Consider the following 57,671-nt stretch of genomic DNA (forward strand, 5'->3'; position numbering starts at 1 on the left):
CTGGTCAATGCGCGCTATGAAAAAGGGGCGATGATCCTCACCTCGAACCGAGGCTTTGCCGAATGGGGTGAAATCTTCGGCAGCCCCGTCGTCGCCACCGCGCTGCTCGACCGCCTGTTGCATCACGCCATCGTCATCCAGATCGATGGCTCGAGTTATCGCCTCAGGCGACATGCAGACCTACTACCCGAGCATGTGCGCTCGACCGCCCGGATCACCCCGCCGGCGCCGACAGAAGCTCGTCGCCGCAGCCGACCGCCAAAAGATGGAGGTGTACCGATGCCCGGCTCCTGAACCTCAAACCGCAAAGTGGGGAATTTTACTTTGTCCGTTCCGGGGAAAATTACTGTGCCGTTGACAACAGGTAGTAAGGATGGCGGCTACCGTTGCGACTCGTTGACCAGCAACCCGACAGCGGCTTGCCGCAGCCGCCGCAAAGGATGAACTGGCGCAGCGGAAAATCATGGTTGAGGTCTTTGCGGGCTGGCACCCGTGCCGCGCTATGGATGCGATCCTGAATGCGGCGATAGGTATCGAAGCTGATCAGCGGCTTGTGCTTGGCCGGAACCAGATGCAAATCCCAATCGGGAATGGTGATATAGCCCGCATAGAGAACCCGCGTCAGCATCTCGGTGATGCGTTCGATGGTCAGGGTGCGGCGGCGCTTTTCGGGATAGTCGGAGCGCGATGCGAAATAGCGCATAAGCTCTGCCTGCGTCTGGAAACGACCGCTGGCGAAGCCTTCCAGCCCTTCCTGAATGAGTGACGCCAAAGGCTCGTCGCGCACGATCAACTTGCTATGGCCCTAGACCTTCTCGAACTTGTAGCCGATAGGCGCAGGGAACACCCAATAGCCGTCCATCGACCGCGCCTTCATGCGATTAAGCGTCGTCTCGGCATTCTTCTCGCGCTGGTGCTGATAGGCGCTTGCCAAGATATTTTCCTGAAAGCGGCCATCGGGATTTTCGCGGAACTCGTGGCACGGCGATGCCATGATGGCACCCGTCGCACTGATCGTCTGGCGAAGCTGCGCATACATGCCTGCCCTGGTCGCCGCGCGCTTCAATCCAGACCTCTAGGCCAAATACCAGCAGCTCATCGCTGCCGGAAAACCCGTCAAAATTGCCATCACAGCCGTCATGCGAAAACTCATCGTCACCGCAAATGCTCTGCTCAAAGCAGACCGACTTTGGCACCAATTCCCCGCTTGACCATCACGGATACTCTAGTCCTGCATTGCGCGGATTGCCGCCTCTGCCCCGCGCGCCAGGATCGCAACGTCCGTTGCCACTGCCAGAAAGCTCGCCCCGGCGCGGCGGTAATGGTCGATTTGATCGCGTACCAAGGCCATTACGCCTGCAGCTGATCCAGCGGCGACAATTCGTTCAATCGCATCGGCAACCGCAGTCACGACATCCGGGTGACCGGCATTGCCCAGATGGCCCATATCGGCGGCGAGGTCCGCTGGTCCTACGAAGATACCATGCACACCGTCCAATGCGGCAATATCCTCAATCAGGGCGAGGCCTGCGCGGCTTTCAACCTGAAGGAGCAGGCAGATTTCCTTCTCGGCATGGTGAAGATAATCAGGGATGCGGTTCCAGCGGCTGACCCGCGCCAGACCTGCACCGACACCGCGCGTGCCATATGGCGGATAGCGCGTGGCGGCGACAACGGCACGCGCCTGATCCAGCGTTTCGATCATCGGTACCAACAGCGTCCGCGCACCGATATCGAGATAATGTTTGACAAGCGTATGGCTGCTGTCGGCCAGTCGCACCATCGGCTCGACCGGGTAGGGGGCGACCGCCTGCAACTGTTGTAGAACCAGCGGCACCGTATTGGGCGCATGCTCGCCGTCGAATACCAGAAAATCGAAGCCGGAACCGGCACAGATTTCGGCGCTATATGGATTGGCAAGCGCCTGCCAAAGCCCGAATTGCGGTTTCGTGCCAAGTGCATTCTTGAATGCGTTCATGTGAATTTCGCCCTGATCTGGCCTAGCGGTCCATAGTCCGCAAATATGTTGTCGCCCTTGGCGAGGCCGATCGGCGCGGTGAACGATCCGCCCAATATGATCTGTCCTGCTTGCAGACCGACATTGCGAACAGCCAGTTTGCGCGCAAGCCACGCCACGCCAGTCGCCGGATGGCCCAGCACCGCTGCCGCGACGCCCGTTTCCTCGATCCCGTCGTTTACATGCAGGACCGCACAGGCCCAGCGCCAGTCAAAGACATCCGGCGCGGTTTTCACATCGCCCAGAATGATGGCGGCATTCGCGGCGTTGTCGGAAATCGTATCGACCACGGTGCGTGTCGTCCCGGTTTCGGTGTCGATCCGTTCGATTCGCGCATCGATGATTTCCAGCGCGGGCACCACATATTCCGTGGCGGCCAGAACATCTTCCAACGCAACATCGTGGCCAGCTAGGTCGCGTCGCAGCACAAAGGCCAATTCGACCTCGACGCGCGGGACGATGAAGCGATCGAAAGGCAAATCATCGCCCGAATGGAACAGCATGTCGTCCAGCAGGACGCCATGGTCCGGCTCGGTGATATTGGCGGCACGTTGCATAGCCCTGCTGGTCAAGCCGATCTTGTGCCCGATGACGGTCCGACCATGGGCAAGCTTGTGGTCGACCCAGGCCTGCTGGACGGCATAACCGTCATTGAAGCCCATTTGCGGAAAGCGCAGCGAAAGTTGCCGGATCTGACGGCGTTCGCGCTCGGCGCTGTCCAGTTCCGTCGCCAGCGCGGCAATGTCCTGCGGGGAAAGGGGCATTACAGTCTTCCTGCGTTGATATAGGTAGTCTTGACCGAGGTGAAGAATTCGGCCGCATAACTGCCCTGTTCGCGCGGGCCATAGCTTGACCCTTTTCGACCGCCGAACGGCACATGATAATCCACCCCGGCGGTTGGCAGGTTGACCATGACCATGCCGGTCTGCGCGTTGCGCCGGAAATGGCTCGCGTGCGAAAGCGAAGTGGTGCAGATGCCCGCGCACAGCCCGAAGCCAGTGTCGTTGGCAACGCTCAGCGCCTCGTCATAGTCAGCGACGCGGATTACCGCGGCAACCGGGCCGAACACCTCTTCACGCGCGATACGCATGGTGTTTGTGCATCCGGTAAACAACGCGGGGGACAGGTAGAAACCGGGGGGTGCGCGTTCCAGCCGTTCGCCGCCCTGAACCAGCTTCGCCCCTTCGGTGCGGCCGATGTCGATATAGGAAAGGTCGGTCGCCAGTTGCCGTTCGTCGACCACCGGGCCAATCATACTGTCTGGCGCACGCGCGTCACCAACGACCATCTGCCCCATCGCGGCCTGTAAAGCCTCGACAAATCGGTCATGAATGCGGTTGGTCACGATCAGGCGCGAGGAAGCGGTGCATCGCTGCCCGGTGGAAAAAAATGATCCATCGAGCGCGCATTGCACGGCCGTGTCGACATCGGCGTCGTCGAGTATGACCAGTGGATTCTTGCCGCCCATTTCGAGCTGAACTTTCTGCCCGTTTGCCGCCGCCTTCATCAGGATGGCATTGCCCACCCCTTCGGACCCCGTGAAGCTGACGGCATCCGTTCCGGCCAATAAGGCATCGCCCAGCGCCGCGCCGCGCCCCATTACCAGATTGAAAACACCGGCCGGAATCCCTGAACGATGAATGATGTCGGCCAGCGCCCAGGCACAGCCCGGCACCAGATCGGCGGGTTTGAACACCACGCAATTGCCATAGGCCAGCGCGGGCGCGATCTTCCAGGCCGGGATGGCGATGGGGAAGTTCCATGGCGTGATCAGCGTGATGACGCCCAACGGTTCGCGCGTGATTTCGATATCGACGCCCGGCCTGATGGATGCCAGCCTCTGGCCGCCGCCGCGCACAACCTCCCCCGCGAAGAAGCGAAAAACATTGCCCGCGCGCACGACTTCGCCCTTGGCTTCGCGCAGTACCTTGCCTTCCTCGCGCGCCAGCAGATCAGCCAGTTCGTCGGCCCGTGCCAGAATTTCGGCACCGATGCGGTAGAGTGCTTCGCTGCGTTCCTGAAGGCCGCCTCGCGACCAACCGGGAAAGGCGTGTCTCGCCGCATCGATCGCGGCGGTGACATCGTCGGGCGAGGCCTGGGCATATTCGCCGATCACGTCGTTCGTGTCTGACGGATTGATGTTAAGGCTGGCGGTTTTCCCGACAACCCACCGTCCGCCAACCAGATTGGCATATTGCGTCATGCCAGCAGCTTTCCGGGGTTCATCCTGTTATGGGGATCGAATGCGGCCTTCACTGCGCGCATCAAGCCGCGCTCCACCGGATCGCGATAGCGGTCCGCCTCGTCACGGCGCAGGGTGCCAAGGCCATGCTCTGCCGAAATCGAGCCGCGATGCTTGACAACAATGTCATGCACGACAGCGTTGATCGCATCCTGTTGGGCATGGAAAGCGTCCTGATCCGCCCCTTTTTTGGAGATGAAATCATAGTGGACGTTGCCATCGCCGAGATGGCCGAACACGATGAAGCGGATATCCGGCCATCCTCGCGCCATGGCGGCATCGGCTTCATCCAGAAATTGTGGCACAGAGGAAACCGGCACCGAAACATCATGTTTGATAACCTTGCCGCTTTTCGCCATCGCTTCGGCCAGCCGTTCGCGCAATGCCCAGAAGGCGCGTGCTTGCGACACCGAAGTCGCAACAGCGCCGTCGCTTATCGCGCCTTGCTCAAATGCTGTTTCGAGCAGGTTTTGCATGTTTTCACGCGCGCTATCTTCCGATTGCAGATCGGACAATTCCACCAGCACATACCAAGGGCCCCGCGTTTCGACCGGCCTGCGGGCATCGTCGAACATTTCCAGCACCAGCGTCAGACATTCTTCCGAGAAGAATTCAAAGCCCGTGACCATCGTGTCGAGCCGTCGGCGTGCCAGCCCGAACAGATCGAGCGCGCGTGACGGGGAGTCGAGGCTGACGATGCAGGTCGTCTGGGCGACGGGCCGAGGAAAAAGTTTCAACACCGCGCCGGTAATGATCCCCAGCGTGCCTTCGGAACCGATGAAGATATCGCGCAAATCATAGCCGCTATTGTCTTTGCGAAGGGCTTTTAGTCCGTCCCAGATTTCGCCGTTGGCGGTAACGACTTCGAGGCCAAGGCACAGGTCGCGTGCATTGCCATAGCGCAATACGCCGGTACCGCCCGCATTGGTCGCAAGATTGCCGCCGATGGTGCAACTTCCTTCTGCCCCAAGCGACAGCGGAAACAGCCGGTCGTGATTTTCCGCGGTATCCTGCACGCTTTGCAGGATACAACCGGCATCGAGCGTGAGCGTGTTGTTGACCAGATCGATGCTGCGAACCTTGTTCATGCGCGCAAGCGAAAGCACCAGCGCCGTTCCCGATTGGTCGGGAATGCAGCCGCCGGCCAGCCCGGTGTTGCCGCCCTGGGGGACGATGGGCACGCCGTTCGTATTGCACCAGCGGACGATGGTGGCGACATCGTCGGTCGAATCCGGTTGCGCGACAGCCAGTGCCTTGCCACCGCGCATATGACCCCAGTCGGTCAGGAAAGGGGCCATATCGTCATTATCGGTCAACAGTCGGCCGGAAAAGGCGGCGGCCAGATCGGCAAGGCTTTGCGTCACTGCGGAGCCTTTGCAGCGGCGCGATAATTGGCTTTGAGGTCTTCGCGCACGCGCTCGTCAAAGCCCAGTGCGACGCGGCGCACTTCCTCCGTGTCCATCGGCGGGTGTCCGATGCCGTCCGCGCGCGGGATAGGTGCTGCGGCGACTATATTTTTCAAACGGCCAAGGCCCGAAATTTCAAGCTCGATCGTGTCGCCCACGTCCAGCGACCGGGAATGGGCCGGGGTTCCGGTCATGATCACGTCGCCTGGCATCAGAGTGATGTATCGTGCGATGTCGGCGATCAGATAATTGGCTTCCCAGATCAGTTCCTCGCCGATGCTCGCTTCCTGCACCATCAATCCGTTACGATAGGTCCGCAGCACTTCCTTGCGCGGGTCCACACCGCGCACGATACCGGGGCCGATCGGGCAATAGCCGTCAAAACCCTTCACGCGCAGCATCGAACCCTGGTCGGTGTCACGGAAATCCTGCGCGCCCATGTCTAGAACAGGGGCGAAGCCAGCGATGCATTCCCATGCTTCGTCCAGCGTCACGTTGCGCGTCACCTTGCCGATGATTGCGCCGACTTCGCCTTCATAATTGAGATAGCGGGTGCCGTCATATTTCAGCAGCGTGCCATTATGGCCATTGGCGGCGGTGGGCGGTTTGGTGAAATAGGTGGGATTGTCGGTAGGCTTGGGCTTGCCTCGCGTTTCCATGCTGCGCGAAACATAGGAAATATGGGCGCCGATGATCTTGGTCGGCTCACAAGGTGGCAGGTGGACCAGATCGATCGGATCGACGCGGCGGCCATCGTTCAGACCCAACAGGCCATCATCCTGCATCGTACCCCAATATGCGCTGCCGCCCACGATTACGCGGCGGCGTTCGATGCGCGGACCTTCGAACGGGTTCATCGCTTACCCCTCAAACCAGATGTGAATATTGCCGGTGCCGCGCGCATTTTCATATTCGGAAAGCACTGTGCCCTTCGCGCGGCAATCGCGCCCGCCCATCGCGCCGACCATTTGCAGATAGTGGCCGCCCAGTCCCTCCCACGGGATTTTCGCATAGACGGTGGGAAAACGGTCGACGATCACGTCGTGGCGACCTTGTTTGAACAGTTCCACAACTTCGAGATCGCTTTTGATATTGGCTTCGCTCGACACATTGGCGGCATCGAAGATGCGCGGGCTTTTGCGAACCCAGTCAATCGGGTTGAACTTGTGGCTGAGCGCGCCCGATGCCAACAGCACCACATGCTTACCGCTTCGCCGGATCGCTTCGCCGATCACCGCGCCCATCTCAAGAAAATGGTGGCTTTCGCAGTTCTGGCAATTGCTCGCGGTCAGAACCTGCTCAGTTAGGTTAAGCTGTTTTACAAGATTTACAGTTGCGTAATGCTGGGGCAGGGCGGGGTCTTTGATCGACATCGCCATCACTTCGCGCTCTTCGGCAACCTGCTGGATCAGGTCAGCGAATTCGGGTGCGCCGCGATAATCATAGGGCACGCCGTGCAGATACCATGGCATTTCGTCGGACACATAGTTTCCGCGATACCCTTGCGCCCCCGCCAGCAGATGATAGCCGGTGGTGAACCAGTGGGTGTCGAAGATGATGATGATATCGGGCCGCGCTGCATCGATCCGCGCCCGCAGCCGCTTGTAGCCCTCGATCAGGTCTGAATCGCGACCGGCACCGTCCGTCAGGCGGAACTCGTCAGTCTGCATGAGGCCGGGATGGTGCGATACGATCGCGGCACCCGTGATTTTTCCGTCGTTGCTCATCGATGTGCAAAGCTCGCCTTGAAGGGGGCGGTGGGGACGATCACGTCCTTGATGTCGGAGAAGAACTCGAAACTATAGTCGCCACCCTCGCGACCGATGCCCGACTGGCCGCGGCCACCAAATGGCGCTGCAAGATCGCGGATGCCGAAGCTGTTGATCCAGATGAAGCCGGTACGCACCTGTTCGGCAACCGCTCTGGCATGGCCGACTTCGCCAAAGCACACGCCGCCAAGACCGTAGACCGTGTCATTGGCGAGCCGCACAGCTTCGGCATCGTCGGTGAAGGTCTGCATCACCAGCACCGGGCCGAAGACTTCCTCCTGAACTATCTCCGCGTCTGGCGCGACGTCCGTAAACATCGTGGGTTTGTAATAGAGCGGGCCAAAGGGGTGCGGTTCGCCGCCCCACAGCAGCCTTGCCCCGGCAGCCTTGGCCCTTTCGACATAGCCCTGCACCTTTTCAAACTGGCGGGGGTGGATGATCGGGCCGATTTCGGTTGCGGTGTCGCGCGGATCGCCGATCACCAGTTGTTCGACAATGGCGCGCATCTTCTCGACAAAGGCATCGCGCACCTGTTCGTGAACCAGAAAGCGCGTGCCCGCGAGGCATACCTGTGTAGCGTTGCGATATTGCAGCGCGCCGGTCGCGGCCGCGAGGTCAAGGTCTGCATCCTCCAGCACGATGAAGGGCGATTTGCCGCCCAGCTCCAGGCTGCACGGTATCAGGTTTTCGGCTGCGACCTTGGCGATGATCTTTGCCGTAGGAACGCTGCCGGTGAAGGAAATGCGAGAAAGACGCGGGTTCGCGACCAGCCGCGCGCCGGTTGTCGGCCCATGGCCGTGCACCACGTTGAACACGCCTGGCGGAATGCCCGCAGCCTCAGCCGCTTGGGCCAGTATCGAGCAGCCCAGTGGTGCCCATTCCGGCGGCTTGATGACGACGCTGTTGCCTGCCGCCAGCGCCGGTCCCGCCTTCCAGGTGGAAAGCATCAAAGGTGAGTTCCACGGCGTGATGATCGCGCAGACGCCGGCTGGATCGTGGCGCACATAATGGTGCGCCTGATGGGTCGCCAGTTCCTTGTCCTGTAGCTTAAGGGCGGCTTCGGCGAACCAGCGGATGTTCAGCGCCGCGCGCGGGATGATGCCATGTTGCAGGCGCGACAGCAGCACGCCGGCGTCGTGCGATTCGACCTGTGCAAAGGCTTCGGCCCGGTCGACAATGGCGTCGGCAAAGCGCTGCAGATAGGGCAGGCGGCCTTCCGCCCCCAGCGCGGCCCAGGCCGGAAAGGCGGCCAAGGCCCCGTCCACAGCCGCATCAACCAGTAGGTCCGATGCTTCGGGCATCGAACCGAGCATGCCCTGATCAATCGGCGAAAAGACCTGGAATGTCGCGCCTTCGTCGACCCAGGCACCATTTACATAATGGGCCGCGCGCACTGCGTGGTCGCCAATCGATAGAGTTGGGATGGCCTTCGTCATGCGCCATTTGATAGCAACAGCAATATTGATAAGTCAAACATATTAATATAGGTTATTGTAAATACATAGATGACAATATATGCAGCGAGGTGCAGCTTGGCAAACATGCATGACGCGACGTCGGAGGCGGCTATAGTTGCAGGGGCTGGGTGATCTCGATGAGGCATCAGCCCTCCTCAACCCTATTGAAGAGAGTGTGTGGATGAAGATCGCTATTGTGGGAGCGGGTGCCATTGGCACTTGGGTTGGCGCAAGGTTAGCCGAAACGGGGCATGACCTATCTGCCCTCGCTCGTGGCGATACGCTTGCGGCCCTTCAGAGCCGAGGACTGGGGCTGAAGACCGGCGAGCAGACGACCTTCCACCCCTGTCGCGCTTCTGCGGAGGCCGGGGCCTTGGGTGTGCAGGATATCGTCATGATCGCCGTCAAGGCGCAGGCTTTGCCGACCCTTGCACCGGCTATTGGGTCAATGATCGGCACCGATACGATGGTCGTGCCAATGCTCAACGGCGTACCTTGGTGGTTTATGGGTGAGGGGCAATCGCTGCGATCGGTCGATCCTGAACTTTCCATTGAGCGCTCGATCCCACGCCATGCCCTCGTCGGCTGCGTGGTACATGCTTCGGCGGCTGTGCCGGAGCCAGGTATCAGTCACCTGCGCATGTGTGACAAACTGATCGTCGGCGAGCCTTCGGGCGGCGTATCCGCGCGGGTCGGGGCCTTGCGCGATTGCCTTGAGTCTGCCGGGATTCCCACGGTCACGTCAGAGGATATCCGCAAGGAGGTGTGGTATAAATTATGGGGTAACATGACGATGAACCCCATGTCGGCACTGACATTGGCGACGATGGACTGTTTGCTGGATGATCCGTTACTGCGGACCTTTGCGCTACAGGCGATGGAAGAGGCGCGCAGTATTGGGGCACGGATTGGTTGCCCCATCACCGAAAGTGGTGAAGCCCGAATGCAGGTGACGCGCAAACTTGGCGCATTCAAAACCTCGATGTTGCAGGATGTAGAGGCTGGCCGGTCGCTTGAACTGGACGCCCTGCTGGCAGCGCCGTTGGAAATCGCTCAGGCTGTGGGAGCCGAAGCGCCCTATCTTGGTGCATTATTCGGCCTTGCCCGGACGATGGGCCGATCGCGGCAACTTTATTGAGCAGGGGTTCTGGAAGCAGACCGCGCATGGCATCATGTCGCCGATTGCGATGATTTCATGCGCGCGAAACAATCTTTCAGATGTTGCATGAAATCGACGATGGCTTCCGATTTCGGGCGAATGGCTGAACTGTAGAGCGTGACAAAGCGCGTGAATTCGGGATCGATAAGACGCCTGTGTTCCAGGTTGAAAGCGCGTGCCATTGGCGCAACATATTCCGGGCACAAGGCCACGCCCAAATTGGCTGCCGCCACGCCCAATGCCGTTGAGATGTTGTCGAAGACCTGGCCTGGCACAATCCTGTCTTCGATCGCCAGTCCTGCCATGGCCGCCTCCACGATCCGTTCATGATCGTGGCCGCCGGTGAAGAAGCGGACCCCTCGCAAATCGCGCCAGAAGAGCACATCCTTATGAGCCAAGGGATGATCGGCAGACAGCCAGACCACCCAGCGGGTTGGCAGAAGCTCTTCTGCGATCACGATATCGTCCGTCGCCCGGTCTGGGCCAACCGCTAGATCGGCTTCGCCTTGGGCAACACGTTCGCCCAACCATTCCACACTGGTTTCAATGAGAACGATTTCCGCTGCGGGATTTGTTATCTGGAACTGTGCAATCATTGCAGGAAGAATGGCGCTTGCCATGACCATTGGCGCGGCCACCCTGATGGTGCCTGCTGCTTGTCTCGCAAGGCCCTCGGCCACCCGTTCAAGGCTCGCCAGATTGCGGCTGAAGGTAAGTGCGGCCGGAAGTAACAGCCTGCCGGCATCGTTTAGCACCACCTTGCGCGTGCTTCTTTCAAACAAGCGGACCTGAACGATATTTTCTAGTTCAGCGATCAGGTTGCTGATGGCCGAAGTCGAAATATCGAGGCTGTGCGCGGCTGCGGTAAAGCTTTTGCACTGGGCAACGCTGACGAATGCCTCGATTTGTCGGGAACTGATGCGAAATCTTACCACAGGGTCATCATTGTTATAATCGTCTTAACAATCAAGAGCGTCAGAAAAATGCGTTGCGTCGGACGACCCCATGGCCAACATGGCAATGGGTTTGATTGTACACCCGTGGCAAACGATGCGTTGCCTTATAGGGCCTAGGATTGCTTTTGGGAATTCCTCTATCGTCGCGCGCATAGTGTGGGGAGGAAGTGACAATGAATGGACATTCCGGTGGTAGGGGATTGAACATCGCACTGTGGGTGGCGCAGGCTCTGGTCGGCCTGCCATTTACCTTGTTCGGCTTTATGAAACTGACCAGCCCGATCGCCGAACTGGCTAAGACTGTTCCCTGGGTGGCGGATTATTCGGAAGCATTCGTTCGCATGATGGGCGTTGTCGACATGGCTGGCGGCCTTGGCATGCTGCTCCCCGCGATTACCCGGATCAAACCGCAACTGACTATTTATGCCGCGATGGGCTGCATGGCGTTGCAGATCTGCGCCATGATTTTCCATGTCTTACGCGGTGAAGCGATGGTCACGCCGCTGAACCTTGTATTTTTTGCCTTGGCCGCCTTCACATTCTGGGGTCGCCGCTCGCGGGCACCGATCACACCGCGCGGGTGACGGGCAAATGACAGGCCGGGGAATGCTGCCAACCTATTTTCTTTCGCATGGCGGCGGTCCCTGGCCATGGATTGAAGGGCCGATGCGGTCCATGTTCGATGCGCTCGAACGGTCGCTCAAGGATATTTTTGCGGTTCAGGTGCCGCAGTTGCCCAAAGCCGTACTGGTCGTCAGCGGCCATTGGGAAGAGCCGCGATTCACGGTTTCCTCCGGTCCGATGCCGGGCATGGTCTATGATTATTACGGCTTTCCCGAACATACCTATCACATCAAATATCCGGCACCCGGATCGCCTGTACTGGCACGGCATGTCGCGGGGATGATGGCGGCGGCTGGCATCGATTGCCGGTCCGATCCAGAACGGGGTTTTGACCATGGCACGTTCAGCCTGATGCAGGCGATGCGGCCGCAGGCGGATATTCCCGTGGTCCAGCTTTCGCTGAAACAGGGCTATGACCCGGCCGAACATATTGCTGCGGGCCACGCCATCGCCGCGCTGCGCGAAGAGGGCGTGCTGATAATCGGAAGCGGGCTGAGCTGGCACAATCTGCGTATGCGCGGGCCAGCGGCAGCCGACCCTTCGAGCCGGTTCGACGCCTGGCTGGAACAGGCGCTGGTCGATCCAACGATGCGCGAAACCCAGCTTTTGAACTGGGCGGCGGCACCCGGAGCGCGCCTCAGTCATCCCAGCGAGGATCACCTCATCCCACTCATGGTGGCCGTGGGCGCGGCCAAGGGCAGCGCGGCTACCAGAGTGTATCACCAGACCGATCTGTTCGGATCGATTACAGCATCCAGCTACCGTTTCGACTGACTGGCCGCTTTTTTGATGAGCGGCCAGGCCCATAAAGTCGGACTCAAAGCGCGACGCCGGTGATGCCCTCGCGATCCAGCGCGGCCTGCTCCCTTGCAAGTACGCGCTGGAAAGCCGGGCGTGCGCGCACACGCTCTCCATGGGCGATCAGCGCCGGGAAGCGATCGAGCGCAAAGCCGCCCTTGCTCGCGGTGCTGCATCCCCAATAGATATATGTGTCGATGATCGACCAGCTTTCGCCATACCACCATCCGTCCCCGATGCGGGCCGCGATCTGCCCATATTCCTCCGTTAGTTTGATTGTGCCGTCCGCGCGCACGCCGTCTTGTTCGCCGGTGGTGAAACGCATGGGCATCCGCACCTGGCGCACCATAGGATGCATCGTACCGGAGCACCAAGACAGGTCGGCGCGATAGTCATGGCTGGCGATTGCATCGTCGGGCGCGGTGGAAAATAGTTTGTTTCCGCCGAAATGTCTGTGCAGGGTCCACAGGATCGCGGCGTTCTCGGTCATCAGTTTGCCGTCGAGATCGAGCGCCGGAACCTTGCCGTGCGGATTGATCGACAGATATTCCGCAGACCGTTGCGCGCCCTGCATGATGTTGACGCAATAATCGTCATACTCCAGCCCCAGTTCTTCCAGCGCGTGCATCGTGACGCGCGAGCAGGCGGACGGAAAATGATAAAGTGTGATGGTCATGCTGGTCCCTTCGATTTTTGTTCGGCAAGAGAGAGGACGCTTCATAAGCGTCTAGCAGCGCGCGAGCACAAAATCCCGCTGCAAAGTCAACGCATCGCTTTGAGGATCTACCCCATAGGGTTCGATCAGCGAGTTTTTCACGCCGAACACCACATCTGAATCAAGATAGTCGCCGTCGGCGGCGAATATGTGGGTAACGAGCGTGCGAAAACCGGGGGCGGCGATCATGAAATGGACATGCTCCGGTCGGAACGGGTGCCGCCCCTGGGCTTCGAGCATCTTTCCAACCGGGCCGTCATTGGGAATGGGATAGGGGGCTGGCCGGGCAGTCCAGCAGTGAAATGCTCCATCCGCGTCGGTCGTCAGCCGTCCGCGTCCGGCGAGACCGGGGCTGGCGTCGAGCAATTGCAGATCATAAAACCCGTCCTTGTCCGAATGCCACAGGTCGACCGTTGCTCCCCTGATCGGGCCGCCATTGTCGTCGAGCACCCGGCCCTCGATCCGCAAGGGCGTTCCTTCCAGATGGCCGCGAATGTTGTCACCCAGTGCAAAAACCGGAGGTTCGACATAGAAGGGGCCGAATACGGTGGTTTCGGTCGCGTCGCCCGGCAGACGGTGGTTTATCATATCAACCAGCATCGACACGCCCAGAACATCGGAAAATAGGATGAATTCCTGGCGCGTGTCAGAGCACATCTGGCCGGTCTTGGTCAGGAAAGCTATGGCCTGATCCCATTCCTCCTCGGTCGGTTCGATTTCCTTTATGAAGGCATGAAGATGGCGCACCAGCGCTTGGCTGATCTGCCTGACGCGCGGGTCGCCTGCCTTTGACACCGCGTTCAGCACGGCTTGGGTAAGCGTGTCCTCGTTCAGATCCTGCAATGCCTCTCTCCCCGGTTCACTATGTTGTTTACGATCAAGCCGCTGCGGGCACCGCCCCCTGCCAGGCGCGTGTCAGCAGCCTGACTATTGCATTGCGCTCCAACGGGCGCGGATTCCAATAAGGGCTGGCCAACGCGATGTCGGCCGCATCCTCAATTGCCGTTTGCGGCATGCCAAGGTCGCGCAGCGCCACCGGCAATCCGGCATCGCGGGCTATGTTCTGCAAGGTTGCAGAAGGGGCATCGCCCAGAACCGTGGCGAGCCTTGCTTGTGCGTGCGGGACGGCGGGCAGGTTATAGGCAAGCGCGTGCGGCAGGACGATGCTGTGCGTTTCGGCATGGGGCAAGCCAAAGCTGCCGCCCAGCGTGTGACATAGCTTGTGGTGCAGCGCCATGCCGGCACCTGCAAGACATTGCCCGCACAGCCATGCTCCATAAAGCGCGTCGGCGCGCGCTGCTCGATCAGATTTATCGGCAATAATGGCGGGAATTGCGCGGAAAAACGCCGCGATACCCTCAACCGCCATGATTTCTATCACCGGGCTGCGGTTTTCGGCATAGAGCGCTTCCACGGCATGGGCCATGGCATTTAGGCCCGATGCGGCGGATATGCGCGCCGGGAGGTTTTGCGACAGATCGGGATCGTAGATTACCAGGCGTGGCAAGACCCTGAGCGAGCGCTCAGTTGCTTTGCGGCCGTTGATCGTCTGGCCGACGACGGGCGTCACTTCCGACCCGGAATAGGTGGTCGGGATCGCAATCTGGGGAAGCGTCGTTCGCAGCGCGATGGCCTTGCCCAAACCAATGGTGGAACCGCCGCCAATGGCGATGACACCATCGACACCTGCCTTGGCCAACGCTGCGACAGCGGCTTCGCTCACAGCTACGGGCGTATGCATTTCCGCGTGGGGATAAATTAATCTAGCCCGTAGGCCGATCAGCGTTGCAACCGCTTCGGCCTCTGCTTTGCGACCGGGCGTGCTGAGTACGGCGGCGGCGCGGATGTCCATGCCGTCCAACTCTTCGGAGAGCTTTTGTATCGACCCGCTGCCGAATATGATTCGGCCGGGCATATTCTCATGCCAAAAGGGCGCTATTTTGCCCATGATGCTATTCATCGAATTTTAGCCGCATCCTTCCACCCCAAAGGCTGGACATGGGTACAGAATATGGATCATAAGGTCCAGTGCGTTATGAGTTTACCGACCATTCACACCCTCGCAATCACTTGGGCCACGACGAGGAAATCCTGTTGATGAAGCAATGGGCTATTGACGACATGCCTTGCGCCGCACAGGTTGCGAAGGGATTGCCAGAAATCATCTAATCGGCAACATTGATCAAAATTACATAAAAAAGAGAAGTAATGTAGAGGATGATATTGTGAATAAGCTATTCATTGTGGAGCCTGGCACGATCATGGCGCGTGAAGCTGCTATCGGCTTTGTGATCGGTGGTGCTTTTTCGGCTGCGATTACTGTTGTAGCTTTTTGGGGAACGCCTTGGTTGAATGTGGAGGCTTTCAATAGCGACCTTATGTTGCAAACCCTCGGTGTATGCATTTTTACGGCCATTGGCGTCACTCTTGGCGCTCGCTCGAAGGCTGCTAAGGGGCAGTGGCCGATAATGGAAAGATTTTCTCTGCTGCCTAATCGCCTTCTGCTGCGGTTGGTCTTTCTGACTTTGGCAGGTCTTTTGGTTGCGGCCTTACCGATGGCGCTCGCCTTCGCGGCTGTTGCACCCAATGGTGCGAGTTTTGTGGCCTCCCTTGTCATCAAGACGATCTATGGTGCGATCCTGTCTAGCGTAATCGCTGCCCTTTCAGTGCGTGCCGTGATGGGTGAGCGCGCTTCGCGCGTCTAATCCGACAACATATTCGTGCGTCTTTTGCTTTTAATGACCCGACCTCGGACTATGTTCGGCTTTCTTTCAACTTTTGGCGGATAACGGGGTAATTCCAGGCTGTTTGACAAGTGAAGAGCGGGCTCCGTTGCCTGGCTTCGATGTCGGACTGGCGCAGCCTTGAGCGAGCGTTCCGGATCATTCTAGGGGAGGTTCTGATAGTGCGTAGTCGATCGGCTTTCTATCCTTGGTGGTTGTGGCTGCTGTTCGCTTTCCCTGCAATCGGCCTTTCCTGGTCGGCGCTCAGCTCGACTGATCCGCGCGCATTTCATGATTTGCTGCACCCAACCGGCGAGTTTTCCGCGCGGTTTATGATTGTCGCGATGATGGCGACACCGTTGGCGCTGCTGTTCCGGGGCAGGCGCTGGACCAACTGGTTGCTGCGGAATCGTCGTTATCTGGGTGTGGCCGCTTTCGGCTATGCGGTGCTGCACACTATATTCTACCTGATCGACAAGGCCGGACTGGACTCGGTTCTGTCCGACCTGCCCAGAATTTATATCTGGACGGGCTGGATCGCTTTCCTGATCTTCGTGCCGCTGGCCATCACCTCGAACGACTGGTGTGTGCGGCGCATGGGTGCGTCGTGGAAATCGTTGCAACGCTGGATCTATTGTGCGGCAGCGCTGACCCTTGTTCACTGGGCCGCACTGCACGACTGGGGCGGGGTCGGTCCCGCCCTGGCCCATTTCGGCCCGCTGGCCGTGCTTGAAGCCTATCGGTTATGGTATCGCTTCGGGCGGAAGCGCCGCAAGGGAGCGGCTGCGCCCTGACAGGCTTTCTCAGCTTCTGACAACAGCAACCAAATTGGGCCAGCGCTAGGCGCGCGGTACGGAATGTCGCTGTCCGGTCCGCAGAGGTCATGCTCATTGGCTTCCCGATGAAGCATGGATTGACATTTCGGTAAATGTTACATATTTGATCATCCGGACAAGACAAATTATTAGGCAAGCCGGGCGCGCCAATCGTTGGCTTGGGGGATGTCTGACATGCGTGATGGTGGACCAGAGGCAGGGTCGGAACGGCAATGAACGCGCTTGTTGTGGACGCGATAGAGCAGCTTGTGCGCGAAGGCCTTTCCGTGTCGGAAGCCTGCGAGAGGCAGGGTATTTCACGCCCGACCTACTATCGTTGGGTACGAAGTAAGCGGACGCGCAGCGGCGAATCCGTCGTAACCGGGGCCACCGTTGTCATCGAAAAATTGCTGGACGCCGGCGAGACGCTGTTCGCGCGGGACGGCTTTGCCGTGTCCTTGCGCGAGATATCCAAGAGTGCTGGCGTCACCCACAGCTTGATGCTGTATCACTTTCGTGAACGTGAGCATTTTGTCGGACGTATCGTCGATCGTCGACTTGCCGAATTCAATAGCCTGCGGATCGACTATCTCGACGGCATCCTCTCCCGCGATGGTCGCCCACAGGTCGATGACATCGTCGATGCCTGGATGGTGCCGGGTTTGCGCGCGGCCTTTAGCAGCGACCCCGGCATGGCGCGCTATGTTCGCCTGATCGGCCGGATCGCCCAGTCGGACGAGCCTGCTATGCAGCGTATCGCCGAGCGCGCCTTCACCGACCTGCACCGCCGCTTTCTGGACGCTTTCGCGCTGACTCTGCCGGATCTTGCACCGGACGAAATCATGTGGCGCTACACCGCCCTGACCGGCCTCTATCTCAACATGACCCAGAACCCCAACCGGATCGAGCGGATTTCGGGCGGGACCATCGTGCTCGACGACCCGGACAGCGCCATCGCGATGATGCGTCCTTTCCTTGTCGCGATGATGAAGAACTGATGGCGACCGGCCAGAATGGAGAAGAAAGACATGCGTTGGAACAGGCTGGCAACCGTTATGTTTCTTGTGGCGGTTGCGCCGGTCGCCCTCGCCCAGGCTGAAGCGGAGCCGGGCGTTTCCAGTATAGACAGCAGGGCGCGACCGCTGGCCGAAGCCGCAGCACGACTCAGAAATGCCGATGGCACTTATGCCAAGGTGGTGGTTGATCCCGCCCGCGATCTGAAAATTACCACGCGGGGGGATTTCACTATCGCGGCCGTCGGCGATATCGTTGCCGCGCGGCCCACTGCCGGCCTCGCCGACACCGATGTACAGGCGATATATGATGTGTTGCGGCGCGCCGATGTCGCCTTCGGCAATCTTGAAATGACGGTGATGGACCCGCGCAAGGCTGACGGCCTGCACAAGCGTGCGCTTTACTTCATGGCGCTCGGCAAGCCGGAGATTGCCGACGATCTCAAGGCCATCGGAATCGATGTCGTCAACCGCGCGAACAACCATAGCACCGCCTGGGGCGTGGAGGGGATGCGGGAGACGACGGCCCAACTCGAAAGGGTGGGGATCGTCGGAGCCGGAGCGGGCGAAAACAAAAGCGAGGCGCAGCGTCCGGGCTATTTCGAATCGGCCAAGGGGCGCGTGGCCATTCTCGGTATTACCGCCAATGCAGAACTGGACGCGCGGCCGGCCGGTGACATTTCTGCCGGGTCGCCCGGCGCAAATGCGCTGCATCTTCGCCGACGGATCACCCTGCCGCGCCAGGCATTTGACTCGCTCAACGCCGCCTATGCACAGGCACCCTATATGTTTCCCGGATTCTCGCCGATCACCAGCGGGACGATCTCGTCTGAAGCAAGTCCGGGCCAGATACGAATTTACGACAATATCTATGTCGCTGGCGACAAGCCGTCCTTCAACTATGATTTTATGGGCAACGAACTGGCGGAATATGCCCGTGAAGTCCGCAACGCCAAATATAGCGCCGACTTCGTCGTCGCCAACATCCATGCCCACCAGTGGCAGATACCCGAAGATGCAAAGTCCGCCCAGAGCAAGTCGGCGTCGCCCCCGGATTTCCTGAAGACGCTGGCACATACGGCGATCGACAATGGTGCCAGCGTCTTCTACGCGCATGGTGAAGGCGAAGTGCGCGGCATCGAAATCTACAAGGGCCGCCCCATCTTCTACCAGTTGGGCATGTTCACCCGGCAACCCTTCCTGCCGCAGCACTGGGAAGCCGATCTGTGGACGGCGACAGCGCGCCAGACGCCCGGATACCAGCCGGACCTCAAGGATGTCATCACGCTCAGCGAAGCGGCGGGCGGGATCTATCCGGCCGCCCATCATCGCGAATATTTTGAGAGCATTGTCGCTGTATCGCGCTATCGCGGCGGTCGGATCGCGGAAATCCTGATCTATCCGGTCGATATGAAGTTTGACGGCCCGTTTTACGACATCGGTGTGCCACGTCTGGCGCGCGGCGCGGTGGCGCAGCGCATCTTGGAGCGCGTTCGCGATCGTTCTGTCGAATTTGGTACCCGTGTCGAAATCCGTGACAGTGTTGGAGTGATCCGCCCGTGAAGGGCGCACTCCACATGCCTGCCGAGCCGGACGGGATGTCGACTTTCCAATTGCGGGCGGTCCTGATCTGCTTGCTTATCAACATGTTCGATGGCTTCGATGTGGTGGTGGCGTCCTACACAGCGCCGGTCATCGCCGGCCAGTGGAATGCATCGCCCGCGTGGATCGGCGCGTTCATCAGCGCCAGTCTGCTTGGCATGACCGCCGGATCGCTGGTCCTCGCCCCGCTTGCCGATATTGTCGGTCGACGGCGCACCATCATCGGCGGACTGGCGGTGATATCGATCGGCATGGTGGCCAGCGGTCTGGCGCAGGATCTCACGCAACTGATGGCGACGCGGATCGTTACCGGGGCAGGCATCGGCCTGCTGTTCGCAAGCCTGACGACGATCGTCGTCGAATATGCAAGCGATAGGCACCGCGACCTGGCCATCAGCTTTCTATACCTGGGCTATCCGATCGGGGCGACCGCAGGCGGCATTTTGACGGCCTATTATCTGGGCATCGGCGGCGGCTGGCGGGAAGTCTACATCGCAGGCGGCCTGGCGGGCGGCGCGATGATTCTGGCGGTTGCTGCCTGGTTGCCGGAATCGATCGCCTTTCTTGCGGCGCGGCAACCCACAGGCGCGCTTGACCGCATCAATCGGACGCTGGACCGGATGGGGCGGCCGCGGCTTGATGCCCTGCCGCCGCCGCAGGTGCAGGGACAGTCATGGCACCGGATCGGTGCCCTGTTCGCAAACGGGCATTGGCGTTCCACATTGGCCCTGTGGCTCGCCTTCGCGACGTGCATGCTCTCGTTATATTTCCTTATCGGCTGGACGCCGACGGTATTGATCGATGCGGGCCTTTCAACCAGCCAAGGTGTACTCGGCGGCGTGGTGCTCAACGCGGGCGGCGGCGTAGGCATGATGATTCTTGGTATCCTGGCGTCCCGTCATTCACTCAAGGGATTGATCGCTTCCTATTTCGTGGCGGGCGCGGCGGGCATGGCGCTGTTCGGCCTTCTGGCTGACGCAGACGTTCGATTGGTGCTTTTAATGGCGATGATCTTTGTCATGGGTCTGTTCACATATGGTGGCCTTGTGGGTCTCTATGCGATGGCCACGCGCGTTTATCCAAGCGGTGTGCGCGCAACTGGTGTGGGCTGGGCCATTGGCGTTGGTCGGTTCGGATCGATCATTGGGCCTGGTCTTGCGGGGGCGCTGATCGGCTTGGGCTGGGACCGGGCCAGTTACTTCGCTTTGCTGGCGGTGCCGCTTGTAGTGGGTAGCATCTGCATGTTGTTTATAGTTGCATCAACCAATGAATTGACCTAATATGTTTTACGAACCAAAAGACGGCCATGGCCTTCCGCATAATCCGATCCAGGGATGCGTCGTTCCGCGTCCCATCGGATGGATTTCCACTCGGTCGGCAGCAGGAGTAGATAATCTATCGCCTTATAGTCATTTCAATCTCGCGGGCATGTTGCCGCCAATGCTGATGTTCTGTTCCAACGGCCCGCATGTCGACGGACCGATGAAAGACTCGGCAACGAATGCGATCGAGACGGGTGAGTTCGTTCATAATGTCGCGACTTACGCCCTGCGGGAAAAAATGATCGCAAGTTCAGCGCACTTTGAACGTGGCGTGGACGAGTTCGAGCGGGTGGGTTTGACGAAGTTGCCTAGTCGGCTTGTCGGCGCATCGAGGGTTGCAGAGTCCCCTGTCGCCTTCGAATGTCGGGTCATAGAGATCGTGAATTTGCCCTGCACTATGGCAAATTCTTCTAATATTATGGTTATTGGTGAAATAGTTGGAGTTCATATTGAAGAATATATCCTGAGAGATGGATTGATAGATATAGGGTCATTGGATCCAATAGCTCGTCTTGGATATAATGAATATTCCAAAGTAAGCGATGTTTTCGCGGAAAAGAGGCCGGATGACCTTTTAGCGAAATATTGATTTAATCAGCGAGAGGGTGTTGTGGGAAAAGTGGTTTCCAGCGATAATTGCAGCATCGCGTACCGCATTGACGGTCCGGTACATGCTCCGGTCTTGCTGCTTTCCAACTCCCTTGGCACGACGATGGATATGTGGGCACCGCAGATCGCGGCGTTTTCCCAGTTTTTCAAGACTGTGCGCTACGACAGTCGCGGGCATGGCGGATCGCAGGTGCCCAGCGGAAGTTATACGATCGAGCGGTTAGGTCGCGATGCTCTCGATCTGGCGGATGCTTTGGAGATCGACTCTTTCGCGTTCTGCGGACTGTCAATGGGTGGTTTGGTCGGCCAGTGGCTGGCCATTCACCACTCCGCGCGAGTTCGGGCGTTGGTTTTGGCCAATACCGCCGCACGGATCGGTGTCGCTACGAACTGGAATCGCCGCATTGAGACAGTTTCGTCCGATGGCACGCAAGCGATAGCGGATGAGGTGATAGCTCGATTCTATTCTTCAGGCTTTGTTTCGGCCAATCCTGATCTTGTCGACGACATGCGACATATGATCTGTGCGATTTCGCCAAAAGGATATGGCGGCTGCTGCGCTGCGATCCGTGATGCCGATTTTCGCGATCTACTATCTGCCGTCACGACTCCGACGCTTGTTTTGGCAGCAGAACGGGACGTTTCGACGACTTTGGCCGAAGGCAGATTCCTGCACCAATCCATATCTGGATCGCGCTTTGCCCAGCTTGACGCCGCCCATTTGTCGAACGTCGAAAGATCCAACGAATTTAATGCGTTGGTGTTGAGATTTTTGACAGAAGCAATCAGCCATTAAAATTATAAATAAGGTAAAACTTATAATATTAGGGGAGAAATATAATGACTAGGAATAATATATCTCTGTTGCTTGCTTGCACTGCTATGACAAGCGGTACAGCAATTGCGCAGGAGGCGGTCGATGACGCCCATGCAAATCAAGAGATCATTGTTACAGCCGAACGGCGGGCAACTTCGTTGCAGAAGTCATCTCTTGCGGTCCAGGTGCTGACTCCAGAAGAACTTCAATATGTCAATCGACCACAAGATCTGACTGCAGTTGCGCCTGGTGTCATGGTTGGCGCGACCGGCGTCAATCCGCAAGTCTATATACGCGGTGTTGGCGACACCGCCGGCAACACGCGGGATACGACTTCGGTCAATTTTTCGATTGATGGGATCAATCTTGCCCGTGCCTCTGGTGCGACGACGGCCTTTTTCGATCTTGCGCGTGTTGAAGTTCTGAAAGGTCCGCAAGGTACACTTTATGGACGTAACGCAAGCGGCGGTGCCGTCAATGTCATCACTGTCCGCCCGGTGCTGGGCGAGGTGTCAGGCTATGTCACCGGCGAATATGGCAGCTTTGACCTGCTCTCTGGGGAAGCCGCACTGAACCTCCCTTTGGGGACCAAGGCCGCCATTCGCGTTGCTGGTCAGGTGGTTGACCGTGACGGCTATATGTCCGACGGCGGTCAGGATCAGCGGACCAAGTCGCTTCGCGCCAGGATATTGTTCGAACCAAGCGATCGCTTCTCGCTGCTGCTGAACCTTGATGGGTCGCACATTGGCGGCAACGGTTCGGGTAACACGGTGCTGCCCGTGTTCGATAATGATCCATGGCGGTCAAACACTGAGGCACCGCGGCCCTATCCGATCAATTCGGGCCCGGCGATACCGACACCGACAGATCGCAATATCGATGCGGACCTGCGCAATATCTCGGCAGAACTCAATGTGGGACTAGGCGATTTTGCAACGCTGACGGTGTTGCCGGCCTATCGCTACACCTATCTGGACACGGTTGCCTATTCGGCAACCTTGCGGTTTGCCGAGATTACCACGACCAAGCAGACGTCAGTCGAGGCACGGTTGGGTAATAATAGCGACAGGCTGAAATGGGTGCTGGGCGGCTATTATTATCGCGAAAAAATGGATCAGGGACTTTCAGCCGCTCAGGGCCCTGTCTACAGCTTTACTCAAACCGGCCAAACCACCGTGTCCAAGGCCGTGTTTGGCCAAGCGACTTTTTCCATCATCCCAAGCATCCGTATCATCGGCGGCCTTCGTTACAGCTCCGAGACCGTCGATGGCGTGATCGAGCTTGGCACCGGGGCACCGCCGATCGTACCGATCAACCTTTCTGGGAATCGGATCAACATCTCCGATCTCACGGCGAACAGAACAAATTGGAAGGTCGGGGTCGAGGCAGATCTTGGCGAAGCTTCGATGGCCTATGCGACCGCCTCAACCGGCTTCAAGGCTGGTGGCTATTCGCCCTTCACCTCCATATGCGGCGGTCGAACATCAACAGAGCATGAACCTGAAGACTTGACTGCTTATTCGGCCGGTCTGCGCAACCGTTTCTTGGGGGGCGCGCTACAGGTGAACATGGAAGCTTTCTACTGGAAGTATAAAAACCAGCAGTTTGCCACCCAGCAGGACCTGCAATGCAATTCCGGCATCGCCCGCCAACGCTTCATCCTCAACGCCGGTGAATCCACCATCCAGGGTGCCAACATCGATGTGGTCGTGCGTCCCTTTTCCGATGGCGTGCTGCATTTCTTTGCAGAATATGCCGATGGAAATTACGACAACTTCCTACTCGCGGCGCAGCCAGTGTCGGGTGTAGCACCCTATCTTCCGGCGAGAGGCTCACGCTGCAGCTATGCGCAGACGGGGGGCACTGTCGATGTCGATTGTTCAGGACAATCGCTCCCGCGCCTGCCTAAATGGAGTTTGGCACTCGACTATCAGCATACGTTCCGTCTCAAAGGTGGCGGCTTGATACGGCCGAAGGTTGATCTGCAGCACGCCAGCAGTCGCTGGGCAGATGCGGTGTTCGGTCCGAATGGGCGGTTGCCTTCCTATACGCAATTGAACGGGCAGATCGCCTACAAGGCCCCCGTGAATTCATGGGAAATTACCGCCTACGTCCGCAATATCACCAACGCTAAAGTCTACACAGGTGGTCTTTCGACGACGACTGCGGCACCAAATGGCTCTAATATCTATTCAGTCACGATCAATCCCCCTCGTGCCTATGGCATTCGGGCGACCAAGAATTTCTGAAATATATCTAAATATTCCGGGGCTGCATAAGCCCCGGAATATTGTATAGAAAGCCATGCTTTGAGAAATTCGTTGCCGACGGATTTCCGCATGCATAAAAGACGAGTGTTGCGCGCGTATACCCCCTTATGTGGAGGTCTTGCGTGTCAGAATCTGGCCCGCATCTTTTTAAGATAGCGACGCTATACTATTTGTCGGACTTCCCGAAATTGGCGAAATTTTCCTGTGTTTCACGCAATCTGGCCAATGCTGCGGTTTGCGTCTGTTCGTAGCGATAGCCGTTGCGAAGGGGCATTTCCTCGGTGAAGTCGAACGAGCGTTTTGCGGCGAGTATGGCTTCATAATGTTTGCCCGCGATCTCCGTGGCGATCTGCTGTGCTTCAGCCATCAACCTTTCACGCGGCACGCAGACCGACGCCACATTCATGCGATACATATCCGCGCCCGAAAAGCGTCGGGCGGTGAAAATCATCATGCGGGCATTGGATTGCCCCAACGCACGCATGACATGGCGAACACCGCCAGCCATCCCGTAGTCGACCTCGGTCATTGCGAAGAACGCATCATCGCTGACGATCAATATGTCGCAAACGAGCGGCAGGACGCAGCCTGCGCCGATGGCCGCACCGTGAACCGCGGCGATGACCGGCTTGCGGCATTCGAGCACAGCGTCGCAGGCTTCGCGGACGATGCGGTTATGTTCGCTATATCCGCCCGGACTGGCCAATATCTGCGGTCGTTCCTTCAGGTCAGCCCCGGCCGAAAAGCATTTTCCGGCACCGGCCAGAATGACGGCCTGGATTTCGTCATTTTCGTTGATGCGGTCCAGCGCCGCAATGAGGTCGAGCCGCATCTGCCGGTTCTGCGCGTTGACAGGGGCACGCGACAACAGGATCGTCGCGATACGGTTTTCGATGGTCATTTCCAGCGTTTCAAATTTCACCGCAAATTTTTCCTCTCACTGGTGCGGGTTCATCGAATGGGCCATCGCGGTGCCGCTATTCGCACGCGCGCTGCAAAAATGTCATCATTCGCCGATTTGCCGTTTGCGCGATTTCCATTTTCGGAAATTTCGCAAAGTCATGCGGCATTCCATGGTAAACATGCCATTCGAAATGCTTTTTCAACTCGTTCAGCCGGGTCGCCATTCGCAGATGGGCCGGAAATGTGAAATCGGCTGTGCCGACCACCAAAATCATGGGCGGCAACTTGGTGTCTTGGGTCAACTGGTCGAGAAGGGACGCATGGCCCTTGCGCGCCATGATCTGGCCATCGACATTGCCGTCCATTCCCTCGAAAGCGCGAAAGCGGGCGCCATCTTCGCGCGCCAGGTTTCGAAGCAACAGGTCGAATGCCAATCCGCCGCCTGCAGAATCGCCGCCAAGCACCATGCGTGCCGGATCGGCCCTGATGGCCGCGCCGTGGCTGCAAAGCCAGTCGATTGCAATCTGCATTTCATCGATCAATTGTTCGTAGGGCGCTTCGGGCATGTGCGAATAGTCGGGGAAAACGACGACGAAGCCATATGAGGCAAGCGTACGGATCCATGGTTCGAATTCATGGGAATGCCCGGCCATCAGCCCATGGCCATGGGCGTGAACGAGCACCGGGAACGGGCCATCGCCATGGGGAATGGCGACCGCCGCAGTCACTCCGTCGGCCAGTTCCATGTGCGGGTGCCACTGCGCAACATCCGCCATCGGCACATCTGTCGGCATCTGCATGGGTAAAAGCTGATCCATCAGGTAGCGATAGGCATCGATGTCATGAATGGTCTGGCCGCGCGCCGTGATGGTTGCCATCGCAGCGCCCATTGTCGCGTTGAGCTGATCGATAAATTGTGCGTCATTTTCAGAAACAATCGGCATCGCGGACCCCGTTTTGAAATCGTACCCACGCTTCCCCATCGCCGCTATGATGGCGAACGTTTCGATGCAAGAAGCTGAGCGGCGCTCTTGCGAACTATATTGATGACGCCATAGTGTAAACCCTAAAGTCGGCTTTACGACCTTTATCGAGCAAAACGTGGGCTGGCATAGCATTCGTTCGATATATGGTCATTTTTGTACAGGTCCGCGTGCATCTAAACGACGATCGCGGCCATAATATCCACATAATTTCCGTTGAAAATGTCAATATAGCAGTTAAATAACGTTTAGTGCCTTCATGCGCTGGCGGGGATGTCCATAACGGTCGACGCCAAGTCCGCCGGAAGTCCATGGGAGGGGTTCAATATGCGCTTTTCAATCTCTGTCGGGCCAACGGTTCGTGCCGACCTGGGCGAAACGGCGGCCGAATGCTGGACAAATCATGTCGACGATGCCCTTCTGGCGGAAGAACTGGGCTTCGACGGCTACTATGTTGCGGAACATCATTTTGGGCATAGCGCCGGTCATTCCACGCCTATCATGCTGCTGGCCGACATCGCCGCGCGCACCAGCCGGATTCGTATCGGCACGTCTATCATCTGCGCGCCCCTGCATAATCCGCTGCGCCTGGCCGAAGATCTCGCTGCGCTTGATATCATGTCAAGAGGCCGACTTGAAATAGGCGTTGGCGTTGGGTCCCAGATCGAGGAATTCAAGGCCTTTGGCATCGATCCGGTTGAGCGGTTCGGCCGCACATGGGAAATCATTGATTTCATCGAGAAATGCTATGCCAGCCCGCCCGACGAGGAGTTTCACTGGAACGGAAAATATTATAACATTCCCGGCATTCGCTGGGTGATGCAGCCCGTCCAGTCGCCGGTGCCGATCGCATGGGGTGGTTTCGGACCGAAGGGCGTCGCCCGCGCCGCCAAAAGGGGGTATCACCTGATCGCGCCGGACGTTACCGGAGAATATAGGCGCATCACGGAGGCGGACGGTCGCGACCCGCGCGACTATCTGGTTGGCATCAGCGACATCGTCAGTATCGGCGACAGCCAGGATGATGCTCTGGATCAGATCGCCGAGGCCTGCGCCTGGGTGAGCAACCAATATGGCCAGCGAACGAACCTCGACGGATCAGTGCCGCCGCGCCATGTCTTCACCCCGGATGATATTCGCGAAGCGACTCGCGGCGCAAATGCTACTTTTGGTATCGCCGCCGCTGCGGGCGAAAAGCCCCGGCCATTTTCCGTACCGCTTGCCGGCACCGTAAGCCAAATCCGCGACCATTATCTGTGCGTGGTGCGCGGCGAGCGCGGGTTGATCACGCATATCCGGCTCAATATCCGGCAGGCAGGCGCGCCGACCGCCGGGGTTCGCCGGACGATGCGACTGTTCGCGACCGAAATCCTGCCTGCGCTTCGCGAAGAAGCCGTGCGACTATGGGGTATGCGATCCATGGTTCAATAAGATAGAAATATTCGGCAGTTTATCATTAGTCGGGGGCGATATGTCACACCAGCCGGTTCAAGTTTCAGCCAGGATTTCAGGCCGAGCTGCCCGTATCGCTATGTTCACCTATGCGGCGGATGTTCCGGGGTATGGAACCCAACTCGACATGGCGGAGCGGCATCTCGTCAGGCTCGGCTACCGTCCGGGCGACAATGCCGAATATCGACGCTTCTTCGGCAATCGCGACAAGGCGCGCACCCAAGCCCTGGCTCATGAGATCGTCGGGTGGGGCCCCGATGTCGTACTCTCCTTCATGACCAACGCTGATCTTGCGATGATAGAGGCAACGCGGGAGCAGCGTATTCCGATAGTCTGCTGGTCTATGGACCCTGTCGGCTCCGGCCTGGTGGAAAATGTGCAGCGGCCGGGCGGTAACCTGACAGCCGTGACATGGGTTCCCGGCGTCGAATCGGCGCAACTGCGCCTGCTTCGCGCCCTGAATCCAGCCATTGAACGTGTCGGCTATCTCTATAATCTGGGCTATGCTCCGGCCGCCGCCGCGCGTCGCAACATGCTTTATGCGGGCGAGATATTTCGTGCGGAAATCCTGGATCGGGAGTGTGTCGACCGCGAAATGCTTGGGGATGTCGTGGCTGCGCTGGCGGCCGACGGTGCGCAGGCCATCCTGCTGGGACCGCACGAATTGCTGGGGCATGGCGGTGACCGGATAGCCGAAGCCGCCATCGCGCACGGCATTCCCAGCATCGGAGGAGACCCTTCTGGAACCTTCCCTCATGTCGCGAGCTTCCATCCCGATTTCGAGCGCGTGTGGGGAGAAGCGGCCACGATGGCGGCGGCGCTCCTGGAAGGGGCGGACCCCGCCACCATGGCTGTATCGCGTTTCATAAAGCCGCTGGTCACATTGAAGCTTCCGGTCCTCGACCGGCTGAAACTGACGGCACCTGACTGGCTGTTGGCTGAAGTCGACAATGTGGTCGACCGTTGATGACTTTCGCGATTGCGACTGACAATGATTTTCTCAGTCGAAATTACATCTGTAAAGTTGGTTTTATGTATGTTAGCTGGCGAATGTGCGACGCTCACCGCGCTTACGGCACAGGCAGGACGCGAACGCAGCGCGGAATGGATGAGAGGCATTGATGGCAAGGATCAAGTTACCGGAGCGTTCAACGATGACGCCCGCACAGGCGGCCGTCCACGACAGGATCGTCAGCGGACCCCGTGGCAGGCTGGCCGGTCCTCTCCGCGCCGCGCTTCTCAATCCAGAACTTGCCGATCGCTGGCAGAGTCTGGGCGCGTTGCTCCGCTATTCCACGTCGCTGCCGCCAAAGCTCTCGGAACTTGCCATTCTGGTGACGGCGCAATCATGCCGGTCCTCGCTCGAATGGATCGCGCATGCGATCGAAGGTCGCAAGGCCGGGCTTGCCGATGAAATGATCGACATGCTGGAGCGTGGGGAGCCGATTGCAGGTGACAGCGACGAAGCGGTGGTGTGCGCCTTTGCACGAGAGCTTAACCAGCTCAATTCGGTCACCGACGCGACCTATGACAGCGCCCGAAAGCGGCTTGGCGATGTCGGCGTTGTCGAACTGACTGCGCTTGTCGGCTACTACACCATGGTTGCGATGACGCTCAACACACATGAAATCCCGTTGCCGCCGGACATGGCCGATGTTCGCAAACCCTTTGCCTATCCGCACGACCCCCTTGGCCAGATATACGCCTGAGCAAGGGCGGTCGGCGCGGATTCACCGGAAATCAGATAAGTCCTTCGTAGCTGCCGCCGTCGACCTGAAGATTCTGGCCGGATATGAAGCCAGCCTGCGCGCTGCAAAGATAGGCGCAAGCATCCCCAAATTCCTTGGTTGTGCCAAATCGCTTGGCGGCGACGGTATCGGCAATCTGTTGACGCGCAGCGTCGCGATCAATGCCTTGTTGCGCCATGATCCGCTGCGCCATGAATTCCTGGCGGGGCGTGTCGATCCGTTCGGGCAGAAGATTGTTGATCGTCACATTGTCGATCGCGACATCGCGCGAAATCGCTTTGGAAATGGCGGTCAGCCCGGCGCGGGCCGACGTGGAAAGTCCCATCAGTGGATGCGGCGACTTGACCATGGCGGACGTGATGTTGACGATCCGCCCGAACTTCCGTTCACGCATGCCCGGAATGAAGGCGCGCATGAGCAGCACTGCGGGAATCATATTGGCCTCGATTGCGCTTAGCAAAGCCGCATGGTCCCAGTCCTTGAGATGTCCGGGCGGGGGACCGGCGTTATTATTGACGAGGATATCGATATCGCCTGCCTGCGCGATGATTGCATCGCGTCCTTCTTGCGTCATCAGATCAGCGCAAATCGTCCTAACCTCTACCCCATAATCAGCAAGTTCGTCCGCGACCTTTGCAAGCTTGGCTTCGTCGCGACCGTTGAGGATGATATTCACGCCTTCGCCTGCCAAAGAATGGGCGCATGCCAGGCCAAGCCCTTGTGACGATGCACAGATGAGTGCGATTTTTCCCCGAATCCCAAGATCCATTTTTGATGTCCTCCGTAATTTTCGCCTTGCGGCGACCTTCGTGAGCTGGGTTTGTTTAAGCCCCGCTTTAAAAAGACGTACCCGCCCAGCCCAGAGATTATGACTGACCCCTATCGGTGATTTGGGAGGGGAGGGCAGAGGTCAATCTGCTGCGGTTCGGGAAGGCGCAGTTAATCCACGGCACGATCCAAGCCATCGGATCAGGCCATCAGGATGAACAGGCCTGTGCAGGCGGTGCCCAGACTGGCGATACGCCGTCCATGCAACGCCATACGCACTGGCAGGCGCAGCATATGCCGTCCAGCGACGGCACCAGCGCCATGCAGCAGCATCGTCATGATGAGCACGCCCATAATATAGCTTGGCTGCAAGGCAGCGCCGCCTTTGTCTCCGACATGGGCCATGCCGTGGAACAGCCCAGCGCTGCCGGCGAGCAGGCCGACCGCCCACACAGGCAATGATTGGTCGATCAGTAGCGCACAGCCGGTCAGTAACAGGCCGACAGCAATGGCAATCTCCGCGCCATTTCCAAAGGAAACGGCACCCGCCTGCATGCCGAGCGCCATCATTGTCACAAAAGCAAGCGGCAGCACAAAGAGTCGGGTGGAGATCTGCCGGGCTGCGAGCAACCCGATCGCAACCATGGTAACGAAATGATCGATCCCCGTCAGCGGATGCAACAGCCCATCTGCCATTGCCATGGCGTCGTGGCCCGGATGTGCGGCAGCCGGCACGGCCGATAGAAGAAGCATGATCGATGTGGCGCGCGCTATTCTCCGTTGAAGGCGCGCTGTCCTACTTTTCATGCTGTCCCGCTCCCTCTACTTCCAGGCATTTCTCTATCAGATCATTCTCTGGTTCCCACATTCTCATAGGATGATCATGGGAAGGTTTTTTTGAGATGCTCGTGGTTTTTAAAGTGCGGGCTTCCTGTGTCAAGGCATGGCGAAACGGCGCTTATCGACGGACACACTTGAAGGGCCCCATCCCTTGACAAATTTCCGCGGACGAGCGCATGTTTCTGCCCTGTGGAGCAGGCAATCCAGACAAATGAATGCAGTGACCGTACGAGACGGGACAAGGCCAGAGACAAGCGTGATCGTACACGACGCGCACTGATCGATACTTCGCTGCGCCTGATCGCGGAAAAAGGCATTGAAGCAACCTCGGTATTGGAGGTTACCAGCGTACTGGGAATCAGCAACGGGGCCTTCTACTACCACTTCCGCAACAAGGATCATCTGCTGGAGGAGGTGGCTCACGCCGTCGTCGAAAGCGTGGTTGCCCAGATCGAAAGCGTTTCACGCGATGACCCAGCCGCGCAAGTGGCTCGTGGCCCGCTTATCGTATTGCGCTATTACGAAGATCATCCCCGCATGCGTACCATCATGCTGCGCGTGGTGATCGACCCGGACCGTGCGCATGAAAATCTGCATAACAAGCTGCTCGAACATGTTTCGCGCGGCAGGACGGTGGGCCGCTTTGGCGTTGCGGACGTCGATCTCGGCGCGGCGTTTTGCCGTGCTTTGGTCGCCGGAGCGCTGCGCCAGTACACGCCAGGCTGCGATTCACGCCTCCTTGCCCGGCAAGCTTCGGCGCATACACTGGCGATGCTCGGCCTGCCTTTGTGGGAGGCGTTCAGCGTTGTCGAGCAGGAATGCGAGCGGATCAACGCGGAAGAGAGGGAGCGGGCGGAGGCGTGCGCGATCTAATCGTCCGACGCCGATAGTGGTCTTCCGAACCTTGGCTCACACGCCATCCCGCATCCGTTTCATGATCAAGTGAGAATCTCTCAGTAACACTTGTCTATGCGCGCTGCGGACGTTATGCCCGCTGGGCAAGAGGATGAAGTGGCGCGACGGCCGGATCGAGTGGAGGAAACAACCGCCGAACGGTTCGCTTGCGGCAGGAAAGGAGCGATCTCATGACCATGCTCGGCTATGAGCACTATGTCGATCCGAACGCCGTTCCACGCATTTCGAAAGAACATGCCCGAATGGACATGTTCGACTATCCGCCATTTCTCGACCGTCTCCTGGGAATGTGGGGGCCATTGTCGAAGGAGCCCGTGCGCGGAATTTCGAGCGACGGGCATGTGATACAAGGGCTTTATGGGCTGAAACCAAATGCTGCGCCTGTTGCGTCCGCCGCACAGGCGGCAATGCGCTGGCTGGACTCGCTAGACGGCAGCGCGCGTGCGCGCGTGCATTTCCCGCTGGATTCGCGTTATCGCTTCCAGTGGCAGAACACCCCCTTGCTGCTGCGTCCGGACCAGATGGAATTGCTGGAAATGACCCACGATCAGCGGGAGCGGGCGCTGGAACTGGTCCGAGCCTCGCTATCGAGCCGGGGCTACGAACGTACGCGCGGCATTATGGACAATAACCGGCTGCTGGGCGAACTCAACAATCTGACCGATCTGTTGAACGAATGGTCCTTCTCCATGGCGATCTACGGTACCCCATCGACCAGCGATCCTTGGGGCTGGCAATTTTTTGGCCATCATCTTGCGCTCAACTGTTTCTTCGTCGGTGGGCAGATGGTCCTGTCCCCGGTCTTCATGGGCCTGGAACCCGACCACGACCATGGTGGAACGCGCAGGCGTGCGTTCGAACCACACGAACAGCGCGCGCTCGCCTTGTTCCACGGGCTTTCGCCGTCCGACCAGAAGGCCGCCATCCTTTACCGATCGATGCTCACGGCCGATCAGCCGGAAGGCCGCTATCATCCTGACGATGGCCGCCAGGTCGGCGGTGCGTTCCAGAATAACCGCGTTGTCCCCTATGAGGGCGTGTCGGTTCGAAATTTCAACGCCGATCAGCGCCGAGCGCTGCTCGATCTGGCGGATGTTTTCATCGATGCCTTGCCTGACGGGGTTTTCGGCGCGCGCCTCAGCGAGATCGAACGCTATCTTGATCGGACGCACTTCGCCTGGATCGGGCAAGCCGATGAGGTCAATCCCTTCTATTTCCGCATCCATAGCCCAGTGGCGTTGCTTGAACTCGACCATCATAGCGGCATTTTTCTGGCAAATGAGGAGCCCGCGCGCTTCCATGTCCATACGATCGCGCGTGCGCCCAATGGCGGGGACTATGGGGTCGATTTGCTGCGACAACATTATGCCAGGGGTGGTCATGACGGCGGTGGCGCACACAGCCATGATGGTGGCCACACTTTCCATAACCATGACTAAGCGCGTGGGTCGCGGCGTAAGGCAGAAGCGCGCGCTGGCCTTCCGGCTGCCTTACGACATTGGAGCCTGACGATGGAATTGGCGACTGAAGAACTGCCGCTGTCTGTCGAAGCGTGGCTGAGGGATCATGTGCCGGGTTATGTTGGCCCTGGGCGCATCACGAAATTCGGCTTCGGGCAAAGCAATCCGACCTATCGTCTCGACGCCGCATCAGGCACCTATGTCCTGCGGCGCAAGCCGTTCGGTACGCTGCTTCCCAAGGCCCATGCCATCGACCGCGAGTTCCATATTCTCTCCGCCATCGCCGGTCGCGATGTGCCGGCTCCGCAGCCATTGGCCTATTGCGATGATCCGCAGGTTATCGGGGCGGAATTTTACGTGATGGAGCATGTGGTTGGTCGTATCTTCTACGATCAGACGCTACCGGGGATGAGCGCTGCCGAACGCAGCGGGATATTTTCAGCCATGGGCACTGCTGTTGCGGCGTTGCACAGCCTTGACCCGGTCACGATCGGCCTTGCGGACTTCGGACGGCCAGAGGGGTTTGTCGCCCGTCAGGTAGCGACTTGGACCCGTCAGTATCGCGCGTCCGAAGGCGCGCGGATCGATGCTATGGAAAGGTTGATCGAATGGCTTCCGGCCAACCTGCCGCCTGAACAGCCGGGAAGAATTTTCCATGGCGATTTGCGGCTGGACAATATGATCTTCCACCCCGACGAGCCGCGGGTTGTCGCACTGCTGGATTGGGAGCTGTCGACGGTTGGCGATCCTTTTGCTGATTTCGCCTATCACGCGATGGCCTGGCGGGTGCCGGTTAACCTTTTCCGGGGGCTGGCGGATCTCGATCATGTCGCGCTCGGCATTCCGCATGAAGCCGCCTATGTCCGTAGTTATTGCGAGCGCCGACATATTGCCGCCATTCCTTCGTGGAACTTCTATCTTGCCTTCAGTCTGTTCCGGGTCGCGGCCATTCTGCAAGGCGTACGAAAGCGCGCCCAGGACGGTCAGGCGAGCGCCGCAGATGCGCTGGATGTCGGTGCCAAGGCGGCTCCGCTCGCTGAGATTGGCTGGCGCATCGCCAGTGGACCGGAAGCATGATGCGACCATCAAATCATAGCCCCAACACCACAATGCGCCGAGCGAGGAAGGAACAGTGTAGATGAGATCGATAGAAGAACTCGCCAGCCATATCGACCAGCCGGGAATTGATGGCGATCCGTCAAAGGACATCATCCATATCTGCCCGGACATCACGCAGGATCAGGCGCTGGCGGTCCAGCTTGCCGTGAAGCGTCGTCGGGTGGCGGCAGGGGACCGGATTATCGGCCATCAGGCATCATTTACCTCGAACGGCGTCCGCGCGATGTTCCCTGATGCCCCATTGCCGATGGTGGGGACGTTGCTGGCCTCAATCGCTCGCCGCAGTGGCGAAGAGGTTCAGCTAGACTGCGAAAAAGTTTTCATCGAATGCGAGCTTGCGATGGTCCTGGGAAAGGACCTGAAGGGTGACAATCTGACACCGATTGAGGTGTTGAGCGCCATCGACGGCTTCCTCCCGGCTATCGAGGTCGCGCCATTGCGTCCCGGCGTTTTGGAGAAAGTCTATAGCTGGCCGCATCTCATCGCGGTGCAGAAGGCCTTTGGCGGCTATGTCCTGTTCGGCGACAAGATCATGTCGGCCAAGGGCTTTGATCCGCGCCTGGAACCCTGCACGGTCAGCATCGATGGCGAGGAACGCGCGGTCGCCCTGGGTCTGGAGGCGATGGGCAATCCCCTTAACGTCGTGGCGGCCATGGCTGCACGCCTGCACGCCATCGGCGAACATCTGCACGCCGGTCAGATCATAATGACCGGCAGCCTGCCGCCGCCACAGCCCGTTACGGTCGAAAACCGGGTGGCACGCGCCGACTTTCCCAATCTCGGCTCGGTCAGCGTCCGCATCGCCCGCTGACACGACAAGATCATATTTGAGGAGCAGTTCCCATGCGTCATATAAGGCCATTTGATCCGGCAACAATTCCGCCAGATGGCGGGCAAACCCTTATCGACGAGCAGGAGGATCTGGGTTGCACGATCACGTTGCGCCGTGGCGGCAGTGCGCGTGCTGCCCAGGCCAGCCCGCAGGAACGTTTCGCCCTGATTCTGGAAGGTGCGCCCGCCCTCGCATTGGATGGCGAAGACAAGCCTGCCGCGGTGGGTGACATGATGTTCATTCCCGCAGGTGTGAGCGGAAGATTCTGCGGCGACGCCCATGCCGTGTGGCTCGAAGTCCATGCCGATCTTCGCGCGGGAGGCTCTTCAACGACCGATGATGTGGCTGTTATCAAGGTCGATCATACCAAGTTTGAGGGCGATGGCTTTGCCTATCAGGCGATGATCGACCGCACGTCGGGTTCGGGGACCATGCGGGTCAATGTGCTTCAGGTACAGCCCGGTTCGGGCAGCCCCGACTTCCATATCCACGCCTTCGCCCAGATATATGTCATCCAGGAAGGCGAAATGACGATCGACATCGGGCGCAGCCGCCAAGTGGCCAAGGCTAATTCGCTGGTCATCCTGCCGCAGGGGCTGGTTCATCGCAATTTCAACGCATCGGCTGCGGTCGAGCGCCATGTCAGTCTGCTGGTACCCGAACCCGAAGAAGGCGCGGTGTTCGACTATGCCATCACGATCAATGAATTCGAGGCCGAATTGTTGACGAGCATTCCCGCCTGAAACATGTTCGCGACCAATATCGCCGGGGCGGGGGCAATATCGCCCCCGGCTCCGGCATCCGTTGTCGATCGGCTCAGCCTGAAAGCGCGTCGACCACGATCCGCTCGATGGCGCGGTGCAGTGGCGCGACGCCATGTCCGGCACCGGGCATCAGGATTACCAGCACGGCGTCCAGCGCGGGCATGACCCACAGCCGTCGGGTGCCGATCCCGTCCCAGCCATAGCTTCCCGACGGCACGGCGATACCGGCAGCGGCGCAATCCTCGACGATGAGGACGCCATAGCCATAGCGCAGGCCTGGCTGGCTATAGCTGCTGCCCAGCCAGAAATCCGCCATGTCGAGACCGGGGAAGATCAGATCGCCAATCTGGTTGGTCCGCATGAGGTCGACGGCTGCGGGCAGAAGGATTTTCCGGCCCTCGAACATGCCTTGCCCAAGTAGCATCCTTCCAAAGCGCGCATAGTCAGCGGCGGTTGTAAAAAGCCCGGCAGACCCCGATGCATAATCTGTCCGAACGGTGCGCGGACTGGCAAGTGCTTTGCGGTCGGCGAGCTTGCTCGCGATACGCGGTTGCAGGCCGAAGCAACTGTCTTTCATGTCCAGCGGTTCGAACAGCAATTCGGCGCAATAGTCGGCAAAGGGCATGTCCGCAGCGATTTCGACAAGTCGCGCAAGCACTTCATAGCCGGTCGCGCTCGAATAGGCCCAGCGGCTGCCGGGATCGAAATCCAGATGCGCCTCTGGCAATTTGGCCACATAGCTGGCGATACTGTCGTCAGGTGCCGTCAACGGCAGGCTCGGATTAGGCAGGCCGATAGAATGAAGGCCTGAGGTGAAGTTCATTATGTCGCGCACGGCAATTGTGCGGCGGGCGGGCGTGACGTCGAATTCCGGCATTCCGCCAGGAGGATCGCCGGGTGCGAGATGGAGCGGCGGATAGCTGGCACCGCGCTTGAGACGGCGCACCTGCGGCAATGTGGCGAACTGGGGAATATAGTGCGACAGCGGCGCATAGGGATCAAGTTTGCCCTGTGCAATGAGCTGGCACGCTGCAGCGGCGGTCACCACCTTGGTCAAGGACGCTACGCAGAAACAACTGTCGGGCTGAAGCTGGACGTCATCGGCGCTTCCATCTGCCCCCATGGCGACATGGGCAATTATGTCATCGCCCTGGCTGACGAGGATGATGCCACCAGCTATGTCACCCCGGCGAATCCAGTCACCTAAATGATCCTGCAAATTGGTCGTGAGCACACGGGACGCCGTGACGGCCTGCATCATAGCGCGGCAACTTTGACTGATGCGGCTTCCTGTCGTTTGCGGGACCGGCTGATCAGCAGGAAGGCGAGCCCGGACAGCGCAACTTCTATAGGGATCGCGCCTAATAATGCCCATTTGAGCGACTGTGCAGTGCCATAGGCCGGACTGAGTGTATCGCTGACCATGCCAACCACGAGCGGTCCCAGGCCACCACCGATCAGATTGATCGCTACCATGATCATCGAGACCGCCAGACCATGCTGCGAAGGCGGGACGACTTCAAGGACCAGATTGTTTCCGGCTGGTCGGCTGCTGAACATCAGGAGGAAGAAAAGCGTAGCGATCGCCAGGCAGCTTTCCAACGTGGGTGCAAACAACATCAGCGCACCAAGTGGGGCTGCTGCAAGAGCGAAAAGCCCCGGAATGGTCGAGGTGAACCGCCTGTTTCCGGTACGCTCGACGAGCCATGTCGTGATGAAACCGCAAATCAGGTAGGATATGAACATCACTGCGCCCATACCCAGCCCGATCAATATAGCCATGGTCTGGATGGAGATGCCGAACTGACGCATCAGATAGACGCCGAACCAAACGACAATGACGCTGGTCGCGATGCCGATCATGATCTGGCTGGCAAACAGCAGGGCAAAGCGTGGATTACCGAATAACGAAGCGCAGTCCTTCCAAATGGAATTGCGGACAACGACCGTCGCTTTTCCGTTAAGCGCGCTGGCGGCACGACGGGCCGGTTCCTTCATCGTGAAATACATCAACAATCCCAGGATCAGACCGGGCGCGCCGACTGCGATCAGGGTCACGCGCCAGCCGTAATTATGCGCGAGATAACCTGCTATGGGGCCAACCAGAACCATGCCTAGCGGCATGCCGCCCTGAAAAATGCTTGCTGCAAGCTGCCGCCTGCGTTCCGGAAAGAGATCGGAAATCAGCGACATCGAGGCAGGCAGGCAGGCCGACTCCGCGGCCCCCAGGCCAATTCGGCTCGCCATAGCCATCCAGATATTCGTGACGAAACCAGTACAGGCAGCAAAGATCGACCATATGGTTACAGATCCAGCCATCAGGAGGGAGCGATTGCCCCGGTCCGCGATCCGCGCCATCGGGATGCCGAAGATAAGATAAAAGACGATGAACGAAGCCCCGCTCAATATACCCATCTGGGCGTCGGTGGCTCCGAATTCCAACTTGATCGGCTCAAGCAGGATATTGATCGTGAAACGGTCGGTCGTAGCTAGGGCGTAGGCCACGGTCAGCAGGCCAAGCGTATACCAGGATTGTGCGGGGACCGCCTTCATATCTTTCTGGGGCGTCGTTGACATATCCTCGAACAGCGGCGGTGAAGCGGCTTGCGGAATCGACTGGCTATCTGGCACGCCTCTCTCCTGCGGAATCATCTTGTTGGATGATGGGATACCGCCGAAGATAACATTCGTAAAGCTAGTTGAATATCAAATTTGTATTTTAATGTCTGAAGGGCTGGGCGTTGGAGGGAAGCTGGGCTTAGGGGAACAGGGTCAACTGGAAATGGGTGAATCGCCAATTCCCGTTTTCCCGCCGCAATATTTGGGTCACCATCCCTTCCATCAGGCGTGGTTCGCCGCCAACGACCATGTGATTTGTCATCGGGCCGTGCATGATCGCCATATCGTCCATTACACGGATCGATAGTTGGCCGCGCTCGATCGCTCTAAATGCGCGTCCCGTGTCGATGTGATTGATCAGCGCCGTCTTGTCGTGGACCAGGCCGGTGCTATGGATATGGACCAGATCATCGGCCATCATTGCGTTCAGCGCGGGCAAGTCGACGGCGACAAGCGCCCTGATCCGCTCCTGCTCCAGCCGAAGAATTTCAGCCTCGATACCCGTGGCCGTTGCGATGGCCTGTTCCAATGTCGACGGAGATGTTGCCTCTTGCATCTTTACCAATCCACCTTTTTCCACGACCCGTCGTGCCACTATCTCTTGCCGTATGAAGCGGCCTGCCTTTTTGCAAGAGGCTTGGCACGGCAAAGTCAAACCCACCGACTGAAATATTCATTCGATCATATCTATGACTGTTTTTGCCGGTGGGGCGGTGCAAAGTCAGGAAATGGCAGAAAAGAAGGCAAGAGTCCGCCTTCGTGCCAGGTCGGCATCGCGCGGATCGGCATCGGGCGTTCCGCTGTTGTTGAACCCGTGGCCGGAGTTGGCATAATTATGCGCCGGAACGGTGGGGTGACGATCGCGGATGCCGTTGACGAACCGTTCGCCCGGCAAAAACGGATCTTTACCCCCGAAGTGACAGATTAGAGGGCAGCGCGGCGCAACATCCGCATGGCGCAGGACATCGCCATAATAGACGGCCGCGCCAGCGATGCCGTCGCAGCCGTTGGCGGCCAGCCACGCCAGTCGCCCGCCATAACAATAGCCAATAACGAAGATCGGCCCTTCCGCGTTGATCTTTGCCCAACCGATGCACGCCCGGACATCGTCGATCGCCTGTTCGTCGGGGGTTTCGCCCATGGCTGCAAAGCCTGCCGCGAAGCCCGCCTTGTCATGCTTGGCCAGGAAGCCGCGCTGAACCCGATCGAACAGCGAAGGCATGATGACGTGAAAGCCTGCTGCAACCCAGCGATCGGCGTCGGCGCACATATTATGGTCAAGCCCGAATATCTCCTGCAGCAGGATGATCGTGCCTCGTGGCGAGCCTGCTGGTGCCTGAACCATGGCTGCGATGCCTTCATCATGATGTGGGTTGTGCAGTTCGATGGTGGGCATGAATGCTCCTGAAGCTTGGGTGCGAGCGGCAAATATCTCGATAAGAATATGCCATAAAATCAATATTTCAATTCATACGCCGGCGATATCCTGGGGCCGCGGGATGATTCGCGCAAGCCAGGCAATATACACTCCCGAACCCTGATCCATCGGATATCGAACCACTGATTCTTATCTCTCCTGCATGGCGACGGCATCAACATAGGCGCAGCCACTACAAAGAAAATATGATAAACCTAAAAGATTGATTGATAGATTTATAGGTCAGACATAAAAAGCCGGCGATTGATGTCGGCTAATCCGGCAAGAGGGAGGGGTGAGTGGGCGAAATGATGAATGCGATCCGGTTCCATCGCAAGGGGCCACCCGAAGTCCTGCAATATGAAATGATCGACCGCCCCGTGCCGGGCGTTGGCCATGTCCTGTGCCGCGTCCGCGCGACGGGTGTGAACTATGCCGACGTTATGAAGCGTGCGGGCGATTCCTATCCGATCCCGGTCGAGCTTCCTTTCATACCCGGCGCGGAAGCTGTGGTCGAAATCGTCGAATCGGGAGAGGGCGTCGATCCGGGCCTGATCGGGCAACGCGCGGTCGTGTTTCCGGGGGCCAGTTGCTATGCCGACTATGTCGTCGTTCCGACGAACCGCGTTTATCGCCTTCCCGAACGGCTGGATGACGAACAGGCGCTTGCTCTGTTCGGTCAGGGTACGACCGCCGGTATCATGCTGCGTCAGTCGACGCGCATGGCCAAGGGGGATGTCGTCCTGATTCAAGCTGCGGCCGGTGGCGTGGGATTGGTGGCGGTCCAACTTGCCAAGGCATGGGGGGCGGGTGCCGTCATCGGCTGTGCCAGTACGCCCGAAAAGCGAGCGTTGGTTAAGGAATATGGTGCTGATTTGGTGGTCGACTACAACAAGCCGGGCTGGACCGAGGACGTTCGCGCCTTCACCGGCGGGCGGGGCGTCGACATCGTGCTGGAAATGACCGGCGGCCAGATTGCGGAGGAATGTTTCGATCTGATGGCTATGTTCGGGCGCAGCGTGGTGTTCGGGTCGGTCAGCGAGCAAAGCTGGCTGCTCGACACGGGGCGGCTGGCGCATCGCAGCCTGTCAGTCGCTGGCTTCTGGACCAGACCCCATCTGGATAATCCCGTGCTGTTCGAATCCATGCTCGCTGAATTTGCGGATCTGATTGAAGAGGGAAAGCTGAAAGTTCACCTTGGCGGGCGCTGGCCACTGTCGCAGGCGGCAAAGGCCCATGCGGCCATCGAAAGTCGCACCGCGACCGGCAAGCAGATTCTCGTACCCGACAGCGTTTTTTCCTGACGCGCTCCGCCGCAAGGAAAGGGGCAGCCCCTTACCACATGATGGTCAGAAACCTTTCCAGACGCCCAATCCGCGCAGATCCCGTGCGATCCGCAAGGCATGCTCCATCACGGTGCGCGCCGCGCGGGTAAGCGGATGATGTTTGCTGTGCGCGAGGACGATGCTGCCGGAGAAGCAGGGATCGACGATCCTGGCGGCCCGGATCGCGAAATCGCCGTCTTCGCCATATTGCGGCACCGTGCCGCGCGCGCCGATATAACATCCAAACCCTTGGCGCAGCAGATGGAGCTGAAAGCCAAAAGCATTGATTTCATATCGCAGATCCAGCTTTATGCCCCGGTCAACCGAAGCCTGTCGAAGGGCCGTGCGTAGCGTGTTGGGGGCCTGCGGAACGATGAGGGGTAGCTGCGCCAGATCGCTGAAGGCGACCTCACCATCGGTGGTCGGGACATCAATGCATTCCGGGATGTAAAGTTCGATCGCATTTTGCGTGAGTAGTCGCTCATTCTCTCCCGATTTGGCGTTGACCCGCGTGATGAAGGCAAGGTCGAGCCGCCCGGCGTCGAGCGCTTCTTCCATCGCGCCGCTGCTCCCATCGCTGATCAGCAATTGTATACCGGGATGTTGGGATTGGACATCGCGCAGCAGCCGCGAGAGCATCAGGTTGAATCCTGCTGGCAAAAGGCCGATGCGAACGACACCGCGAACTGACGCTACATCGCCCAACACCCATTCGAGCTGCGCCGCTTCGTGCAGGATACGTTCGACCTGCGGCAGCATCCTTTCGCCCAGGTCCGATAGCTCCAGCCCTCGGCCGGTGCGCTGGAACAGCGGGCTTCCCACCGCCTTTTCGATGGCGGCCAGTTTCCGGCTCAACACCGGCGGCGAACTTTGCAAAACTGCGGCTGCCCGATTGAGGCTGCCGTGCAGAGCCAGTTCGGACAGGATGCGGCATTGGGAGAGGGTCAACATTAATTAATATACCCAGCAAGTCTGAATTGCTCAATTAGGCAATATTCAGCGGATCGAACGATGTCAATATGTCAGTCATACGGCCTATTGACCCGAAGCGGGCAATGTGGTGCCATGATCGACAGGAGATGATGATGATCAAGACTTGGTGCTGTGATTTTAACCGCGTGCCCGACGCCGCTCCTACGGACTATAACGATCAGGCCATCGTTCAGCGCACCTATAACGACATGCTGGATCGGCTCGCCAAGCTCGATGACTCCGGCTTTGAAGGCGTATTCTTTGCCGAACATCATTTCATCAAGTCGCTCATGCCGGTCCCCAATCTGCTGATCGCCGCGCTGGCGCAGCGCACCAGGCGGATCAAGATCGGCGTACTCGGCAATGTGCTGCCCTTTCACCAGCCATGGCGTCTGGCCGAGGAAATCGCGACTCTCGATTATCTGACTGAAGGCCGTCTCGAAATCGGCGTGTCGAGCGGGGTTCCGTTCGAATTCGACTTCGTGAACATCGATCCCGATGATGTGCGGCCAATCTATGGCGAAATTCTCGAAATTCTCGATCTCGCAATGCAGGACGAGATCGTCAATTTCGAAGGCAAATATTTCAAGTTCAAGGACGTGCCGATCATGCCCCGCCCGCGCGAGGAAATCCGCCGCCGCCGCTGGATGTCTCTATATTCGACCGCCACCGCCGAGCGCGCGGCGACGCGCGGCTACAAAATCTGTTCGGCCTACCAGTCGGTTGAAACCTGCCGCGGATTGACCGAAGCCTATATGGCCAAGGCCGATGAAGCCGGGGTGCGGGTGAGCGCGGACGACATCGCCGTGCGGCGGCAGGTGCTGGTCTGCGAGACTGATGCGGAAGCGGCCGAGCAGAAGGAAAAGCTGCTGGCTGCAAATGCCGAGCAGACGGCGAGAATGTTCGCGGCCGCGCTTGACCGGCATGATGCTACCAAGGCGAAGGTTTCGGACGACATCAAGAACAGCGGTGTGCTCGATGCAGCCGCGCCCAGCCATGGCCCCAACTCCACCACTGGCGGCCCGCGCGGCCTGCCCATGCCCGCGCTCATGTCGGACGACGAATATATTTTCGGTTCGCCGACGACCGTAGCGGAAATTATCATCAATCAATGCCGGGGAATGGGCGGCAATAATATGATCGCTTTTCACCCTCATTCGCTTGATCGCGACGGCGTTCGCAAGCTCTATGAAAAGATGTGGCCAAAGGTGCACGACATCCTGGCCAAGGCGGCATAGGGGAAAGTCGGCCCGTGGTAAGCGGTCTTATATGGAGAGTGAGCCCATGAAGTTGCATTGGTCGCCGCGCTCACCCTTCGTCCGAATCGTTATGATCGCGGCGCATGAACTGGGCATTGCGGACCGGCTGACGCTGGTGCGAACCGTTGCCGCGATGAGCGAGGTCAATCCTCAACTCAGCGCCGACAATCCGCTGAACAAATTGCCCACGCTTGTGCTCGATGACGGGAAGGCGGTGTTCGATTCGCGGGTGATCCTGCGATTGCTCGACAGCGCTGATCGGCTGCATCCTGTGAACCGCGAAGCCGGTCTCGAAACTGCGCGATGGCAGGCGATGGGCATGGGGTTACTCGATATCCTCGTGCTTTTGCGGAATGAGCGGGACCGTCCCGAAAATCTGCGTTCCCACGCACACATGACGGCTTGGAAACAGAAGGTCGCCAACAGCCTGGACTGGCTGGAACAGCATGTAGGCGAACTTGCCGCTCGGCAATTCGACGTTGGCCATGTCGCCGTGGGTTGCGCGCTGGGCTATCTGGATCTGCGCTTCGCCGAACTGGATTGGCGCTATCGACGCCCAAATCTGGTCGAATGGGGCGCGGCATTCGAAGCACGCTCTTCGGCAATGGCATGCCGGGGTGAGATAGACTGAGGCGAGATCAGGCCATCCTCGCGCGCAACGTGAGATCGAGCATAAAAATGCTTCCGGCCATCGCCTGGGAGCGAAGAGGTAACGGAGAGAGATCGCCATGCAAATGTCGCGCAGACAGCTATCGACCTTGGGCCTGGTTCCGCTGTCAGTTCTAGGGCTTGCCAGTGGTTGCGCCGCCGGTCGACCGAAAGATGTGGGCACATCCCCATTGCTGTCCGACGATCCCGAACTGGTCCCGCCGCCTCCGCCCTTTGTTGGTAGGTTGGGCCTGCTGGATGGTCCGGCGAAGGGAATCTGGTGCGCCGATTCAGGGGGTAATGGCCCGGCCGTCATTCTTTTGCACGCGCATACGGGGGCCGCTGAATCCTGGGCCTATCAGCAGCATGCGCTGGCTGACGCGGGCTTTCGCGCCATCGCCTATTCGCGCCGTGGGGCGGGCCTGTCACCTGCGCCCGAAGGTGCGCGCGGCGACATGGAAGATCTGATCGCCGTGTTGGATGCGCTGGGGGTCGCGCGCGCGCATATTGTCGGGATTGCGGCAGGCGGTTTCATCGGATCGCGCGCGGTTGTCGCAATGGCCGCGCGGGTCGCCAGTTTCACCTTGTGCTGTTCGATGGGCGGCATGACCGCCCCGGACATCCAGGCCCGTATCGCGGCGACGCAGCCGCATGAATTTCATGAACTTCCGGTCGAATTGCGCGAGCTTTCGCCTTCTTATCGCTTCGCCAATCCCGAAGGCGTGGCGCGCTGGATGGATGTTTATCGCACCTCGCTCTCAGTGCGGCTTTCCAGCCTTCCACCTGAAACGCGCACGGCCATGCGAAAGCTGGCAACCCAGGGCGGACCGCCGATCGAGACGGTCGCCGCATCGGGCGTTCCAATGCACCTGATCTATGGCGATGCGGACCTATATGCGCCGTCCGCGCTGGCCCGGATGCTGGCGCGCAGGCTGGGCAACGCCCGCGTCACGACCATTGCCGAGGCGGGGCACAGCGCCAATTGGGAAATGCCGCGCACATTCAATGCGGCGATGCTGTCGTTCCTGGCGGCACAATGACGTTGGCTACTGACGAGGCAGACTATCATGGCAAAGATGAACACCGTACGCTTTCACGAACATGGTCCGCCAGAGGTGCTGCGCTATGAGCAGGTAGAGCGACCAGTGCCGGGGCCTGGAGAGGCGCTGGTCAGGATTTCGACGATCGGCGTGAATTATGGCGACGTCATGCGGCGTCAGGCACCCGACCTCTATCCGATGCCCTCTCCGTTGCCATGGACGTGCGGTGGCGAAGCGGTTGGCACGGTCGTCGAGGTTGGCGAAGGGATATCGCCCACCATCCTCGGACAGCGCTCGGTCGTTTTTCCGGGCAAGGGATGCTATTCCGACTATACGGTCGTGCCGATCAACCGGGTTTACGGCATTTCATCTGAGCTGAGCGATGCACAGGCGATCGCCCTGTTCGTGCAGGGGCTGACCGCCGCATTCATTTTGCGTCATTCCGCGCGGCTGGCACCCGGAGAAGCCGTGCTGGTCCAGGGTGCTGCGGGCGGCGTTGGCAGTCTCGCCGTGCAACTTGCGAAAATCCAAGGTGCCGGCCTCGTGATCGGATGCGCGGGTTCTGCCGAAAAGTGTCGGCTGGTCGAAAGCCTGGGCGCTGATCTGGCCGTGAACTATACCGACCCCGACTGGGCGGAACAGGTCCGCGCCTTCACCGGCGGAGCGGGCGTCGATGTCGTGCTTGAGATGACCGGCGGGAAAGTTGCGGAAGACTCTCTCGGTCTGCTCAGGATGTTCGGAAGGTCTGTGGTGTTCGGCCATACCAGCGGCGGCGCGCTGGCCATCGACATGGGCATGTTGCCGCAGCGGAATTTGTCGGTGATCGGTTTTTACATGCGCCCCTATCTCGACATCGGCACGCTGGTTGCCGACACATTGGCGGAATTTGCCGATCATGTCGCATCGGGTCGGCTGCAAGTTCAGCTCGGCGGCTCATTCCCCCTGTCACGGGCTGCAGACGCCCATCGCCAGCTTGAAAGTCGTTCCACCACCGGAAAGCTGGTGCTGATCCCCGACGCTTGACGTAACGGAACCTGTGGGGGCGACGCGCCAGGGCTGACATGCATTCCCTCAAAAAAGTTGCATAGTCTATAAATACAGATTATCGAATGTTCGGCACTGCTTTTGTGGTGATTGCCGACGTATATTCGCTCGAATGGATAGTCTCCCAAACGGGCGAAGGCTTCGGCAAAATTAATGGGGGAGGATCGTAATGAGGAAGATGTTGCTTACGTCGCTGCTGTTGTGTGGCATTTCGCATCCAGTAATGGCGCAGACCCAAGAAGCGGATCGAACCGATCCCTACGCCCTGGAAGAGATCATCGTGACAGCAGAGCGGCGCGAAACCACCGTTCAGCGTTCGTCCCTGTCAATTCAGGTATTGTCTGCAAAAGATGTCGAGGCCGTCCGTCGCCCGGCGGATCTCAATCAACTGGTGCCAGGCGTCCAGATCGGCAGTACCGGCGTCAATCCTCAGATATATATTCGCGGCGTGGGCGATGCGGCGCGCAATTCGCGGGCACAGCCAGGTGTCCAGTTCAATCTTGACGGCGTCGCGCTGGCTCGTCCATCGCTCGCGTCCACAAGTTTTTTCGATCTTGAGCGTGTCGAGGTTTTGAAGGGTCCTCAGGGCACTTTATATGGCCGCAACGCAAGCGGCGGCGCAGTCAACCTTATCAGTGCGCGCCCCAGAATAGGCGAAACGAGCGGTTCGGTCAGCCTGGAAGCAGGCAGTTTCAACCTGCTCAGCAGCGAACTCGCGCTGAACGTTCCGCTTGGCCAACAGGCTGCGCTGCGTATTTCGGGCAAGGGGATCGAACGCGACGGATATTTGTCGGACGGAGCGCAGGATCAGCGCACCCGCGCTGTTCGCGGCCGTATTCTTGTTGAGCCGTCCAGTGCGATCTCCATACTCGCCAGCGTCGATTATTCCGCAGTGCGGGGGCAGGGGTCGGGTGTGGGCGTTTACCCGGTATTTCAGAATGATCCCTGGTATTCGAACAATGATGTCAGCCTTTTGCCTTACCCCTATATATTTGGGCCGGGTACCGCTCCGTTCACCAGGCCTGACGACCGCAGCGTCAATTCCGACAGTTGGGGTGTGAGTGCGGAAATCAACGCCAATCTTGGTTTTGCGACGCTGACTGTCATTCCCGCCTATCGCGAGCATGTTCAAAACTATGTCTCCTACAACGCCAATATTCGCTTCAAGGAATATCTCGATGATCGCGCGACGTCTGTCGAAGTTCGGCTGGCAAATGATGGTACGACCTTCAAATGGATTGTCGGCGCATTTTATTATGACGATCAGTTCGGGCAGCAAGTCTATGCCGTGCAGGGAACGCCGACGGGACCGGCACTGCTCGCGCAATTGAGCAAAGAGAAAGTCGTATCGAAATCCCTGTTCGCCAATGTCACCTATGCGCTGGTTCCTGATCTGCGGGTGATCGGCGGGATACGCTATACCCATGAAACCAATGGCGGCACTCTCGTCACCGGCACAGGTGCCCGGCCAGAGGTTCCTTTTGTACAGCTTCGCGGGCCGATCGATCTGTTTTCGGCGGGAGACAAGCGCATCAATTGGAAAGCTGGCCTTGAATATGATGTCGGCGCGGCCTCAATGCTCTATCTTACCGGGACGACAGGCTTCAAAGGCGGCGGCACCAACACCACGCCATGCGGCGGGCCAAGTTATGAACCGGAAAGAATCACCCAGTTTCTGGCAGGATCGCGCAACCGCTTTTTCGGCAACCGCCTTCAAGTCAATGGCGAGGCTTTCCTGATCAAGGCGCGCGGACAACATGTCAGTGCACTAGCGGACGTTTGTGGCTCGACACCTGGGTCGCCATCCGAGCAAGGCTTCCTGACATTCAACGTCGGCAAAGCAACAATCTATGGCGCGAACATCGACCTGGCCTGGGCGGTGACTGACGCCGACAAGCTCAAATTCTTTGCCGAATATACCAAGAGCAAGGCCGACAGTTTCGTCTTTACCCAGATCGGGCTTGGTGCCTATGCGCCGGCGCAAGCATCGGCATGTTCGGCTTCCCCTGCCAGCGTCGCGGGGCGCTTCACGATAGATTGCAGTGGCCGGGCTTTGCCGCGTGTGCCAAGCTGGTCGTTGCAGGGATCATATCAGCATGATTTCGAGTTGAACAATGGCGGGAGGATCACGCCTTTGGTCAATGCTCAATATGTTGGTTCGCGCCTGCTGGATGTCGGCTATGGTCCCAACAGCCGCGTGTCAGGCTATAGCGTTGTCAATTTCGAATTGAGCTATACCGCGCCCGACGACGCCTGGTCGCTCTCGGCCTATGCGATGAACCTGACCAACGAAGCGATCTACACCAGCGGGACCAGCATCGGTGCAAATGCGCCCAACGGCTTCCGCTATTATACCGTGAATATTGAAGCGCCGCGAAACTATGGCGTTCGGCTGTCGTCAAAATTCTGACCGCAGCAAAAAAAACGCGCCGGGGTTAAGTTGTACCCCGGCGCGTTCATTGCATCTTGCAAATGGCAACGCGCCTTGAACGAATTCCAGGCGCGTTCAGGCCCGAACGTCAGGCAAACGTAGCGGCGAATTGTTCGCGTAACTGCGCCTTCTGGATCTTGCCCATCGCATTGCGGGGTAGTTCGGAGACGAAAAATACACGCTTGGGCTGCTTGAATCGCGCGAGTTTGTCGGCGATCGCGGCAATAATCGCTTCTTCGGTCAGCGAACTGTCCCGACCCTGCACTACGGCGACTACCGCTTCGCCGAAATCGCGGTGCGGTACGGCGATAACCGCGCTTTCGGCAATGCCCGGCAATTCATCGAGCAGTGCCTCGACTTCCGCCGGATAGACGTTGAACCCACCGGAAATGATAAGGTCTTTCGATCGGCCGACAATGTGAACATAGCCATTTTCGTCGACACGACCAAGATCGCCCGTGATGAAGAAGCCGTCCGCGCGGAATTCCTGTTTCGTCTTTTCCGGCATCTGCCAGTAGCCGACGAACACATTCGGTCCCTTCACCTCTATGCCGCCAATCTCGCCCTGGGGTAGTTCGGCTCCGGTTTCCGGGTCTGCGATCCGCACCGAAACGCCGGGCAGCGGAAAGCCCACGCTGCCTGGAACACGCGCCCCGTCATAGGGGTTGGACGTGATCATGTTGGTTTCCGTCATGCCATAGCGTTCCAGAATGGCATGGCCGGTGCGTTCTGAAAATTCGCGGTGAACATCGGCGGAAAGCGGCGCGGACCCTGAAATGAACAGGCGCATGTGCGCGGCCACGTCGCGGGTAAAGCGCGGGTCGTCCAGCAGGCGCGTGTAGAAGGTCGGCACCCCCATCATCGTTGTCGCCTGCGCCATCAGGTCCAGCATCGACGGCACGTCCAGCTTCGGAAGGAAGATCATCGTGGCACGGGCGGCGAGGATGGTGTTGGTGGCAACGAACAAGCCATGCGTGTGAAAGATCGGCAGCGCGTGCAGCAGCACGTCTTCACGGGTGAAGCGCCAATAGTCGCGCAGCGTCAGGCCGTTGCTGACCAGGTTGGCGTTGGTCAGCATCGCGCCCTTCGACCGGCCGGTGGTGCCGGAGGTATAGAGGATAGCGGCAAGATCGTCGGGACCGCGCGATGCATCGGTGAAATCTTCCGGCGCAGCGGCATTCAAGCCATCGCACAGCGTGCCGTCCCCGGCAGTTCCCAGCGACTTGCAGCAGGGAAGGCCGATCCGGCTGCACAGCGCGGCAAGGGCCGTTTCGTCCTGGGGGCGGCAAATGAACAGCGCAGGCGTGGCGTCTGCCAGGAAATATTCCAGCTCGTCAGCGGTGTAGGCCGTGTTGAGCGGGAGGAAGACCGCGCCCACCCGCTGCGCGGCAAGATAGACGAACAAGGCGTCCGGACTCTTTTCGGCATGAATGGCGATCCGGTCGCCGTCCTTCACGCCGAGTGCGCGGAACCGGGCGGCCAGCGCGGTGGTCCGTGCCCACGCATCGGCATAGCTGATGGACGTGCCATCGGCCAGGGTCAGGAAGGGGGCGTCGCCTGCATCGTTTACGGCTTCGCGGAACAGCGTGGCGATTGTCTGCATAATATCCTTACCTGTCCTTCTTATGGGCCGATTTGCTGAAGCCCGCCGTCAGCATTTCCTTTACCGGATCACCCAAGGGGACTTCCCCCTTGAGGAAGCGTGCGCGGTTGGTTTCGAGTGCGTCGATTTCATAGCGATAATTGACCATGAGGCCCAGCGACTGGGCCATGCCTGAGGCCGAAAGATCACCGCCTATGCACAAGCGTTCGAGCCGCGCGCCGTTGCCCAGGTGGAAGCGCATGACGGGATCGCGGGGGCGGCCCTTGCGGTCCTTGGCTTCGGTGAGATAGCGCAGCGCCGGGCCGAGCAGCATCGCCTGCGTCGGCGGAGCGGATGAATCCATGTTGAGGAGTGTTTCGGCTTCGACATTGCCCTGGGCCTGCTCCTCGCGCAGCCAGCGCATGAATCCGGGTACAGGAGAAAGGGTGACGAACCGCTTCAATCCCGGCAATTCACCCCGCAGATCATCCACGACCTGCTGCAGCAAATGATGTCCAAAGGACACCCCCTGAAGGCCCGCCTGGCAATTGCTGATCGAATAGAACATTGCCGTGTCGACCACGTCGGCCCCAAGCGGATGGCGTTCTTCGCTTAGAATTGTGGCGATCGAGGATTCGATTTTGTCGCTCAGAGCCACTTCTACAAAGATCAGTGGCTCATCGAGCAGCGCGGGGTGGAAGAAGGCGTAGCAGCGCCGGTCGCCTGGGGCGAGGCGGCGGCGCAGATCTTCCAGCGAGCCGATCGAGTGGACGGCTTCATAAGCGACGATCTTGTCGAGCAGATGCGCTGAACTGTTCCAGTCGATCCGCTGCATGATGAGGAAACCCCGGTTGAACCAGGAATGGAACAGGTGGACCAGATCGTCATCCACCTGTCGGAGTTCAGGGTGTTGGGGCAGCAGCGAAAGCAGTTCCGCGCGCAGTCGCACCAGCGCCAGCGTGGCGAACGGTGCCTGGTTTATTCGCCGGAACAGTTCCTGCCTCGGCGGTTCGACATCAAGCACGAGCTGGCGCAGGCTTTCGTCGCCCGGCGTGTCCAGAAAGGCTTTGCAGGCGTTTGCGACCTTCTGGCGGTCCGGTCCGAATTCGCGCGCCAGCATCTGTAAGGTTTCGAGGCGGTGGGCGCTGTCGAGCCGCGCATAGCCTTCGATGAACGAGGTCGAGAGCATGGTGCCGACTGCGTGGGCATGTTCGGACAGGATCTTTCGCGCAATCTGTCGTAAATGTTCCACCCCCTGGCTTTCGCCGGGGAGCGTGCCGACGCCGGCCGTTGTCTGTCCCGCGCCAAGGTGACGCATCCGCGTGACCAGCGCATCGAACAGGCCGCCCACCGATGAGGCAAGATTCAGGATCGGCCTGGGAACAGGGCCGGACGAGGCCCCCGGCTGGCGGCTAGAGCGGATCATTTCCATCACGGCACCTCCGTTCGGTTACGCACTGTTCGATCGCGCATATTCCTCTCATGATCCGGGACAGACGCGGCGCTGCCCGGCGATGAGATCCGAAACACGAACGGGGGCATGTGCTGCCCCCGTTTCGGCGCTTCAAACGCCGCGCTGGCTTCCCGGCACAATCCGGTTGCTGATCAGGCCGACCTTTTCGATTTCAACTTCGATCACATCGCCTGGCTTCATGAATAGCGGAGGTTTGCGGGCATGGCCGACGCCTTCGGGTGTTCCGCTGGCGATGATGTCGCCGGGGAACAGGGTCATGATTTCGCTCAGATAGGAGATAATCCGGCCGACCGGGAAGATCAGATCTGCGGTGTTGGCTGATTGCATCACCTGGCCGTTCAGCCGGGATTCAATGTGCAGGCCGGTCGCCGGATCGCCCACTTCATCAGCGGTGGTGATGGCACCCAAGACACCGGAACGGTCCATATTCTTGCCCGTGGTCCATTGATGGGTGTGGCGCTGATAGGTGCGCGCGGTAATGTCGTTGAATGCGGCATAACCAAATACCCCATCCAACGCCTCGGCATCCTTGACGCCCGCCATCTGACGACCAATGACGACGCCAAGCTCGGCTTCCCAGTCGAGCTTCTCTTCAAGCGCGGGAACATCGCCGCCATCCTCGACCAGCGAGCGGGTCCAGCGGCCGAATATGGCTGGAAAATCGGGTGCTTGAAACCCTCCTTCGGCGGCATGGGCGCGATAATTGAGGCCTACGCAAATGACTCGCGCGCCATGCCAGGCGGGTGGGCGGATGACAGCATCGCTCCGCGCGATACTCGCCGTGCCTGGAAGTGACCTGGCGGCGAACGGGTCGGCAAAGAACGCCTCCGCCGTAGCGAGGAGAATTATCTGATCGCCTTCTGTGCGGCCGATCCACCGCTGCCCGTTCCACTCAACGCCGACACACTGCATATCCTACTTCCTAACGAGGTTCTGACTGCCCATGCGGTCAGTATAAAAATTTATATCGTAGCGCAAGGATTGCGAAGGCCGCGTTCGCGCATTCACCGACATGGCTTCAACCCGTGCCGTCGGCAAAGCCACATCCTTGTCCATATACAAAAGATAAAAGAATGGTTATATGTATTTTAGGAGGGTGCCAATGACATTTTGCAGTGAACTGGTGATCGACGGACTTTCAATTCGCTATCGCGTGGACGGCGCGCGCCAGGGGCCGTGGCTGGTGTTCAGCAATTCGTTGATGACCGATATGTCGGTATGGGCCAATCAGGTCGAGGCGCTGGGTGAGCGCTTCCGGATATTGCGTTATGATCAACGTGGCCACGGCGGAAGTGATGTTCCGGCTCAAGTGCCGACATTTCAACGCCTTGCGCACGACGTGCTGGCGCTGCTGGATCACCAGGAGATTGACCGCTGCACATTTGTCGGCCTCTCCATGGGCGTTCCAACAGGGCTTGCGCTCTGGCAGGCGGAATCGTCGCGGATCGCACGTCTCGTCCTCGTCGATGGTCAGGCCAAGACCGCGCCCGGTGGCGGCGCGATGTGGCAAGAGCGTATCGATTTCGTACGGAAGCATGGGATGAAGGCTTTCGCGGACACCGTGATGCCAAGGTGGTTCTCGCCCGATACCCTTGAATCCGGGCGTGCCGAATCGGTGCGCGAGGGCATGGTGTCCACGCCGATGGAAGGGTTCGCCGCGATGGCAGGCGCGCTGCAATCCTTCGATTTTTCGGATGTTCTGGGTTCGATTTCGGTGCCGACCCTGCTTTTGGTGGGTGAAAATGATGGGCAGGCGCCAGTCGTTATGGAGCATATGCACCAGCAGATTGCCGGATCGCGTTACAGGGTCATTCCCGGCGCGGGGCATATTCCCAATTGGGAAAGACCGGACCTGTTCAACGCTGTCCTCGGCGAATTTCTGACGGACGAGTTCCGGCCCGATGTGGAAGCCTGACAGTCGATAGAAATAGTATGATTGACTGACCTATAGAATATTGCTATTACCCATAGCAGAAGTGGATGATCGAACGGGCCGCAGGACCGGCTGTCCGGCATCCGCCATGGATCGCCGCCTATGGTTTCTTCCGCAACGAGAATATCGATCGAAATGGAGCAAGGATAATGGTCAAGGTCTGGTGTTGCGAGTTCAACCGTTTGCCGAACGGGGAGCTGGAAGATCATGCGAATCCTGACATTGTTCAGCAGGCCTTTGACGACATGCTCCGCCGGATGGCGTCGCTTGATGACAAGGGTTTTGAGGGCGTCTTTTTTGCCGAACATCATTTCCTCAAAACCATGATGCCCGCGCCTAACCTGTATATCGCCGCGCTCGCCCAGCATACCAAGCGCCTTAAACTTGGCGTTCTGGGCAATGTATTGCCGTTTCATCAGCCATGGCGGCTCGCCGAGGAATTGGGCATGCTGGATTATCTCACCCATGGGCGGCTTGAGATCGGCGTGGCCAGCGGGGTTCCGTTCGAATATGATTATGTGAATATCGCGGCGGCAGACGTCCGGCCCATCTATGCCGAAGCGCTCGATATACTCGATCTTGCTGCGAAGGGTGAATATGTCACCTACAGCGGCAAATATTTCAACTATACGGGCCTGCCTGTCATGCCGCGCCTTCGCCCGGAAACGCGCAGGCGCAAGTGGATGACGCTCTATTCCGCCGCAACGGCGCAGAATGCCGCCGTTCGCGGGTACAAGATTTGCAGCGCCTATCAGTCGGTCGAAAATGCGCGCAAGGTGACGGACGCCTATTTCGCCAAGGGCGAAGAGATTGGCGTGAAGCTCAGCGCGGACGATGTCGGAATTCGCCGCCAGATCAATATATGCGCGACCGACGCCGAGGCCGATGAACGCCACCCTGAACTGTTGGCCAGGGCACGCCAGCTATCGGCCGAAATCTTTCAGGCCGCGCTGGCCCGGCACGATGCTGCCGAGGGCAAGACGGTGGACGAGGGGGTCAAAAAGACCGGGATTGTCGATGCGGCCTCACCCACGCAGCAGGGTCTAAAAGTGCCGACCGACAATCTGGTGTCCTTCGAGGACGAATATGTCCACGGATCGCCCGAAACAGTTGCCGAAAAGATTATTTACCAGTGTCGTGGCATCGGTGCGGACCATTTCATCGCTTATCATTCGCCTGCCCTTGATCTTCCCTCGGTCGAGACGCTTTACGCCTCGCACTGGCCCAAGGTGATCAAAATTCTTGCCAAGGCGAATATTGGCCACAGCATGGCCGCCGCCTGAAACTCGAACGGACTGCGCGTTTCGTGCAGGATAGGCCGTAGGCAGAGCGTGGCGATTTTCGATGACGGTTGAGAGGCGGATTTCATGACAAGCGCAACAGCCCCGGACGGCTCCAATCGCGAGCCTGATCGGGAAGCGCCGCAATCGGGCAGGGCTGGTCCGCTTTCCCATATCCGGGTGCTTGACCTGACCCGGATCATGGCAGGCCCGTGGTCAACCCAGATTCTGGCCGATATGGGTGCCGATGTCATCAAGATCGAACGGGACGGCGTGGGCGACGACACGCGCCGCTGGGGGCCTCCCTATGTCAAGACGCCGGCGGGGGAAGAAACGCGGGAATCGGGCTATTATCTCTGCGTCAATCGCGGGAAGCGATCGGTCGCCGCAGACTTGAGTAGCGCTGCGGGGCAGGAATTGATCCGTGCGCTTGCCGCCACCGCCGACATTGTGGTCGAAAATTTCAAGGTTGGCGATCTGGCTCGCTATGGCCTGGCCTATGACGATTTGCGGGCGATCAATCCCAGCCTTATCTATTGCTCGATCACCGGGTTCGGCCAGACCGGGCCGATGCGCGAACAGCCTGCCTATGACTTCATGATTCAGGCCATGGGCGGGTTGATGAGCGTAACCGGGGAGCCGGATGACGCGCCCGGAGGCGGCCCACAGAAAGTCGGCGTGCCGATCGTTGATCTGATGACCGGCATGTATGCGACGGTGGCTATTCTGGGTGCGCTGGCGCATCGGGCGGAAACCGGCAAGGGTAATTATATCGATATTTCCATGTTGGATGTGCAGGTCGGTTTCCTCGCCAATCAGGCGATGAATTATCTGGTTTCGGGCAAGGTGCCGGTCCGTACGGGCAATTCGCACCCCAATATACAGCCCCAGAATGTCTATCCTTGCGCCGACGGATATATCGCCCTGGTGGTTGGAAACGACAATCAGTTCGAGCGACTGTGCAAGATCATCGAGCGTCAGGATTTGACCAACGATCCCCGCTTTTCGTCCAACACGTTGCGGGTGGAAAATGTCGCGACCCTCACCGCCCTTGTCGGGGAGGCATTGTCGACGCGCAACCGGGCAGACTGGTTTCCGCTGTTCGAGGCAGCGGGGCTGCCCAGCGCGCCGATCAACACAATTCCGCAAGTGCTGGAGCATGAGCAGGTTGTCCACCGTGGCATGGTCAAAACGCTCCGCCATCCCAGCGGTTCGGAAGTGACACTGGTCGGAACGCCACTGCGCTTCAGCGAAACGCCCTTGTCGCCGCCGGTCATGCCGCCGATGCTTGGAGAGCATACCAGTGCGGTTCGTAGCGAAGTTGGACTGGAATAGGCGGGACATTCTTGTTGCCGGTGCGATGGCGCACAGTGTTGTCAATCAGTGGATTGAGCGATAGATGCGTCTTATGTCAAATAACAGCACCAAACTCGCCAGTGGCGGCGTTCCGCGATACACACAGCTCGCAACGCTTTTCCGTCGCCGGATCGAAACTGGCGAATGGGCAAAAGGGCAGCAGATCCCGACAATTGACGAGCTTGCCGAGGAATTCGGGGTTGCCCGTGCGACGATCCGTCAGGCGGTCGGACAGCTTGAGGCGGAAAATCTCGTTTCCCGTTTTCGGGCAAAGGGCACTTTCGTTCGCGAAACCTTACCCGAACCCATCTGGTGCGAGATCGAGACCGATTGGCAAAGCATGCTCAGTCTTCGCGAGCATGCGGAGATTGAGATATTGTCCGATTATGCCAATGTGGCCTTGCCGGCGCTTGCCAAGCCGATCGGCACTGTCGCACCCAATTACCGCAATTTGCGTCGACGCCATTCGCAAAAAGGGCAGCCCTATTTGTTGGCGAGCATTTATGTCGATGAGCGCGTGGCTCGGAAAATCCCCGATGAATCCTTCACGACAATGACCGCCGGACGATTGGCGGCCTCCATTCCCGGCGCAAAGATTGCCGATGCACGCCAGATCATGACAATCGGTTCGGCTGATTTCGAGACGGCTGAACTGCTCAATATCCCCATTAATGCGCCAGTCTGCTTCATCGATCGCATGATGGTGGATCAGCGCGACCGGCTGTTCCTGATTTCGCGCGGCACCTATCGCGGCGATGTTTTCCGCCTCGAACTCAAGATGCGTTGATCGCGTGGTCGGCGGGCGGCTCTGCCATTCTCATAGGATCGGGATGACAGAGCCAGTCTGACCGGCTGGTTAGCCCAGATACCGGCCCCGCATGATCCCTGGTCAATCCGCGACGACCGCCTCACCGGCATCGATCGCAATGGCCAGCTTGGCGAAGCGCCAGACGCCGTCCCTGCCCCGAACCATTTTCGCCGAATAGACCACGGCTCCGGCCAGCAATGTTTCCGCCCGACGGGTCCGCGTGACGATGGCATAGGCAATTAGTTCGGCCGTATTTCCGCGCATATTCTGGACAATCATGTTCGAAGCGGCGTGGCGTCGCTGATCCTTTTGCATGGCAAATAGGGTTTTGAAGCCTTCGACCACCTTGTCCCCACCGACCGATTGCGCGCGGGGGATATTGGAA

56 protein-coding genes (1 of these 56 running past the window's edge) are annotated in these 57,671 nt (G+C 58.9%); 30 read left to right on the plus strand and 26 right to left on the minus strand.

From position 1 onward, the window contains the following. On the plus strand, positions 1-294 hold a 294-nt coding region (locus tag V2I08_RS04250), incomplete at its 5' end, for an ATP-binding protein (RefSeq protein WP_349633965.1). Between the two features lie 49 nt (positions 295-343). On the opposite strand, the gene V2I08_RS04255 is transcribed toward V2I08_RS04250, so the two are convergent. From V2I08_RS04255 to V2I08_RS04300, 9 genes are all read right to left on the minus strand, one after another. Then, entirely contained in the window at positions 344-793 is a 450-nt protein-coding gene (locus tag V2I08_RS04255; protein ID WP_349633966.1) for a hypothetical protein, read from the minus strand. Between the two features lie 12 nt (positions 794-805). Next, positions 806-1,039 (minus strand): hypothetical protein, encoded by a 234-nt coding sequence (locus V2I08_RS04260; protein ID WP_349634132.1) that lies wholly within the window; start codon positions 1,037-1,039, stop codon positions 806-808. Between the two features lie 186 nt (positions 1,040-1,225). Then, the gene (locus V2I08_RS04270) at positions 1,226-1,978 is read right to left on the minus strand and encodes an aldolase/citrate lyase family protein (RefSeq protein ID WP_349633967.1); all 753 of its coding nucleotides are present in this window, start codon (positions 1,976-1,978) and stop codon (positions 1,226-1,228) included. Next, positions 1,975-2,781, minus strand: coding sequence for a 2-oxo-hept-4-ene-1,7-dioate hydratase (hpaH, locus tag V2I08_RS04275; protein WP_349633968.1), 807 nt, complete (start codon positions 2,779-2,781; stop codon positions 1,975-1,977). The genes V2I08_RS04270 and hpaH overlap by 4 nt, the downstream gene beginning before the upstream one ends. Continuing rightward, complete coding sequence (locus V2I08_RS04280) at positions 2,781-4,220, minus strand: aldehyde dehydrogenase family protein (protein WP_349633969.1); 1,440 nt, start codon at positions 4,218-4,220, stop codon at positions 2,781-2,783. Before V2I08_RS04280 ends, hpaH begins: the two co-directional genes overlap by 1 nt. Next, positions 4,217-5,623: an FAD-binding oxidoreductase gene (locus V2I08_RS04285; RefSeq protein WP_349633970.1), complete on the minus strand. Its 1,407-nt coding sequence runs from the start codon at positions 5,621-5,623 to the stop codon at positions 4,217-4,219. The genes V2I08_RS04280 and V2I08_RS04285 overlap by 4 nt, the downstream gene beginning before the upstream one ends. Further along, positions 5,620-6,522, minus strand: a complete 903-nt coding sequence (locus V2I08_RS04290) for a fumarylacetoacetate hydrolase family protein (protein ID WP_349633971.1) — start codon at positions 6,520-6,522, stop codon at positions 5,620-5,622. The genes V2I08_RS04285 and V2I08_RS04290 overlap by 4 nt, the downstream gene beginning before the upstream one ends. A gap of 3 nt (positions 6,523-6,525) precedes the next feature. Then, entirely contained in the window at positions 6,526-7,392 is an 867-nt protein-coding gene (locus V2I08_RS04295) for a hypothetical protein (protein ID WP_349633972.1), read from the minus strand. After that, positions 7,389-8,870, minus strand: coding sequence for an aldehyde dehydrogenase family protein (locus V2I08_RS04300; RefSeq protein ID WP_349633973.1), 1,482 nt, complete (start codon positions 8,868-8,870; stop codon positions 7,389-7,391). Before V2I08_RS04300 ends, V2I08_RS04295 begins: the two co-directional genes overlap by 4 nt. 202 nt (positions 8,871-9,072) lie before the next feature. Between V2I08_RS04300 and V2I08_RS04305 the strand changes: the two genes are divergently transcribed. Further along, the gene (locus V2I08_RS04305) at positions 9,073-10,029 is read left to right on the plus strand and encodes a 2-dehydropantoate 2-reductase (protein WP_349633974.1); all 957 of its coding nucleotides are present in this window, start codon (positions 9,073-9,075) and stop codon (positions 10,027-10,029) included. A gap of 32 nt (positions 10,030-10,061) precedes the next feature. On the opposite strand, the gene V2I08_RS04310 is transcribed toward V2I08_RS04305, so the two are convergent. Beyond that, the gene (locus V2I08_RS04310; protein WP_349633975.1) at positions 10,062-10,985 is read right to left on the minus strand and encodes a LysR family transcriptional regulator; all 924 of its coding nucleotides are present in this window, start codon (positions 10,983-10,985) and stop codon (positions 10,062-10,064) included. A gap of 194 nt (positions 10,986-11,179) precedes the next feature. On the opposite strand from V2I08_RS04310, the gene V2I08_RS04315 reads away from it, so the two are divergent. Together V2I08_RS04315 and V2I08_RS04320 are read left to right on the plus strand one after the other, a co-directional pair. Further along, on the plus strand, positions 11,180-11,590 hold the full coding sequence (locus V2I08_RS04315; protein WP_349633976.1) for a DoxX family protein: 411 nt from the start codon (positions 11,180-11,182) through the stop codon (positions 11,588-11,590). Between the two features lie 22 nt (positions 11,591-11,612). Further along, entirely contained in the window at positions 11,613-12,404 is a 792-nt protein-coding gene (locus V2I08_RS04320; protein WP_349633977.1) for a class III extradiol ring-cleavage dioxygenase, read from the plus strand. 43 nt (positions 12,405-12,447) lie between these two features. Here the strand turns inward: V2I08_RS04320 and V2I08_RS04325 are convergent, their stop codons facing one another. Genes V2I08_RS04325 through V2I08_RS04335 form a run of 3 tightly spaced genes read right to left on the minus strand, consistent with a single transcriptional unit; the run spans position 12,448 to position 15,058 of the window. Continuing rightward, a complete protein-coding gene (locus V2I08_RS04325; RefSeq protein ID WP_349633978.1) occupies positions 12,448-13,104 on the minus strand; it encodes a glutathione S-transferase family protein in 657 nt (218 codons plus the stop codon). A 51-nt stretch (positions 13,105-13,155) separates the two neighbouring features. Beyond that, positions 13,156-13,986 carry a dioxygenase gene (locus V2I08_RS04330; protein WP_349633979.1) on the minus strand — a complete coding sequence of 277 codons (831 nt, stop codon included), beginning with the start codon at positions 13,984-13,986 and terminating at the stop codon, positions 13,156-13,158. 34 nt (positions 13,987-14,020) lie between these two features. Beyond that, entirely contained in the window at positions 14,021-15,058 is a 1,038-nt protein-coding gene (locus V2I08_RS04335; protein ID WP_349633980.1) for a maleylacetate reductase, read from the minus strand. Between the two features lie 211 nt (positions 15,059-15,269). Between V2I08_RS04335 and V2I08_RS04340 the strand changes: the two genes are divergently transcribed. From V2I08_RS04340 to V2I08_RS04375, 8 genes are all read left to right on the plus strand, one after another. Continuing rightward, the gene (locus V2I08_RS04340; RefSeq protein ID WP_349633981.1) at positions 15,270-15,848 is read left to right on the plus strand and encodes a hypothetical protein; all 579 of its coding nucleotides are present in this window, start codon (positions 15,270-15,272) and stop codon (positions 15,846-15,848) included. 350 nt (positions 15,849-16,198) lie between these two features. After that, entirely contained in the window at positions 16,199-16,660 is a 462-nt protein-coding gene (locus V2I08_RS04345; protein ID WP_349633982.1) for a ferric reductase-like transmembrane domain-containing protein, read from the plus strand. Positions 16,661-16,914: 254 nt separating this feature from the next. Beyond that, positions 16,915-17,679, plus strand: coding sequence for a TetR family transcriptional regulator (locus V2I08_RS04350; RefSeq protein ID WP_349633983.1), 765 nt, complete (start codon positions 16,915-16,917; stop codon positions 17,677-17,679). A 30-nt stretch (positions 17,680-17,709) separates the two neighbouring features. Further along, a complete protein-coding gene (locus tag V2I08_RS04355; RefSeq protein ID WP_349633984.1) occupies positions 17,710-19,257 on the plus strand; it encodes a CapA family protein in 1,548 nt (515 codons plus the stop codon). Beyond that, a complete protein-coding gene (locus tag V2I08_RS04360; protein WP_349633985.1) occupies positions 19,254-20,576 on the plus strand; it encodes an MFS transporter in 1,323 nt (440 codons plus the stop codon). The genes V2I08_RS04355 and V2I08_RS04360 overlap by 4 nt, the downstream gene beginning before the upstream one ends. Position 20,577: 1 nt before the next feature. Further along, positions 20,578-21,207 (plus strand): flavin reductase family protein, encoded by a 630-nt coding sequence (locus V2I08_RS04365; protein WP_349633986.1) that lies wholly within the window; start codon positions 20,578-20,580, stop codon positions 21,205-21,207. 30 nt (positions 21,208-21,237) lie between these two features. Continuing rightward, complete coding sequence (gene pcaD / locus V2I08_RS04370; protein WP_349634121.1) at positions 21,238-22,023, plus strand: 3-oxoadipate enol-lactonase; 786 nt, start codon at positions 21,238-21,240, stop codon at positions 22,021-22,023. Between the two features lie 86 nt (positions 22,024-22,109). Beyond that, positions 22,110-24,293, plus strand: coding sequence for a TonB-dependent receptor (locus V2I08_RS04375; protein WP_349633987.1), 2,184 nt, complete (start codon positions 22,110-22,112; stop codon positions 24,291-24,293). 187 nt (positions 24,294-24,480) lie between these two features. On the opposite strand, the gene V2I08_RS04380 is transcribed toward V2I08_RS04375, so the two are convergent. Both V2I08_RS04380 and V2I08_RS04385 read right to left on the minus strand, forming a co-directional pair. After that, positions 24,481-25,236 (minus strand): enoyl-CoA hydratase-related protein, encoded by a 756-nt coding sequence (locus tag V2I08_RS04380; protein ID WP_349633988.1) that lies wholly within the window; start codon positions 25,234-25,236, stop codon positions 24,481-24,483. A gap of 55 nt (positions 25,237-25,291) precedes the next feature. After that, the gene (locus V2I08_RS04385; protein ID WP_349633989.1) at positions 25,292-26,335 is read right to left on the minus strand and encodes an alpha/beta hydrolase; all 1,044 of its coding nucleotides are present in this window, start codon (positions 26,333-26,335) and stop codon (positions 25,292-25,294) included. Positions 26,336-26,527: 192 nt separating this feature from the next. Here V2I08_RS04385 and V2I08_RS04390 point away from each other — a divergent pair, with 192 nt between their 5' ends. The 3 genes from V2I08_RS04390 to V2I08_RS04400 all read left to right on the plus strand — a co-directional run bounded on the left by V2I08_RS04390 (position 26,528) and on the right by V2I08_RS04400 (position 29,361). Then, a complete protein-coding gene (locus V2I08_RS04390; RefSeq protein ID WP_349633990.1) occupies positions 26,528-27,631 on the plus strand; it encodes an LLM class flavin-dependent oxidoreductase in 1,104 nt (367 codons plus the stop codon). Positions 27,632-27,731: 100 nt separating this feature from the next. Next, complete coding sequence (locus V2I08_RS04395; protein WP_349633991.1) at positions 27,732-28,619, plus strand: ABC transporter substrate binding protein; 888 nt, start codon at positions 27,732-27,734, stop codon at positions 28,617-28,619. 187 nt (positions 28,620-28,806) lie between these two features. After that, positions 28,807-29,361: a carboxymuconolactone decarboxylase family protein gene (locus tag V2I08_RS04400; protein ID WP_349633992.1), complete on the plus strand. Its 555-nt coding sequence runs from the start codon at positions 28,807-28,809 to the stop codon at positions 29,359-29,361. A gap of 31 nt (positions 29,362-29,392) precedes the next feature. On the opposite strand, the gene V2I08_RS04405 is transcribed toward V2I08_RS04400, so the two are convergent. After that, on the minus strand, positions 29,393-30,169 hold the full coding sequence (locus V2I08_RS04405) for an SDR family oxidoreductase (protein ID WP_349633993.1): 777 nt from the start codon (positions 30,167-30,169) through the stop codon (positions 29,393-29,395). A gap of 200 nt (positions 30,170-30,369) precedes the next feature. After that, on the minus strand, positions 30,370-30,975 hold the full coding sequence (locus tag V2I08_RS04410) for a HupE/UreJ family protein (protein WP_349633994.1): 606 nt from the start codon (positions 30,973-30,975) through the stop codon (positions 30,370-30,372). 222 nt (positions 30,976-31,197) lie between these two features. On the opposite strand from V2I08_RS04410, the gene V2I08_RS04415 reads away from it, so the two are divergent. From V2I08_RS04415 to V2I08_RS04435, 5 genes are all read left to right on the plus strand, one after another. After that, complete coding sequence (locus V2I08_RS04415) at positions 31,198-31,881, plus strand: TetR/AcrR family transcriptional regulator (RefSeq protein WP_349633995.1); 684 nt, start codon at positions 31,198-31,200, stop codon at positions 31,879-31,881. A 212-nt stretch (positions 31,882-32,093) separates the two neighbouring features. Beyond that, the gene (locus V2I08_RS04420) at positions 32,094-33,362 is read left to right on the plus strand and encodes a DUF3500 domain-containing protein (protein WP_349633996.1); all 1,269 of its coding nucleotides are present in this window, start codon (positions 32,094-32,096) and stop codon (positions 33,360-33,362) included. A 72-nt stretch (positions 33,363-33,434) separates the two neighbouring features. Beyond that, positions 33,435-34,460, plus strand: coding sequence for a phosphotransferase family protein (locus V2I08_RS04425; RefSeq protein ID WP_349633997.1), 1,026 nt, complete (start codon positions 33,435-33,437; stop codon positions 34,458-34,460). Positions 34,461-34,521: 61 nt separating this feature from the next. Then, positions 34,522-35,313, plus strand: coding sequence for a fumarylacetoacetate hydrolase family protein (locus V2I08_RS04430; RefSeq protein ID WP_349633998.1), 792 nt, complete (start codon positions 34,522-34,524; stop codon positions 35,311-35,313). A 32-nt stretch (positions 35,314-35,345) separates the two neighbouring features. After that, positions 35,346-36,077: a cupin domain-containing protein gene (locus V2I08_RS04435; RefSeq protein WP_349633999.1), complete on the plus strand. Its 732-nt coding sequence runs from the start codon at positions 35,346-35,348 to the stop codon at positions 36,075-36,077. A gap of 73 nt (positions 36,078-36,150) precedes the next feature. On the opposite strand, the gene V2I08_RS04440 is transcribed toward V2I08_RS04435, so the two are convergent. From V2I08_RS04440 to V2I08_RS04455, 4 genes are all read right to left on the minus strand, one after another. Then, positions 36,151-37,359, minus strand: a complete 1,209-nt coding sequence (locus V2I08_RS04440) for a serine hydrolase (RefSeq protein WP_349634000.1) — start codon at positions 37,357-37,359, stop codon at positions 36,151-36,153. Continuing rightward, positions 37,356-38,729, minus strand: coding sequence for an MFS transporter (locus V2I08_RS04445; protein ID WP_349634001.1), 1,374 nt, complete (start codon positions 38,727-38,729; stop codon positions 37,356-37,358). Before V2I08_RS04445 ends, V2I08_RS04440 begins: the two co-directional genes overlap by 4 nt. A gap of 127 nt (positions 38,730-38,856) precedes the next feature. After that, positions 38,857-39,246: a nuclear transport factor 2 family protein gene (locus tag V2I08_RS04450; RefSeq protein WP_349634002.1), complete on the minus strand. Its 390-nt coding sequence runs from the start codon at positions 39,244-39,246 to the stop codon at positions 38,857-38,859. Between the two features lie 192 nt (positions 39,247-39,438). After that, positions 39,439-40,113: a dienelactone hydrolase family protein gene (locus tag V2I08_RS04455; protein ID WP_349634003.1), complete on the minus strand. Its 675-nt coding sequence runs from the start codon at positions 40,111-40,113 to the stop codon at positions 39,439-39,441. A gap of 329 nt (positions 40,114-40,442) precedes the next feature. Between V2I08_RS04455 and V2I08_RS04460 the strand changes: the two genes are divergently transcribed. After that, positions 40,443-41,438: a zinc-binding dehydrogenase gene (locus V2I08_RS04460; protein ID WP_349634122.1), complete on the plus strand. Its 996-nt coding sequence runs from the start codon at positions 40,443-40,445 to the stop codon at positions 41,436-41,438. Positions 41,439-41,483: 45 nt separating this feature from the next. On the opposite strand, the gene V2I08_RS04465 is transcribed toward V2I08_RS04460, so the two are convergent. Further along, positions 41,484-42,410 carry a LysR substrate-binding domain-containing protein gene (locus V2I08_RS04465; RefSeq protein ID WP_349634004.1) on the minus strand — a complete coding sequence of 309 codons (927 nt, stop codon included), beginning with the start codon at positions 42,408-42,410 and terminating at the stop codon, positions 41,484-41,486. Between the two features lie 128 nt (positions 42,411-42,538). On the opposite strand from V2I08_RS04465, the gene V2I08_RS04470 reads away from it, so the two are divergent. From V2I08_RS04470 to V2I08_RS04490, 5 genes are all read left to right on the plus strand, one after another. Beyond that, the gene (locus V2I08_RS04470) at positions 42,539-43,669 is read left to right on the plus strand and encodes an LLM class flavin-dependent oxidoreductase (RefSeq protein ID WP_349634005.1); all 1,131 of its coding nucleotides are present in this window, start codon (positions 42,539-42,541) and stop codon (positions 43,667-43,669) included. 46 nt (positions 43,670-43,715) lie between these two features. Continuing rightward, entirely contained in the window at positions 43,716-44,321 is a 606-nt protein-coding gene (locus V2I08_RS04475; protein WP_349634006.1) for a glutathione S-transferase family protein, read from the plus strand. A 193-nt stretch (positions 44,322-44,514) separates the two neighbouring features. Next, entirely contained in the window at positions 44,515-45,378 is an 864-nt protein-coding gene (locus tag V2I08_RS04480) for an alpha/beta hydrolase (protein WP_349634007.1), read from the plus strand. Between the two features lie 27 nt (positions 45,379-45,405). Then, positions 45,406-46,401, plus strand: coding sequence for a zinc-binding dehydrogenase (locus tag V2I08_RS04485; protein ID WP_349634008.1), 996 nt, complete (start codon positions 45,406-45,408; stop codon positions 46,399-46,401). Positions 46,402-46,591: 190 nt separating this feature from the next. Next, complete coding sequence (locus V2I08_RS04490; protein WP_349634009.1) at positions 46,592-48,832, plus strand: TonB-dependent receptor; 2,241 nt, start codon at positions 46,592-46,594, stop codon at positions 48,830-48,832. Positions 48,833-48,941: 109 nt separating this feature from the next. On the opposite strand, the gene V2I08_RS04495 is transcribed toward V2I08_RS04490, so the two are convergent. The 3 genes from V2I08_RS04495 to V2I08_RS04505 form a co-directional block, all read right to left on the minus strand. After that, positions 48,942-50,456 (minus strand): malonyl-CoA synthase, encoded by a 1,515-nt coding sequence (locus tag V2I08_RS04495; protein ID WP_349634010.1) that lies wholly within the window; start codon positions 50,454-50,456, stop codon positions 48,942-48,944. Positions 50,457-50,463: 7 nt separating this feature from the next. After that, positions 50,464-51,867: a malonyl-CoA decarboxylase domain-containing protein gene (locus V2I08_RS04500; protein WP_349634011.1), complete on the minus strand. Its 1,404-nt coding sequence runs from the start codon at positions 51,865-51,867 to the stop codon at positions 50,464-50,466. 132 nt (positions 51,868-51,999) lie between these two features. Next, entirely contained in the window at positions 52,000-52,821 is an 822-nt protein-coding gene (locus V2I08_RS04505) for a fumarylacetoacetate hydrolase family protein (RefSeq protein ID WP_349634012.1), read from the minus strand. Between the two features lie 190 nt (positions 52,822-53,011). Between V2I08_RS04505 and V2I08_RS04510 the strand changes: the two genes are divergently transcribed. From V2I08_RS04510 to V2I08_RS04525, 4 genes are all read left to right on the plus strand, one after another. Then, the gene (locus tag V2I08_RS04510) at positions 53,012-53,824 is read left to right on the plus strand and encodes an alpha/beta fold hydrolase (RefSeq protein WP_349634013.1); all 813 of its coding nucleotides are present in this window, start codon (positions 53,012-53,014) and stop codon (positions 53,822-53,824) included. Positions 53,825-53,889: 65 nt separating this feature from the next. Then, positions 53,890-55,125, plus strand: a complete 1,236-nt coding sequence (locus V2I08_RS04515; protein WP_349634014.1) for an LLM class flavin-dependent oxidoreductase — start codon at positions 53,890-53,892, stop codon at positions 55,123-55,125. Between the two features lie 84 nt (positions 55,126-55,209). Further along, a complete protein-coding gene (locus tag V2I08_RS04520; RefSeq protein ID WP_349634015.1) occupies positions 55,210-56,457 on the plus strand; it encodes a CaiB/BaiF CoA-transferase family protein in 1,248 nt (415 codons plus the stop codon). Positions 56,458-56,521: 64 nt separating this feature from the next. Beyond that, positions 56,522-57,265 carry a GntR family transcriptional regulator gene (locus tag V2I08_RS04525; RefSeq protein WP_349634016.1) on the plus strand — a complete coding sequence of 248 codons (744 nt, stop codon included), beginning with the start codon at positions 56,522-56,524 and terminating at the stop codon, positions 57,263-57,265. Between the two features lie 102 nt (positions 57,266-57,367). On the opposite strand, the gene V2I08_RS04530 is transcribed toward V2I08_RS04525, so the two are convergent. After that, a protein-coding gene (locus V2I08_RS04530) for a nuclear transport factor 2 family protein (protein WP_349634017.1) crosses the window boundary here: on the minus strand, positions 57,368-57,671 show its 3' portion. It continues 290 nt past the right edge of the window; only the last 304 of its 594 coding nucleotides appear in the window; its start codon lies off the right edge, out of view; its stop codon occupies positions 57,368-57,370.

It is taken from the genome of Sphingobium sp. MK2, assembly GCF_040170545.1.
GTDB lineage: Bacteria > Pseudomonadota > Alphaproteobacteria > Sphingomonadales > Sphingomonadaceae > Sphingobium.

What these genes read in the sequence shown, in the direction of transcription:
- V2I08_RS04260 (WP_349634132.1), bottom strand. Translation starts at nt 1,039, where the DNA reads ATGTATGCGCAGCTTCGCCAGACGATCAGTGCGACGGGTGCCATCATG.
- V2I08_RS04270 (WP_349633967.1), bottom strand. Translation starts at nt 1,978, where the DNA reads ATGAACGCATTCAAGAATGCACTTGGCACGAAACCGCAATTCGGGCTT.
- hpaH (WP_349633968.1), bottom strand. Translation starts at nt 2,781, where the DNA reads ATGCCCCTTTCCCCGCAGGACATTGCCGCGCTGGCGACGGAACTGGAC.
- V2I08_RS04280 (WP_349633969.1), bottom strand. Translation starts at nt 4,220, where the DNA reads ATGACGCAATATGCCAATCTGGTTGGCGGACGGTGGGTTGTCGGGAAA.
- V2I08_RS04290 (WP_349633971.1), bottom strand. Translation starts at nt 6,522, where the DNA reads ATGAACCCGTTCGAAGGTCCGCGCATCGAACGCCGCCGCGTAATCGTG.
- V2I08_RS04295 (WP_349633972.1), bottom strand. Translation starts at nt 7,392, where the DNA reads ATGAGCAACGACGGAAAAATCACGGGTGCCGCGATCGTATCGCACCAT.
- V2I08_RS04300 (WP_349633973.1), bottom strand. Translation starts at nt 8,870, where the DNA reads ATGACGAAGGCCATCCCAACTCTATCGATTGGCGACCACGCAGTGCGC.
- V2I08_RS04305 (WP_349633974.1), top strand. Translation starts at nt 9,073, where the DNA reads ATGAAGATCGCTATTGTGGGAGCGGGTGCCATTGGCACTTGGGTTGGC.
- V2I08_RS04315 (WP_349633976.1), top strand. Translation starts at nt 11,180, where the DNA reads ATGAATGGACATTCCGGTGGTAGGGGATTGAACATCGCACTGTGGGTG.
- V2I08_RS04320 (WP_349633977.1), top strand. Translation starts at nt 11,613, where the DNA reads ATGCTGCCAACCTATTTTCTTTCGCATGGCGGCGGTCCCTGGCCATGG.
- V2I08_RS04325 (WP_349633978.1), bottom strand. Translation starts at nt 13,104, where the DNA reads ATGACCATCACACTTTATCATTTTCCGTCCGCCTGCTCGCGCGTCACG.
- V2I08_RS04335 (WP_349633980.1), bottom strand. Translation starts at nt 15,058, where the DNA reads ATGCCCGGCCGAATCATATTCGGCAGCGGGTCGATACAAAAGCTCTCC.
- V2I08_RS04345 (WP_349633982.1), top strand. Translation starts at nt 16,199, where the DNA reads ATGATTGTCGCGATGATGGCGACACCGTTGGCGCTGCTGTTCCGGGGC.
- V2I08_RS04350 (WP_349633983.1), top strand. Translation starts at nt 16,915, where the DNA reads ATGAACGCGCTTGTTGTGGACGCGATAGAGCAGCTTGTGCGCGAAGGC.
- V2I08_RS04355 (WP_349633984.1), top strand. Translation starts at nt 17,710, where the DNA reads ATGCGTTGGAACAGGCTGGCAACCGTTATGTTTCTTGTGGCGGTTGCG.
- V2I08_RS04365 (WP_349633986.1), top strand. Translation starts at nt 20,578, where the DNA reads ATGTTTTACGAACCAAAAGACGGCCATGGCCTTCCGCATAATCCGATC.
- V2I08_RS04375 (WP_349633987.1), top strand. Translation starts at nt 22,110, where the DNA reads ATGACAAGCGGTACAGCAATTGCGCAGGAGGCGGTCGATGACGCCCAT.
- V2I08_RS04385 (WP_349633989.1), bottom strand. Translation starts at nt 26,335, where the DNA reads ATGCTATGCCAGCCCACGTTTTGCTCGATAAAGGTCGTAAAGCCGACT.
- V2I08_RS04390 (WP_349633990.1), top strand. Translation starts at nt 26,528, where the DNA reads ATGCGCTTTTCAATCTCTGTCGGGCCAACGGTTCGTGCCGACCTGGGC.
- V2I08_RS04395 (WP_349633991.1), top strand. Translation starts at nt 27,732, where the DNA reads ATGTTCACCTATGCGGCGGATGTTCCGGGGTATGGAACCCAACTCGAC.
- V2I08_RS04400 (WP_349633992.1), top strand. Translation starts at nt 28,807, where the DNA reads ATGACGCCCGCACAGGCGGCCGTCCACGACAGGATCGTCAGCGGACCC.
- V2I08_RS04405 (WP_349633993.1), bottom strand. Translation starts at nt 30,169, where the DNA reads ATGGATCTTGGGATTCGGGGAAAAATCGCACTCATCTGTGCATCGTCA.
- V2I08_RS04410 (WP_349633994.1), bottom strand. Translation starts at nt 30,975, where the DNA reads ATGAAAAGTAGGACAGCGCGCCTTCAACGGAGAATAGCGCGCGCCACA.
- V2I08_RS04420 (WP_349633996.1), top strand. Translation starts at nt 32,094, where the DNA reads ATGACCATGCTCGGCTATGAGCACTATGTCGATCCGAACGCCGTTCCA.
- V2I08_RS04425 (WP_349633997.1), top strand. Translation starts at nt 33,435, where the DNA reads ATGGAATTGGCGACTGAAGAACTGCCGCTGTCTGTCGAAGCGTGGCTG.
- V2I08_RS04430 (WP_349633998.1), top strand. Translation starts at nt 34,522, where the DNA reads ATGAGATCGATAGAAGAACTCGCCAGCCATATCGACCAGCCGGGAATT.
- V2I08_RS04435 (WP_349633999.1), top strand. Translation starts at nt 35,346, where the DNA reads ATGCGTCATATAAGGCCATTTGATCCGGCAACAATTCCGCCAGATGGC.
- V2I08_RS04440 (WP_349634000.1), bottom strand. Translation starts at nt 37,359, where the DNA reads ATGATGCAGGCCGTCACGGCGTCCCGTGTGCTCACGACCAATTTGCAG.
- V2I08_RS04455 (WP_349634003.1), bottom strand. Translation starts at nt 40,113, where the DNA reads ATGCCCACCATCGAACTGCACAACCCACATCATGATGAAGGCATCGCA.
- V2I08_RS04460 (WP_349634122.1), top strand. Translation starts at nt 40,443, where the DNA reads ATGATGAATGCGATCCGGTTCCATCGCAAGGGGCCACCCGAAGTCCTG.
- V2I08_RS04465 (WP_349634004.1), bottom strand. Translation starts at nt 42,410, where the DNA reads ATGTTGACCCTCTCCCAATGCCGCATCCTGTCCGAACTGGCTCTGCAC.
- V2I08_RS04470 (WP_349634005.1), top strand. Translation starts at nt 42,539, where the DNA reads ATGATGATGATCAAGACTTGGTGCTGTGATTTTAACCGCGTGCCCGAC.
- V2I08_RS04475 (WP_349634006.1), top strand. Translation starts at nt 43,716, where the DNA reads ATGAAGTTGCATTGGTCGCCGCGCTCACCCTTCGTCCGAATCGTTATG.
- V2I08_RS04485 (WP_349634008.1), top strand. Translation starts at nt 45,406, where the DNA reads ATGGCAAAGATGAACACCGTACGCTTTCACGAACATGGTCCGCCAGAG.
- V2I08_RS04490 (WP_349634009.1), top strand. Translation starts at nt 46,592, where the DNA reads ATGAGGAAGATGTTGCTTACGTCGCTGCTGTTGTGTGGCATTTCGCAT.
- V2I08_RS04495 (WP_349634010.1), bottom strand. Translation starts at nt 50,456, where the DNA reads ATGCAGACAATCGCCACGCTGTTCCGCGAAGCCGTAAACGATGCAGGC.
- V2I08_RS04500 (WP_349634011.1), bottom strand. Translation starts at nt 51,867, where the DNA reads ATGGAAATGATCCGCTCTAGCCGCCAGCCGGGGGCCTCGTCCGGCCCT.
- V2I08_RS04505 (WP_349634012.1), bottom strand. Translation starts at nt 52,821, where the DNA reads ATGCAGTGTGTCGGCGTTGAGTGGAACGGGCAGCGGTGGATCGGCCGC.
- V2I08_RS04510 (WP_349634013.1), top strand. Translation starts at nt 53,012, where the DNA reads ATGACATTTTGCAGTGAACTGGTGATCGACGGACTTTCAATTCGCTAT.
- V2I08_RS04515 (WP_349634014.1), top strand. Translation starts at nt 53,890, where the DNA reads ATGATCGAACGGGCCGCAGGACCGGCTGTCCGGCATCCGCCATGGATC.
- V2I08_RS04520 (WP_349634015.1), top strand. Translation starts at nt 55,210, where the DNA reads ATGACAAGCGCAACAGCCCCGGACGGCTCCAATCGCGAGCCTGATCGG.
- V2I08_RS04525 (WP_349634016.1), top strand. Translation starts at nt 56,522, where the DNA reads ATGCGTCTTATGTCAAATAACAGCACCAAACTCGCCAGTGGCGGCGTT.